The sequence below is a fragment of the Paenibacillus sp. MMS20-IR301 genome (genome assembly GCF_032302195.1).
Lineage (GTDB): Bacteria > Bacillota > Bacilli > Paenibacillales > Paenibacillaceae > Paenibacillus_AQ.
Window position 1 is genome coordinate 6,642,508 of the sequence record NZ_CP135275.1, and the last position, 57,671, is coordinate 6,700,178.

47 protein-coding genes and 1 other annotated feature (2 of these 48 only partly in view) are annotated in these 57,671 nt (G+C 52.5%); of the genes, 36 read left to right on the forward strand and 11 right to left on the reverse strand.

Features of this window, described 5'->3' with window-relative positions; translation table 11 throughout:
- From LOS79_RS28640 to LOS79_RS28650, 3 genes are all read left to right on the forward strand, one after another.
- On the forward strand, window positions 1-274 hold the 3' portion of the coding sequence (locus LOS79_RS28640; protein ID WP_315414170.1) for an ABC transporter substrate-binding protein. 1,145 nt of this gene lie to the left of the window's left edge; 274 of the gene's 1,419 nt are visible here — the last part of the coding sequence; the start codon falls outside the window, past its left edge; it ends in the stop codon at window positions 272-274.
- Between the two features lie 62 nt (window positions 275-336).
- Window positions 337-1,308: a carbohydrate ABC transporter permease gene (locus LOS79_RS28645; protein ID WP_315414171.1), complete on the forward strand. Its 972-nt coding sequence runs from the start codon at window positions 337-339 to the stop codon at window positions 1,306-1,308.
- A gap of 3 nt (window positions 1,309-1,311) precedes the next feature.
- Window positions 1,312-2,166, forward strand: coding sequence for a carbohydrate ABC transporter permease (locus LOS79_RS28650; RefSeq protein ID WP_315414173.1), 855 nt, complete (start codon window positions 1,312-1,314; stop codon window positions 2,164-2,166).
- 104 nt (window positions 2,167-2,270) lie between these two features.
- Here LOS79_RS28650 and LOS79_RS28655 read toward each other — a convergent pair whose 3' ends face one another.
- Complete coding sequence (locus tag LOS79_RS28655; protein ID WP_315414174.1) at window positions 2,271-3,620, reverse strand: sensor histidine kinase; 1,350 nt, start codon at window positions 3,618-3,620, stop codon at window positions 2,271-2,273.
- Between the two features lie 2 nt (window positions 3,621-3,622).
- Window positions 3,623-4,444 carry a LytR/AlgR family response regulator transcription factor gene (locus LOS79_RS28660; RefSeq protein ID WP_315422494.1) on the reverse strand — a complete coding sequence of 274 codons (822 nt, stop codon included), beginning with the start codon at window positions 4,442-4,444 and terminating at the stop codon, window positions 3,623-3,625.
- Window positions 4,445-4,812: 368 nt separating this feature from the next.
- Here LOS79_RS28660 and LOS79_RS28665 point away from each other — a divergent pair, with 368 nt between their 5' ends.
- The 17 genes from LOS79_RS28665 (at window position 4,813) to LOS79_RS28745 (ending at window position 25,261) form a co-directional block, all read left to right on the forward strand.
- On the forward strand, window positions 4,813-5,442 hold the full coding sequence (locus LOS79_RS28665; RefSeq protein ID WP_315414175.1) for a PP2C family protein-serine/threonine phosphatase: 630 nt from the start codon (window positions 4,813-4,815) through the stop codon (window positions 5,440-5,442).
- Window positions 5,443-5,452: 10 nt separating this feature from the next.
- Complete coding sequence (locus tag LOS79_RS28670) at window positions 5,453-6,472, forward strand: division plane positioning ATPase MipZ (protein WP_315414176.1); 1,020 nt, start codon at window positions 5,453-5,455, stop codon at window positions 6,470-6,472.
- Window positions 6,469-7,755 carry a TadA family conjugal transfer-associated ATPase gene (locus tag LOS79_RS28675; RefSeq protein WP_315414177.1) on the forward strand — a complete coding sequence of 429 codons (1,287 nt, stop codon included), beginning with the start codon at window positions 6,469-6,471 and terminating at the stop codon, window positions 7,753-7,755. The genes LOS79_RS28670 and LOS79_RS28675 overlap by 4 nt, the downstream gene beginning before the upstream one ends.
- An 11-nt stretch (window positions 7,756-7,766) precedes the next feature.
- The gene (locus tag LOS79_RS28680; protein ID WP_315414178.1) at window positions 7,767-8,585 is read left to right on the forward strand and encodes a type II secretion system F family protein; all 819 of its coding nucleotides are present in this window, start codon (window positions 7,767-7,769) and stop codon (window positions 8,583-8,585) included.
- A gap of 12 nt (window positions 8,586-8,597) precedes the next feature.
- Window positions 8,598-9,653, forward strand: a complete 1,056-nt coding sequence (locus tag LOS79_RS28685) for a type II secretion system F family protein (RefSeq protein WP_315414180.1) — start codon at window positions 8,598-8,600, stop codon at window positions 9,651-9,653.
- 40 nt (window positions 9,654-9,693) lie between these two features.
- Window positions 9,694-9,924 (forward strand): archaellin/type IV pilin N-terminal domain-containing protein, encoded by a 231-nt coding sequence (locus LOS79_RS28690; protein WP_315414181.1) that lies wholly within the window; start codon window positions 9,694-9,696, stop codon window positions 9,922-9,924.
- Window positions 9,925-9,949: 25 nt separating this feature from the next.
- The gene (locus LOS79_RS28695) at window positions 9,950-10,618 is read left to right on the forward strand and encodes a TadE/TadG family type IV pilus assembly protein (RefSeq protein ID WP_315414182.1); all 669 of its coding nucleotides are present in this window, start codon (window positions 9,950-9,952) and stop codon (window positions 10,616-10,618) included.
- 12 nt (window positions 10,619-10,630) lie between these two features.
- Window positions 10,631-13,297 carry a DUF5702 domain-containing protein gene (locus tag LOS79_RS28700; protein ID WP_315414183.1) on the forward strand — a complete coding sequence of 889 codons (2,667 nt, stop codon included), beginning with the start codon at window positions 10,631-10,633 and terminating at the stop codon, window positions 13,295-13,297.
- A gap of 2 nt (window positions 13,298-13,299) precedes the next feature.
- Complete coding sequence (locus LOS79_RS28705) at window positions 13,300-14,061, forward strand: hypothetical protein (protein WP_315414184.1); 762 nt, start codon at window positions 13,300-13,302, stop codon at window positions 14,059-14,061.
- Entirely contained in the window at window positions 14,061-14,603 is a 543-nt protein-coding gene (locus tag LOS79_RS28710; protein WP_315414185.1) for an A24 family peptidase, read from the forward strand. The genes LOS79_RS28705 and LOS79_RS28710 overlap by 1 nt, the downstream gene beginning before the upstream one ends.
- Before the next feature lie 98 nt (window positions 14,604-14,701).
- Entirely contained in the window at window positions 14,702-16,024 is a 1,323-nt protein-coding gene (locus LOS79_RS28715; protein ID WP_315414186.1) for a WG repeat-containing protein, read from the forward strand.
- Entirely contained in the window at window positions 16,021-17,394 is a 1,374-nt protein-coding gene (locus LOS79_RS28720; protein ID WP_315414187.1) for a DUF6382 and FHA domain-containing protein, read from the forward strand. Before LOS79_RS28715 ends, LOS79_RS28720 begins: the two co-directional genes overlap by 4 nt.
- Before the next feature lie 4 nt (window positions 17,395-17,398).
- On the forward strand, window positions 17,399-17,545 hold the full coding sequence (locus LOS79_RS28725; protein ID WP_315414189.1) for a hypothetical protein: 147 nt from the start codon (window positions 17,399-17,401) through the stop codon (window positions 17,543-17,545).
- A gap of 11 nt (window positions 17,546-17,556) precedes the next feature.
- Entirely contained in the window at window positions 17,557-20,406 is a 2,850-nt protein-coding gene (locus LOS79_RS28730; RefSeq protein WP_315414191.1) for a serine/threonine protein kinase, read from the forward strand.
- 12 nt (window positions 20,407-20,418) lie between these two features.
- Window positions 20,419-24,120, forward strand: coding sequence for an S-layer homology domain-containing protein (locus tag LOS79_RS28735; RefSeq protein WP_315414192.1), 3,702 nt, complete (start codon window positions 20,419-20,421; stop codon window positions 24,118-24,120).
- Between the two features lie 216 nt (window positions 24,121-24,336).
- Entirely contained in the window at window positions 24,337-24,825 is a 489-nt protein-coding gene (locus tag LOS79_RS28740; RefSeq protein ID WP_315414193.1) for a cysteine hydrolase family protein, read from the forward strand.
- Window positions 24,826-24,856: 31 nt separating this feature from the next.
- Entirely contained in the window at window positions 24,857-25,261 is a 405-nt protein-coding gene (locus LOS79_RS28745; RefSeq protein WP_315414194.1) for a hypothetical protein, read from the forward strand.
- A 95-nt stretch (window positions 25,262-25,356) separates the two neighbouring features.
- Here the strand turns inward: LOS79_RS28745 and LOS79_RS28750 are convergent, their stop codons facing one another.
- Complete coding sequence (locus LOS79_RS28750) at window positions 25,357-26,406, reverse strand: LLM class flavin-dependent oxidoreductase (RefSeq protein ID WP_397386702.1); 1,050 nt, start codon at window positions 26,404-26,406, stop codon at window positions 25,357-25,359.
- Window positions 26,407-26,592: 186 nt separating this feature from the next.
- On the opposite strand from LOS79_RS28750, the gene LOS79_RS28755 reads away from it, so the two are divergent.
- Complete coding sequence (locus LOS79_RS28755) at window positions 26,593-28,296, forward strand: peptidase G2 autoproteolytic cleavage domain-containing protein (RefSeq protein ID WP_315422496.1); 1,704 nt, start codon at window positions 26,593-26,595, stop codon at window positions 28,294-28,296.
- Window positions 28,297-28,395: 99 nt separating this feature from the next.
- On the opposite strand, the gene LOS79_RS28760 is transcribed toward LOS79_RS28755, so the two are convergent.
- On the reverse strand, window positions 28,396-28,557 hold the full coding sequence (locus LOS79_RS28760) for a hypothetical protein (protein WP_315414196.1): 162 nt from the start codon (window positions 28,555-28,557) through the stop codon (window positions 28,396-28,398).
- Between the two features lie 188 nt (window positions 28,558-28,745).
- Here LOS79_RS28760 and LOS79_RS28765 point away from each other — a divergent pair, with 188 nt between their 5' ends.
- Window positions 28,746-30,035, forward strand: coding sequence for an arsenic transporter (locus tag LOS79_RS28765; RefSeq protein ID WP_315414197.1), 1,290 nt, complete (start codon window positions 28,746-28,748; stop codon window positions 30,033-30,035).
- Between the two features lie 19 nt (window positions 30,036-30,054).
- Here LOS79_RS28765 and LOS79_RS28770 read toward each other — a convergent pair whose 3' ends face one another.
- Entirely contained in the window at window positions 30,055-31,233 is a 1,179-nt protein-coding gene (locus tag LOS79_RS28770) for an oxalate decarboxylase family bicupin (RefSeq protein WP_315414198.1), read from the reverse strand.
- 180 nt (window positions 31,234-31,413) lie between these two features.
- Here LOS79_RS28770 and LOS79_RS28775 point away from each other — a divergent pair, with 180 nt between their 5' ends.
- The 4 genes from LOS79_RS28775 (at window position 31,414) to LOS79_RS28790 (ending at window position 39,848) form a co-directional block, all read left to right on the forward strand.
- Window positions 31,414-32,970, forward strand: coding sequence for a tetratricopeptide repeat protein (locus LOS79_RS28775; RefSeq protein ID WP_315414200.1), 1,557 nt, complete (start codon window positions 31,414-31,416; stop codon window positions 32,968-32,970).
- A 94-nt stretch (window positions 32,971-33,064) separates the two neighbouring features.
- Window positions 33,065-33,326, forward strand: a binding site (T-box leader).
- A gap of 73 nt (window positions 33,327-33,399) precedes the next feature.
- A complete protein-coding gene (locus LOS79_RS28780; RefSeq protein WP_315414202.1) occupies window positions 33,400-35,112 on the forward strand; it encodes a glutamine--tRNA ligase/YqeY domain fusion protein in 1,713 nt (570 codons plus the stop codon).
- Between the two features lie 397 nt (window positions 35,113-35,509).
- A complete protein-coding gene (locus LOS79_RS28785) occupies window positions 35,510-36,808 on the forward strand; it encodes an Nramp family divalent metal transporter (protein ID WP_397386703.1) in 1,299 nt (432 codons plus the stop codon).
- A gap of 268 nt (window positions 36,809-37,076) precedes the next feature.
- A complete protein-coding gene (locus LOS79_RS28790) occupies window positions 37,077-39,848 on the forward strand; it encodes a YhgE/Pip domain-containing protein (RefSeq protein WP_315414203.1) in 2,772 nt (923 codons plus the stop codon).
- Window positions 39,849-40,196: 348 nt separating this feature from the next.
- Here LOS79_RS28790 and LOS79_RS28795 read toward each other — a convergent pair whose 3' ends face one another.
- The 3 genes from LOS79_RS28795 to LOS79_RS28805 form a co-directional block, all read right to left on the reverse strand.
- Window positions 40,197-41,513: an ABC transporter substrate-binding protein gene (locus LOS79_RS28795; RefSeq protein WP_315414205.1), complete on the reverse strand. Its 1,317-nt coding sequence runs from the start codon at window positions 41,511-41,513 to the stop codon at window positions 40,197-40,199.
- 117 nt (window positions 41,514-41,630) lie between these two features.
- The gene (locus tag LOS79_RS28800; RefSeq protein WP_315414207.1) at window positions 41,631-42,467 is read right to left on the reverse strand and encodes a carbohydrate ABC transporter permease; all 837 of its coding nucleotides are present in this window, start codon (window positions 42,465-42,467) and stop codon (window positions 41,631-41,633) included.
- On the reverse strand, window positions 42,467-43,357 hold the full coding sequence (locus LOS79_RS28805) for a carbohydrate ABC transporter permease (RefSeq protein WP_315414209.1): 891 nt from the start codon (window positions 43,355-43,357) through the stop codon (window positions 42,467-42,469). Before LOS79_RS28805 ends, LOS79_RS28800 begins: the two co-directional genes overlap by 1 nt.
- 119 nt (window positions 43,358-43,476) lie before the next feature.
- On the opposite strand from LOS79_RS28805, the gene LOS79_RS28810 reads away from it, so the two are divergent.
- The 3 genes from LOS79_RS28810 to LOS79_RS28820 all read left to right on the forward strand — a co-directional run bounded on the left by LOS79_RS28810 (window position 43,477) and on the right by LOS79_RS28820 (window position 48,068).
- Window positions 43,477-45,327, forward strand: a complete 1,851-nt coding sequence (locus LOS79_RS28810) for a sensor histidine kinase (RefSeq protein ID WP_315414211.1) — start codon at window positions 43,477-43,479, stop codon at window positions 45,325-45,327.
- Window positions 45,328-45,378: 51 nt separating this feature from the next.
- Window positions 45,379-46,956 carry a response regulator gene (locus LOS79_RS28815; RefSeq protein ID WP_315414212.1) on the forward strand — a complete coding sequence of 526 codons (1,578 nt, stop codon included), beginning with the start codon at window positions 45,379-45,381 and terminating at the stop codon, window positions 46,954-46,956.
- Window positions 46,957-47,060: 104 nt separating this feature from the next.
- On the forward strand, window positions 47,061-48,068 hold the full coding sequence (locus LOS79_RS28820) for an HD-GYP domain-containing protein (RefSeq protein WP_315414214.1): 1,008 nt from the start codon (window positions 47,061-47,063) through the stop codon (window positions 48,066-48,068).
- A 28-nt stretch (window positions 48,069-48,096) separates the two neighbouring features.
- Here LOS79_RS28820 and LOS79_RS28825 read toward each other — a convergent pair whose 3' ends face one another.
- Window positions 48,097-49,263, reverse strand: a complete 1,167-nt coding sequence (locus LOS79_RS28825) for an N-acetylmuramoyl-L-alanine amidase family protein (protein WP_315414216.1) — start codon at window positions 49,261-49,263, stop codon at window positions 48,097-48,099.
- 211 nt (window positions 49,264-49,474) lie between these two features.
- Between LOS79_RS28825 and LOS79_RS28830 the strand changes: the two genes are divergently transcribed.
- Both LOS79_RS28830 and LOS79_RS28835 read left to right on the forward strand, forming a co-directional pair.
- On the forward strand, window positions 49,475-50,476 hold the full coding sequence (locus tag LOS79_RS28830; protein WP_315414217.1) for a TIR domain-containing protein: 1,002 nt from the start codon (window positions 49,475-49,477) through the stop codon (window positions 50,474-50,476).
- 4 nt (window positions 50,477-50,480) lie between these two features.
- Window positions 50,481-50,714, forward strand: a complete 234-nt coding sequence (locus LOS79_RS28835) for a hypothetical protein (RefSeq protein WP_315414218.1) — start codon at window positions 50,481-50,483, stop codon at window positions 50,712-50,714.
- Between the two features lie 418 nt (window positions 50,715-51,132).
- On the opposite strand, the gene LOS79_RS28840 is transcribed toward LOS79_RS28835, so the two are convergent.
- On the reverse strand, window positions 51,133-52,398 hold the full coding sequence (locus tag LOS79_RS28840) for an MFS transporter (RefSeq protein ID WP_315414219.1): 1,266 nt from the start codon (window positions 52,396-52,398) through the stop codon (window positions 51,133-51,135).
- A 119-nt stretch (window positions 52,399-52,517) separates the two neighbouring features.
- Between LOS79_RS28840 and LOS79_RS28845 the strand changes: the two genes are divergently transcribed.
- Window positions 52,518-53,390 (forward strand): helix-turn-helix domain-containing protein, encoded by an 873-nt coding sequence (locus LOS79_RS28845; RefSeq protein WP_315414221.1) that lies wholly within the window; start codon window positions 52,518-52,520, stop codon window positions 53,388-53,390.
- 63 nt (window positions 53,391-53,453) lie between these two features.
- Here the strand turns inward: LOS79_RS28845 and LOS79_RS28850 are convergent, their stop codons facing one another.
- Window positions 53,454-54,590: an LLM class flavin-dependent oxidoreductase gene (locus tag LOS79_RS28850; protein WP_315414222.1), complete on the reverse strand. Its 1,137-nt coding sequence runs from the start codon at window positions 54,588-54,590 to the stop codon at window positions 53,454-53,456.
- 396 nt (window positions 54,591-54,986) lie between these two features.
- Here LOS79_RS28850 and LOS79_RS28855 point away from each other — a divergent pair, with 396 nt between their 5' ends.
- The 4 genes in view from LOS79_RS28855 to LOS79_RS28870 are tightly spaced (at most 40 nt apart) and all read left to right on the forward strand, a layout consistent with a single transcriptional unit that may run on beyond the window.
- Window positions 54,987-55,763: an ABC transporter ATP-binding protein gene (locus LOS79_RS28855; RefSeq protein WP_315414224.1), complete on the forward strand. Its 777-nt coding sequence runs from the start codon at window positions 54,987-54,989 to the stop codon at window positions 55,761-55,763.
- 40 nt (window positions 55,764-55,803) lie between these two features.
- Complete coding sequence (locus LOS79_RS28860; RefSeq protein ID WP_315414225.1) at window positions 55,804-56,640, forward strand: ABC transporter permease; 837 nt, start codon at window positions 55,804-55,806, stop codon at window positions 56,638-56,640.
- A gap of 15 nt (window positions 56,641-56,655) precedes the next feature.
- Complete coding sequence (locus LOS79_RS28865; protein ID WP_315414226.1) at window positions 56,656-57,543, forward strand: ABC transporter permease; 888 nt, start codon at window positions 56,656-56,658, stop codon at window positions 57,541-57,543.
- Between the two features lie 34 nt (window positions 57,544-57,577).
- Window positions 57,578-57,671, forward strand: partial view of an FAD-dependent oxidoreductase gene (locus LOS79_RS28870; RefSeq protein WP_315414227.1) — the 5' end (the start) only. The gene runs 1,514 nt beyond the window's last position; only the first 94 of its 1,608 coding nucleotides appear in the window; its start codon is at window positions 57,578-57,580; its stop codon lies beyond the right edge, outside the window.

The window sequence follows — 57,671 nt, forward strand, 5'->3', positions numbered from 1 at the left end:
CGAGCAGGGCACTAAGGACAGTGTGGCTTCTGCTGTGGTAATGTCGAATTCCAACGGTGAAGTTCCGCTGCTCGGCGGACAGAACATGTTCGATGTATTCGTTCCGGCGAATGCTAATGCATCCGGTAAAAATCTGACCCAGTTCGACGAAACCATCAACAAGCTCTGGCGTGATCAGGTACGTGAATACACCGCAGGCAATAAAGACCGGGCTAAAGCGATTGAAACCTTCAAGCAGCAGGTTAAAGACCAGCTTGGTATTGAAAGCGAATAAGAAGGAAGCGGAGGGGCGGGGGATTATCCCGCCCCTTCATATCAACGAATGAGGTGAGAGCAATGCGCCGCAAAGATGTCAGCTATGCGAAATATGGTTATATTTTTACCTTTCCGTTTCTGTTGGCTTTTCTGATTTTCTCGTTATATCCCATTTTATACACGGCAGTAATCGGGTTCACTGATATGAAGGGATTAATTCCGAAGCCGATTCATATTCTGGATAATCCCTTTCAGAATTTCAAGGATTTGCTCTTCGATAATCCTTCGTTCCGGAAGTCTCTGTTCAATACCGGTCTGCTCTGGCTCACTAACTTCGTTCCCCAGATGCTGCTGGCCCTCCTGCTGACCGCATGGTTCACGAACCGGCGCCTTAACATTAAGGGCCAAGGGTTGTTTAAGGTTCTGCTCTATATGCCGAATATTATTACTGCGAGCACGATTGCGGTGCTCTTTAGCACGTTGTTTGCTTATCCGATGGGGCCGGTAAACAGCTTGTTTCAAATGCTGGGCTGGACCGATGGTCCTATATTCTTCCTGCAGGATAAGACGACAGCACGCGGTATCGTATCGTTCATCCAGTTCTGGATGTGGTACGGCAATACCATGATCGTCCTGATCGCAGGCGTCATGGGGATTAATCCCGCACTTTTCGAGTCAGCAGCCATTGACGGTGCGAACGGCTTCCAAACGTTTTTCCGCATCACCCTGCCGAGCCTGCGCACGATATTGCTGTTCACACTGATTACATCAATGGTCGGCGGTTTGACCATGTTCGATATCCCGCAGCTGTTCCTCGCGGGCGGACCGGATGACTCCACACTTACCACGTCCATGTTCATATACGGGCAAGCGTTCAAAGGCAGCTATATGTATAACCGTGCGGCTGCAGCGAGCATGATTATGTTCTTGATTTCAGGGATACTGTCCTGCCTGCTGTTCTATGTCATGCGTGACCGTGACGCCTCACGACTGAAAAAAATACAGAAACAGAAATACAGAACCGCTGCTAAGTCAGCTGCGAGGGAGGTGTAGCACATGGAGAAAATTCAGGAAAGCGGTAAGGTTAGCCGGAGTATCAGCAAAACGGTCATCTATGTGGTCTGCATCCTCTTGGCGGTACTCAGCATCCTGCCGTTCTGGATTATGTTTGTAAACGCAACGCGTTCCACACCGGAGATTCAAAGCGGCTTGTCGCTGCTTCCTTCAAGCCATATGATGAGCAACCTGCAGGTGCTGCGCGATAAGAGCTTCGATGCGCTTCAAGGCTTCAAGAACTCATTTATTATCTCCAGCGCAGCAACGCTCTGTACGGTCTATTTCTCGTCACTTGCGGCCTATGGGCTTGTAACTTACAGCTGGAAGCTGCGCGGCCCATTCTTCACCTTCATTATGTGCGTCATGATGATACCGTCGCAGGCCAGCGCCATCGGCTTCTATCAGTTCATGTACAAGCTGCATTGGACGAACAACTTCCTGCCGCTCATTCTGCCGGCCATTGCAGCTCCGGCGGTAGTGTTCTTCATGCGCCAGTATTTGCTTGCTACGCTGTCGATAGAGATCGTGGAAGCCGCCCGTGTGGACGGCTCAGGTGAATTCCGCACATTCAACCGGATCATCCTGCCGCTAATGATGCCGGCTGTGGCAACGCAGGCAATCTTCGCTTTTGTAGCTAACTGGAACAACCTGTTCATGCCGCTGATCCTGCTGACGCAGAAAGAGAAATATACTATGCCGATCATGGTCAGCCTGCTGCGCGGGGACATCTACAAGATGGAGTTCGGTTCGATCTATATGGGGCTGTCGCTTACGGCCTTGCCGCTGTTCGTGGTGTACTTCCTGTTATCCCGTTATATTATTGCGGGTGTGGCGCTGGGCGGGGTGAAGGAATAGACTGGGGAAGGGGTTTGGAATAAGTAATCCGGATTCCATCCGAATAAAAGCCTGCCGGTTACTGCTGTATGCAGCAGCCGGCAGGCTTTTATTAATCTATGTACTTAAAAGTTATTTTTGAGCAAAGAGCTTTCATGATTGGTAATAATCAGTTCCTGCATGAATAATCCCTCATATACGGAAGAATTAAGTACAGCATTGGAATACTTTCGGATCAGGTTATCTACAATCCACAGCCCCAGCCCGCGTTCTTCTCCTTTGGTGGACCAGCCCTTTTCTTTGACATGCTGAATATTAACCGAGGCGGGAATATGATTAATTATATTCAGCCGGACCTCGCCGTTAACACTGCCCAGCTCAAGGCGGATCCGTTTCTCTGCACTTTCTGCTGCGGCCTCTATCGCATTATCCATGAGAATGCCTACGATCTCACACAGATCACTGACTCGCATTTTGATTTCATTAATCTGGTCGGAGATATATACCGAAACCTCAACGCCGCTTTCGCTGGCCTTTGTTAGTTTTGTCGACAGTATGGTGCTTAAGCCGGTGCTTTTAATATTCATCAGACTAAGCATGCCCATATGGTTATTTACTTGCTGGTGAGTGATTTCCTCGATATAACGCGTTAGTTCAGCCACCTCTCCTCTATTCGCATAGCCATAAATGACTGCAAGGGAGTTATCGTAATTATGCTTGAATCTGCGTAAATCCCCGGTCAGCGTCTCCAGCGTCTGATTGTAAAATTTCTGCAGCCCCAGCTCCTCCTCGAAATTATCTGTCTTCAGCACCCGGAGGGTGAAGAACAACATGAAGAGGGAATAAATGACGGTCAGGGCGAAGAAGCTGCCCATAAAGATCGAATCCTTCATTCCGTATATAAGCTCGGATTTCTCATATATTCTCAGCACCGCCGACAAAGTCGTCAGCAAAAATAAAAGGTTAACGAAGAAAAACATAAAGTATTTATTGCGGATATCTTCGGAGAAACGGACAACAGGTTTAACGAGCCAAATGACAATGAATATGACGCAGATCGTCAGCAGGTTCAAAGCGTTGCCCAGAATAAATGTAAATACATTCTCCATATCTATACTGATACTGAAGAAATACAATACAATCTTCGCGCAAAAGGCCGAGAGAATCGTCGCCAGCTGAAAGAGGAAAAAAATAATAATGGATTTCTTGTAGCCTAAATTAAAAAGCATGGAAGCAACTGAAACTACAACAATAGAAACAAGAATCGTCGAAAGGATCGGCAGGACAAATTCGGCCTCGCGAAAAACAACATATACCAGATAAAAGTCGGTTCCATACAGGAGCGAAGTAATTGCGGAGAACAGTACGATCTTGCCAAAATCACGTTTAATAGGAATAAGCACAGCAATTAGCAGACAATAGGTCAAACCGTCCAAAAAATTAATGATGTACCTGGATAGGATCAGTGCAGTCATTACTAGATCAGCCCTTGTTTATATTTTCTGCCAATGCCGCAGATATCTCCGGATTGAAAAACAATTTCCAGCGCGTTGAAGCGAACCTCTTTAATATGAAGCTTGTTGGCGATATAGCTCTTATGGCAGCGCACAAAGGAGGCTGTATCCGTCAATTTACTTTCAAAATAATCCAGTGACAGATAACAGGTGACATCGCCGTAAAGAGTATGGATCACCGATTTATTTCTGAATTTCTCAATGAAGATAATATCTGTTTTTTTGATCCGGTGTATATTGGTGCTGAATTTGATTTCGATGAAGTCTTCAGCCGGTAGAGCGGCGGAGCTGTGATCCGTGTGGTGCCTGTGAATGTCCGCAATACATTGCTTGAGCTTATTCCAGGCAACCGGTTTGGGGAGGTAATCAAAGGGCCGTACTCGGAAGGAATCGAGCAAATATTGGCTATTCTCTGTTATGAAGACAATATAGGACAAAGTACTGGTTTCCCTGATTTGTCTTGCCAGATCTAGCCCGTTTGTACTGGTGTTCAGATTGATATCTAGTAGGAATACATTCCCTGATCCTTGGGTGATATAAGGGGCAACCTTCACAGGATCATCAGTGGCCAGAGCAATATGTCCCGGAATGGACAGCTCCGTAAGGATTTCTTTGACCCAGCCTGCAATAAGTTCCAAATAAATCTCGTTGTCTTCACAAATGATAAATTCCAGCATGAGCATCACCGTTATAGTACTTTCTATATGATAGATATATGAATAAATTGTAATGAATTCCCACGATTTATTCAATCTATATTTGTAAAAAGAAGGTACAAACAGCATGGAAAAAATGACAAAAAACGAACTATTCAAGATAGCACCCTTATTTAACCGTATGTACCGGATGTATATATTCGCATAAATGCATTTGTTATAATTTTCACTAGTACAGTTACAAGTAGTCTGATTAGCCTACTTTACAGCTGATATTACCTGTTTTTCACGTCATTACATAACTTTATTTTACATATTATGATATAAATTCTTATTATGTCTAATTGTCGAATGAAGGAGGGACCTGCATATCATTGTATTTTCCTGTGGCTTATGTGTTGAGGTGTAGCCGGGGCTGAACATGTAAATGCAAAGGTATAGTGAATATGGCCTACATATACGAAGCCGTAAGTCTTCAGAACAGAAGAAAGTCGAATATGGACAGTCTGGTCGTCTGTGAACGGGTTGTCGGAGGAAGAAAAGCTTTGCTCGCAGTAGTCTGTGATGGGGTTGGAAGCATGTCGGACGGAGGAGTCGCAAGCTCAAGTGCGGTACGGCTGCTTAGCGGGTGGTTTAACAATCTCGGCCATACGGAACGTGTCGGTCTCCGGATGCGGGATGAGGTCTTATTAATCAATACTTACATAATGAATCTGGCAAGCAGTCAGGGACTGAATACAGCAACAACACTATCGGCGCTGCTCTTGATTGAAGAACAGTATTGTATTGTTCATTCCGGGGACAGCCGGATCTATTGCCTTAGTGAGGCCCGGGGGCTGATGCAGCTGACGGCCGATGATGTTTCCGATACAGGCAGGCTGACTTCTTATATTGGCCATAAAAGCAACCCTGTATTGCATTACGCTGAAGGAACGGCTCCCGGCAAGGTATTTCTGCTGTGCTCAGACGGACTTTATAAGCGGCTCAACACAGATTTGCTTACTCCACATACGAATTTCAGTAACCGGAAATCCATGCAAAGGACTATTAAAGTCCTAACGAATTATGTCATTGAGCATGGTGAGGAAGACAATATATCCGTAGCGTTCGTAAAAATAGAAAGTTGAGGAATATATTATGAAAATTCAACTGCTTGTAGCCTTGAGTGACGGAGACTATACCGAGCATCTGTCGGCTGTTCTGGCTGAGAAGCACGCTGATACGTTTGAAGTTTCCGTATGTACCTCCAGAGTTTTGTTTGACGACATGCTCGAAAGACGTAAATTTGATGTTGCACTGCTCGAGCCGTCGCTGGCTGCCGGTGCGAATCTGCAGAACATCCGGCTCCCGCTTATGGTGTGGGATGGAGCTTCAGCAGAATCTGCTACGGACAGCAGCCTGCGGCCTATCCGTAAATATCAGCGCATTTCCGAGATTACCAGAGATCTGCTGGAGCAATATGCTGAAGTTGCCTCTGTGACAGGCGGCTTCGGCTCTGGAAGCGGGAATATAACGGTAGTCTGGTCCCCGGCGGGCGGAACCGGCAAAACAACGGTTGCCCTTGCTTATGCAGCCCAAAGAGTCGGCGGCGGCAAACAGGTGACCTATCTGGATCTGGAGTATTTCTCGAGTACTTTTGCATACTTCGCTGAGACAGGAAAGAGCATTAGCAGAGCCTTTGAACGGATTGACGGCAATCTTGAAATTCTGCTGAAGAGCATCAGGCAGCAGGATAACGGTTCAGGTATTACCTACTTTCAGCCGCCGGAAAATTATGATGATATGAATGAGCTGACGGTTGAGGACATCGTTGTACTGGCCAGAGCCTGTGCCAAAGGGGTGGATGAACTTGTCATTGACCTGCCGAGTGTGTGCGACAAACGGACCAGGCAGCTTATGGACATTGCTGACAAAGTATTGCTTGTCACCGACTATTCCCGCACAGCCCAAGTGAAGCTGGATCAGTTCCTTGCCCAGCATAATGTCTTTGAGCGGATCCGGGCCAAAACAAGGCTTGTAGCCAACAAGGGTGCCAAGCTTGGTAAGCTTCCTATCGAAGTGATGTACAGCCTGCCTTATGTGCAGCTGGGGGACACCGTTGATGTGTATAAGACCCTTTCAGGTTGTACCCTTCAGGGTATGGGAGTGCATGCATGAGCGATAAAATCCGTAACGATTTGATCGGCGTATTGAAATCTGAAATTCAGAATCATGCCGATTTGACGATTCTGAGCGACGAAGACCTTCAGTCGCTGATTACGAAGGCACTGGACAACAAAATTGACTGGGCGCGGGCAAACAGCCCTGAAGCATTCCGTGAGCTTGCGGCGCTTAACTTCAAAGAGAAGAAGCTGATCGCCGGTGCTGTATATGAAGCAATACGCGGCTTAGGGGTACTTGGCCAGATTATTGCCGATCCCGATGTAACAGAGGTAATGATCAACGGCTATCAGGATATTTTCATTGAAAAAGCCGGGAGGCTCTACAAGGATGAACGCCAGTTCGAAAGCCGCCGCGAGCTTGAGATTATTATTGCCAAGTTCGTCTCCATGGCTGGCCGGCAAGTTAATGAAAGCGAACCGATTGTCGACACCCGGCTGGATGACGGCTCACGCGTCAACGTGGTCATGCAGCCCGTTGCGCTGAACGGCCCGATCGTTACGATCCGCCGCTTTCCCAAAGAGGCAATGACCGTCCAGAAGCTGATTCAGTACGGCTCCATTACACCCGAGATTGCTGAAGTGCTGGAGCTGCTGGTGAAATGCAAATACAACATCTTCGTCAGCGGAGGAACCGGCAGTGGCAAGACCACCTTTCTTAATGCATTGTCCAACTTCATTCCGCGTGATGAACGGATCATCACGATCGAGGACTCGGCGGAGCTGCAGATTAAGAATATCGATAACCTGGTCCGGCTGGAGACGCGCAATGCAGGCCCGGACGGCAAAGGGGCGATAACCATCCGGGACTTAATTAAGTCTGCACTGCGGATGCGGCCGGAACGGGTCGTGGTCGGGGAAGTCCGCGGAGCAGAGGCGCTGGATATGCTGCAGGCGATGAATACAGGCCATGACGGCTCCCTCTCTACCGGGCATGCCAACTCGACCTTCGATATGCTCAGCCGGCTGGAGACCATGGTCCTTCAGGGAGCAGAAGGGCTGCCGCTGGAGGCGATCCGGCAGCAGATTTCCTCTGCTGTAGATATTATTATCCACCTCTCCCGCCTGCGGGATAAGAGCCGCAAAACGGTTGAAATCGTGGAAATCTTAGGTTATGACCCGGAGAACCGGCGAATTATGACGAATGTGTTATACGAGTTCCGGGAAACGAAGACAAACGACAGTGCCCGAAACAAAGTAGTAGGCTCGCTTGTCCGTACGGATAAACCAATGCAAAATACTCAAAAACTCGAAAATGCCGGGATCGACCGGGTCATATAGGAGACTATGCTGTGGAGAATAATATTTTCGTTCCCTCAGAGAACACGCACGGGGTGCAATATCAGCAGCAAGGCAGACGAGTGTATGCGCCGGACTATACCGTTACTCCATCAGGAACACTCGATCACATCGCAGCATTTCTAATTGGCTTTACTGCAGGCGGGGCTGTACTGTTCATATTCTACAAAATCATCCTGCTGTCTGTTATAGGCGGAGTGCTATTCGGTACCGTCAACATCTTTTTGGCTGCGCAGGGTGCGGTCAAGAAGCGCAGATATAAGCTGCGCGTACAATTCTTCGACCTGCTTGAAGCACTTTCAGTAGCGATGAGGGCGGGCAATCCGCCGCTTAAGGCCCTGCAGAGTGCACGCGAAGATCTGTTGCTCATCTATCCGGAGAGCAGTGACATTATTACAGAGCTTGAGATTATTATCGGCAAGTTCAATAATGCTGTGCCGTTGTCTGAAGCGTTCACCGACTTTGCAGAGCGCTGCGGGCTTGAGGATGTGTTCAGCTTCGCCTCCATCTACGCTACGATCGAAGGGAAATCAAGCAGAACGGATGAGATTGTCCGGGAAACCAAGCAGATCATTTCTGACAAGATGGAAATTGAAATGGAAATTGATACCCTGATGACTGCAGCCAAATCGGAAGTCAATATTATGCTGCTGATGCCGCTGGTCGTGCTGGGCGTTATCGGTTACGCCGGTGCGGGGTTCATGGATGCGATATACACTACCGGGATGGGACGTCTTGTCTCAACCGGAGGGCTGATCGTATTCATCATCAGCTTCGCAATGGCCCGTAAGTTCAGTAACGTCAAGCTATAGGAGGAGACAGAATTGCTGATTATCGTGATGACTCTGGCGACGCTTCTTGCAGCTGTATGGTTTGTTCTGCTGGCAATGGTGTCTAAGGAGGACTGGATCGCTGCAGCCTACAATAAAGTACTCGATAACCGGAATGCGGCGGAGAAGCTTGGCCGGAAGGATCTTGCGAATGCCGGTAAGCTGGCAGAGTATCACGGCTTGGCCGGAGCAGTGATGCGATTACTTCTCGGCGGCAACTCGGATAAGAAGATTGCCAAGCTGAAGCGGGATAGCGACCGTCTGCAAAACGGTGATCTGAAAGGCCTTAACATATTTATTATGCCAGGCTATGTCCTGCAGCGTAAATTTGAGGCTATCGGACGCGGAGGAGTGCACAAAGCAATCCTGCTGAAGAACTTTGAGCTGCACGGCAAAAAGCATGCAGCCAACAAGACCAAACAGCTGCTGGCCAAGCTGCTGTCCTTCCCGATTATCGGGGTGTCTTTGTCGCTCTCTATCGGAGCAATGGCTATTGGTATGGGGAACACGACCGGCGGTCTGGCGGTGCTAACAGTCGGAACATTGCTGGTACTGTTCCTGGTATATGCGCTGTACGATGAAGTAAGCGACCAGGTCAATAAGCGGCGGGCAGCCATTGCCAGGCAGTTCCCCAATGTGGTCTCCAAGCTGGCGCTGCTGGTTACATCAGGCATGATTGTGGACAGGGCATGGAAGGAAACGGCTGCCAGCCAGGAATCCGAACTATATCAGGAAATGCGCAGAACCTCAGAGGAGCTGGATAATCTGGTTACCCCCGAGCTGGCCTACAGCAACTTCATTAACCGCTGCAACACGAAAGAGACAGCCAAGCTTGCTTCAGCCATTATGCAGAACTTGTCCAAGGGTAATGCCGAAATCGGATTTCTGCTGAAGCAAATGGCCAAGGAAGCCTGGCAGGAGCGCCGGCATACGGCAAAGCGGGACGCTGAGAAGGCCAACTCCAAGCTGATGATCCCAACGATGCTGCTGTTTCTTGCCATCCTTGTAATGCTTATGGTGCCAGTCGCTATGAACTTTAATGTTCTATAGCGTAAGTACATAGAACCCAAATGAAAAGGAGGATAAACCTATGATGGAAACATTCAGAAATTATTCGATATCCGCTTACCTATCAGTTAAGGAGGGTATCCGCAGCTTCAAGGAAGACGAGCGCGGACTGTCTGGGGTGGTAGTGGCAGTGTTATTGATTCTTGTAGCGGTACTTGCAATTGTATTTCTTTGGAGCAGTCTAAGTGATTGGCTTGAGAAATTGTGGGAAAAAATAACAGGTGCAGGTAATGGTATCGAAGGTATTAAATAATTAGCTTTGAAATTAATTAAAGGAGGTGGCCGTTCTGAAAAACCTGAAAAGCCTTTGGAAGGATACCAAGGGAGATGCGGTGGTCGAAGCGGCCATCCTTTTTCCTGTTATGATTATGATTTTTGCCGCACTAGTACTGCTGGCGATGTATTTGCCTACAAGAGCTGTACTGCAGCGCTCCACCCAGATTGCAGCTACGGCTATTGCTACCGAACGCAGTGATACCTGGCTGACCTATGATGAGCAAGCGCTGGATTACAAGTGGAAAACGAAGCGGAGTCAACTAGATAACGTGTATGCTGCTGCCGTCAAGTCCTTCTTCTCCGGAGAAGCCTCCGGAAAGGCAGAGACTATAGTCAAGAATGCCGGGAAGCGGGGAATTATCTCCCCGAAGGGGACACTCACCGTCCAGTACGGTGTTGCGAATTACATTGTCTACAAAGAAATTGTTGTGACAGCTACCCAGATTATACCTATGCCTGTTAATTTATCATTCATCGGGTTTCCCACAGAACTTCCCGTTACAGTAACATCTACGGCTACTGTACAAAATGGCGATGAGTTTGTACGCAATATGGATTTAGCAGATGGCTTTGTCAAATACATAGATAAAAAATATGAAATCTCAACAAATGAAGTATTCCAGAAGGTAAGCGAAGTTATAGGCAAATTCAATGAATTTCTTGGCATATAGGAGAGAACAGGGATGCAAAGGTTTCTGCGCGATTGTAATGCTGCGGTAACAGTGTTTGTGACACTCCTGCTGATACCGGCGATCTTGGTCAGCGGCACGGCAGTGGACTTGGCCCGGATCTATACGGCCAAAAGTATTGTTCAGGATGCTAATCAACTTGCTGCCAATTCAGTGCTGGCCAGCTATGAGGCAATGCTTCAGGATCTGTACGGCGTATTCGGAGTCATGCAGGATGATCCGATTTTGGGTGGCATGCTGGATGAATATATACAGGTTACGGTGTTCGGAGAGGACTGGAAGAAAACAGGCTCCGGCACATTCCAGTTGTTCTATGGGTCCAACCTGCAGCCGGCGGTTGTCAGTCCGGCGAGGGAGCAGAATCTCCGCAATGTTGAGGTGCTGCGGCGCCAGATTGAGGAATATGCCAAATACCGTGCTCCGGTAGTTATTGTTCAGGATATATTGGACAGAATCGAGAGCTTCAAGAAGGTGAAGCATGACGCGGAAGCGATCGACATAAAAATGCAGATTGACAGCAAAATCGGCGAGATCGATAAGCTGTACAGACAGATATTCAGTCTGATTCAGGAGATTAACGGTTATCAGACCGCAGAAGACAAAGCCTTCGGCTCTATAAATAACATTCTGGACGAAATTAACCAGCAACTGCAGATGCTGAGGGGCACGCGTAGTGATTATACAGGCAGCTTCAATGCCGGTGACACAGAGGCGGCAGCTGACCATGAACACAAATATAACGCGATAAAAAGTAATATCAGGGCGCTCATTGCGGGCGGAACAGTACTCACCCAGTGGCAGCCCGGCACTCCCGGCAGCCCGGGCAGTCCCGGTAGACCGGGTACTCCTGCAAGACCAGGCGTTCCGGCTACTCCTGCCATTCCCGCTGTTCCGGCCACCCCGGCTACTTCCGGCAGCTGGCTGGGCAGCCGCCACAGTAATGGCCTCACTGCTGCCATTGGTGACGGCAAGTCCTCCTTAAAGACCTATAAGGATAAGCTGGATATCTTGGTTCAGAAATGTACAGAAGCTGATATCAAGAAGCAAGAGCTGTCCCGCCTTGTGGATGAGCTGGACCAGAAGCTGAACAGCGGGGAATGCACGGAAGAGTTAGAAAGGAAAATGGGCTTATTAGTTGCAGATTACCGCAGTCTGCTGAAGTACGAGCTGAAGAAGATGGCGGAGGCGATGCAAGCCAAGGACGGTCCTTATATAGATAGCGTAATAGCCAAGCTTGATGAAGTCAGTTACGGGAATATAGCAACTAATTCTCCTAGGATCTCAAAGGAAAACTTGCAAATGCTGAGTGCGATTGCAGAGTATGATATTGATTTTGAAATAATTAACAGGCTGAATCCTGGCCGTCCCGATCCGCTTACTCCATTAGCCGGGCTGGGGAGCAGCCAATACCGGTACCCGGTGCCGCGAGGCTTCGTCCTGTTCCAGAGCCCGGTCTTCTCCAGTACGGATAACCCGGGGTTCTATAGCGTTTTAAGCCTGTGGTATACAAGCAGTTCGGGCTCGACCCAGCAGCAAAGAGATAACGCTACGGATAATATTACGGGAATCATTGGAGAGGTGCAGGATTTTTTAGAAGGACTACTGGTTTATGATCCTGATCCCGGTGCTGAATATTACAAGCCGCAAAGTGGTGAAAGTCAGGGCTCATTCGGTACTCCCGGGACCGGAGCAGATGAGATGGCCTCATTCGGAACCGACGGGAACTGGGATGAAGAAGGCGTGGGCATGGAGAAGACAAGAGAGGCGCTGGGCAGCAGTATTTTCAGCCAAATCGGTGAGGCCATGGGGAAGGTCGGCGATAAAATCCTCTTGCTGACCTATGACAGCGAAATGTTCTCAAACTGGACTACGAGTTTTGAGGAGGATCCTATAACCATGTCTGGTGCCCCGCTGGGGAAGGATATCAATTATTTCTACAAGTCAGAGCAGGAATATCTCATTCATGGCGACGCAGGTAACGCCGCCGCTAACCTGAAGGCTGTCGCGGGATTAACCTTGCTGGTGCGCTTTGTGTTTAACTATACTTCCACATTCATCGTGCCTGAGGTTAAGGCGGAGATACTGGAGATCAAAGCGATGTTTACAGCAGTGCCGCCGTTTGCGGTGTTTATCAGCGAGCTGGCACGGGTTGGATATGCATTATGTGAATCGGCGTACGATCTGTCCCGGCTGAGAAATAATAAAAAAGTGGTCCTGCTGAAGATGGATTCGGCTGACTGGACCTTTAGCCTGAAGGGGTTAATCAGTAAACTTGCAGAGCCGAAGGGCAAAGGTACAGCCGTGTCGTTAAGTAAGCAAGAGGATACTATAGCCGTTAAAAATGATGAGAAGGGCCTGAGCTACAGCGATTATTTGAAGCTCTACCTGTTATTCGTGAACGGGGACACGCTTGCCGCCCGGACGGCGGATCTGATCTCCTTGAATATGACCAACAAGAAGCTGGGACTGGAGGCTGATGAGGCTGCCATGGCTGGTGCGGAGCTCTTTGATCTTCAAAAGGCTATTACCGGCTTCAGTATACAATCGACAGTAGATTTAAGAATGCTGTTCCTGTCCATGCCGTTTGCCCAGAAGGGTGTTAATGGTGTGGTTCCGCCGAAGACGCTTCCTATTAACGTTACGGACTACAGGGGGTACTAGCCATGAAGGAAGATCAGCGGGGGTACATCGTAGTTGAAACTATCGGAACATTTCTGCTCTTTGTGCTCCTGGTCACTTCTATATTGAGCCTTGTGAATATCGTTACCCTGCAGGCCCGGGTCCATTATGCGCTTACCCAGGCAGCTGAGACGCTGTCGATTGCCAGCTATCCTCTGGAAGTAACCGGCATGGCGGAGCATATTATGAAGCTTGATGAGAATGCGGATGGCCTCCGCGAGGAAGCCGATGCCTTCAAGACAGATATCAACGGCATTATTGAAGGCATGAACAGCCTCTCACCGGGAGAAGTAGAGGAATTCGGTGAGGCAGCCCTCAAACGTGCCTCCGGGTGGGTAGAGAATACCCTTGCCAATCCGCAGGAAACAATCAGAATTATGTCTAACTTTGCCTTGAACGAAGGCAAGGGTGCATTAGTCAAAGACCTTGTCCGCCCGCTGGTTGGCCGTTATTTACGAAACGGTACGATGTCCGGGGATGAGTATCTGAAGAGTGTTAACGTGACGGACGGTCTTCATGGTCTTACGTTCTATGATTTCAGCCTTACTGATTTTGAGCATTTAGGTAATAACGATACCCAGTGGCTGGACAAGAACGGCGATATCAAAATCGTCGTCCGCTATGACATTGATTATAAGTTTGGAGCTCTGCCGCTGCCGTTTGGCCCGAAGCTGAGCGTGACACAAAGTGTCAAGACCAAGGCCTGGCTGGGCGGAAGCGGTGAAGGCTTGGAGGAAGGACCCTGATGAACATACATAAGCTTAAACCTGTTGTCCCTTACCTGGGCATACCGGTGCTGGGGTTAGCCTTGTGGCTGATCCACGGGCCCGAATACGATGCCTATACCCTGCTTGCTTACGAATTGCTTATTGGATTCGGCTACGCTGCTGCGCTGAGTGATTTGCGGTCGAAACGCATTCCTAACGAGTATATCGTGGCTATGCTTGCCGCATGGGTCATGATTATGGTTCCACAGCTGTTTGTGAACACAGAGAGCGCATTAAGTTCGCTGAAGAATGCTATTGCAGGGTTTGGCCTGGGCGGCATCCTGTTTCTGCTGGTGTACTTGATCAGCCGGAAAGGTCTGGGCGGCGGTGATGTGAAGCTTATGGCGGCATTCGGATTGTATCTGGGCTTCAGCAACGTGCTCCCGGCAATGCTCTATGGCTCTGTACTGTCTGCACTCACCGCACTTGTTCTGGTTCTGCTGAAGCGGATTGGACGCAAGGATGCTATACCGCTTGCCCCGTTTTTGTATATCGGCGTGCTGCTGGCAATTTTTTTATAAATATATTTATATGTTTCGGGGTCCCTGCAAAGTACCTGAGTCATCCTCGAAGCCAAAGCCCTACTCTGTGGGGTATCTTGTGTAGGAGGTAAGCCCTTGTGAAAAAAGCTAACCGTATGCTGCTCGGACTCGGCTTTGTTATATTGCTGCTCATTTCTTGGGCTGCTGCGTTAGGTTCAGAATCCGATGCTGATAAACAGTCCGTACTTATCCGTCAAGCGGAAGAGCATATCACCGACAAAGAGTACATCGTTGCGGTCCCGCTTCTGGAGGAAGCAGCCGGCTACAATGCGTCACATACACTGCAAGCCGAGAATCTCCTTAAGGAGGTTTACCTCCAGTTATTCAAGCTGAGCAAGCAGTATGTGTACAGCAGTAATTACTCCAAGGTACTGGAGAAGCAAATGGGCCGCAGCAGCGCCACACCCGAGGTGTTCAAAGAAGCTGCGGAATATGAGCTCGGCGACAATAATCTGCCTGCTGCGCTGGCCGTGCTCAAGCAGGGAGTACTCAAAACCGGGAGTGAAGAGCTTACCGCACTCTACGAAGAGAACCGCTATGCAGTGGAGCTGGGCCGTTCCGTGTATGAGGAGGTCACTGCCACAAGTAACGGGAAGATTCAGGTCAGACGTGAAGGTCTCTGGGGCCTAGCGAACGCTGCCGGTAATCTGGTTATTCCCTGTGAGTATGACAAGATCAGCACATTCAGTACAGACCGCGCTTTTGTTAAGAAGGACGGAGAGGTGTACGGCATTGACAACAACAACAACCGTCTGATTCTGCTCCATGAGGAAATTGCTGATTTTGGTAATTTCGGGAATGAGCGTATCCCTCTGCGAATCGGAGAGGAATGGAGGCGGGCAAACGGAGAGTTCACGATCGGAAGCACGGCTTTTGAAGCCATCGGGATGTACTCCAACGGTTATGCCGCTGCCAAGGTGAACGGGAAATGGGGGGTTGTAGACACGGGTTCTGAATGGCTGGTGCCGGCGGAATATGATGAGATTATCACTGATGAGCTGGGCCGGAGCTATTTCCAGAACGCAGTGTTCGCGAGTAAATCCGGCGCAGTATATCTGATTGTTGACGGAAAGCCGCTGGCGGAAGCTTATGAGGATGCCCGGCCCTTTTCAGAGAATGGATATGCTGCAGTCAAGAAGAACGGGCAATGGCAGTTCATTGATACGGAAGGCAAGGTACAGTTCGGCCAGACGTTCGATGATGCATACTCGTTCAGCCAGCATCTGGCCGCTGTCAAGGTAGGAGAGCAATGGGGGTATATCAGCCTGTCAGGCAAGGTTGTCATTGAGCCGCAGTATCTGGGAGCGAAGAGCTTCGCAGATGGAAGTGCCCCGGTTAAGACGGAGAGCGGCTGGCAGTTTATCACTCTGCTTGAATATGAGGAAGAGGTGAGCCTGTGATATACGATATTCAGAGCAAAAATGATCTAACAGGGTCAATGCTTACGGTTAGAATACCTGAGCAGGAGCTGGATCACAAAGCGTTATACACAATTCAGCATGCTGCTCCGGAGTTCATTGTGCCCTTTCGGACCCGCAGTATAGACGGGGAGATTGAACTAACCTATCAGTTGGGCACACGGAGCCGGCTTCAATATTTTTATGGCACCCGCAGCCCGAGGGAGTATGTGGAGCTATGGTCAACTATTCTTACGCCGCTGCTGGATTGTGACGATTGGTTCATGAATCCGTTCTCCTTTGTACTGCAGACAGAATATTTATATTACGACAAAATCAGCGAAGTGGTCAGCTTCGTATATATCCCTTCTGTCCGTCCGGCTGCCGATTATGAGGGGTTAAGAACTATGGCGGGAGAGCTGGCAAAGAACTTTCCGGTGACAGATACCCTGCTGGAGAATCAGGTGCTGAGAGCGCTTATGCAAAGCTTTAATCCGAAACAATTCTTGCAGATGTTAAAAGACTCCTTGCGGCCCGATACGCCTGCTGCACATGTATCAAGTATTCCTGTTGCCAAACCGATTGCTGCTGAGCAGGTGCAGGTGCCCCGGCAGGAGGCTGTTGTCCGGCAGCCTGAAAGAATGCCGGAGAATGAACCCTGGAAGAAGCCGTCCAGCCCTTCCGGGCTGTCCGGTGAGCATGGTGATATTCATATCAATCTTGACGGTAACGCCTTTGGCGGTGCAGAGGCTGCGAAGCCGGATAAATGGAAGCTTTCCTTATTCAATAAAAAAAATGAACCTGAAAAAGCAAAGCCTGAGAAACCCGGAAAACCGGAAAAGCCGAAGAGCCGTTTGTTTGCCGGGAAAAAGAAGGATGAAGCTAAGGAAGTCATTGTCGGAGCCGCTGCCCGGCAAAATATTGCTTCGCAGCATATCCCTCTCCAGTCTGAGCCGGCAGTTGTTCAAAGCTATGGCGGCGGGCCTTACAGCCAGCAGATGGATAATGATGTGACTGAGCTTGAAGAGGATTCGCCGCACAGAGTGCAGCTCCGTTCCATCGGCAACCGTGAGCTTCCTGAAAGTATAGCGGTTTCCGTCTCCATCGGGCAGGTTTTTACAATAGGGCGCTTCGATGCCTCGGTCGGACGCCAGCAATCCAGCTTTGAATTTGCCAAAACGCTTAAAGCGATCAGCCGCCGGCATACCGCAATTGAGCGTGCGGCGGACGGATACAGAATTATCGATTTAACCTCCAGTGCCGGAACCTTCGTTAACAGCCAAAAGCTGGTTCCGGGCAGTCCCCTTAAGCTGAACCGCGGTGATCGTGTATCCTTCGGTAACGCCGGGGCGGATTACATCTGGGAGGAATGAGGGGATGAGCGGGATGCTTTTCTACGGCGGACTTACCGTTCTGGGGATAGCTTCAGTTGCGGGCGTGATCATGGCGGTAATTCTGCGCTCTGCCCGCCGTAAGCTGAGAACCCGGCTTGATGCTGAATATGGCGTGAAGCGGCATGGATAACAGGAGGGCTTATGCTTCAGATTATAGCGGACACGTATGAAATAGAGCATGAGATTGGCTCGGGCGGCGGCGGTATTGTCTATCTGGCGAGACATATCCGGCTGGACAAAAGTGTGGTGCTTAAGGGAGACAAGCGCTCCCTTACAGCTAAGTCAGAAACCCTGCGCCGCGAAGTGGATGCGCTCAAAAGTCTGAGCCATACCTACATTCCGCAGGTCTATGACTATGTTGAACATGACGGTATTGTCTACACTGTAATGGATTTCATTGCCGGCGAGAGCTGGGACAAGCCGCTTAAGCGGGGAGAACGGTTCCCGCAGGCACAGGTGATTGAATGGGCCTGCCAGCTGCTGGAGGCGCTGAAGTATCTGCACGGCAGGCCCCCGCACGGTATTTTGCACGCGGATATCAAGCCGGCGAATGTAATGCTTACACCGGAAGGCACGATCAGGCTGATCGATTACAACATCGCGCTGGCACTCGGAGAGGAAGGCGCTGTAGGAGTAGGCCGAAGCTTCGGCTATGCTTCTCCGGAGCATTACGGGGCGGATTATTCCACCGGCGGCAAGGCACAAAGTGTAACTACTGACTACGTAACGACACAGCTAGTCCCGCAGACTGACGTGAAGACAAGGCTCGAACCGGACCCGGGCGAGCCTTCCAGTGATACCTCAGGCAAAAAAGTAATTATGCTGGATGTCCGTTCGGATATCTACAGCCTGGGGGCAACGTTGTATCATATCCTGACCGGGCAGCGCCCGGCCAGGGAGGCTTCGGAGGTTGTACCGATATCGGGCACGGAATACAGCCCGGCCGTAATTGCCATTATTGCCAAAGCGATGAATCCGAACCCGGATTTACGTTACCAGTCGGCCGGGGAGATGCTGTACGACCTCGAGCATCTGCATGACAATGATCCGCGGACGAAGCGGTTTAAGCGGACCCGGCTGATCGGCTTCATGGCTGCCGCTGCCTTGTTTCTTGCCGGAGGCGTGTCAGCGTTTATCGGCCTGAAGCAGATGGAGCAGACGCAGGCTGCATATGCGCTGGCACAATACTCCGCTGAAGCATTGGCTGCAGGCGACCATGCGAAGGCAGTGTCCCTTGCCCTGCAGGCTCTGCCCGAGCCGAGGAGTATGCTTGCACCGCCATATACGGTTCAAGCCCAAAAGGCGCTTGCTGATGCGCTTGGCGTATACGAGCTGTCGGACGGCTTCAAGGCATACCGGACAGTGAATGTGAGCTCTGAGGTAATGAAGACTGCAATCTCTCCGGACGGTACGACCCTGGCAGCGGTCTGCGCCTGGGAGCTTACATTGATAGACACGGAGAGTGGTGAGGTACTTGCAACTCTTCCGGTGCTGGAGTCCGCGCTGGCTGATGTTGAATTCGTGAATAACGGACTCGTGGCTTACGCCGGGAAAGAGGGGATTGGCCTCTACGATCTGGCAGAGAGACGGCAGGTCTGGACGGGCAGACTGGCAACAGAAATTGCTGTCTCCGCTGATGGAAGCTCTATTGCAGCAACTTACCGTGATGAGAATATGGCTGAGGTCTATAAGCTTGACGGTACGGTCAAGGTATCGGTCCCGTTTGGGAACAAACGCCAGCATGCCCCCGTCAATGATGCTTTTGCCAATGCAAATGATAATTTGTTTAAGCTGAATTCAGATGGCAGCAAGCTTGCAGTCAGCTTCTCGGACGGCGGACTTACTATATTCGATCTTGCCGACAGCCAGAATAGCCTGGAGCTCTATGAGACCTCCGAATATACCCACTTTGAAGGCAATTTCAATCATCAATATTTCGCCTTCTCCGCAAGCAGTGCGGACAGTTCGGCATTTAATGTAATCGATGTAGAGGAGCAGGTGCAGACCGGAGGATTTGAATCCGAACGGCGCTTTGGGGTGGCAGCTGATGAGAGCGGAATCTATGTCTCAAGTGATAATCTGATTGTCAGTATTGATCCCGTTACAGGGGAGCAGCAGGAAATCGCCTATGCCGATGCGGATATTGGGGCTTTCTCAGCGGATGCTGAATTTACGCTGGTTTTGACTACTGATAATACATACTCCATTTACGGTCAGGATGCCAAGCTGATAGACAAGTACGATGCTGACCTTACACATTACGATTTTGTTGAGCTGGCGGGGCCGTTCGCAGTAATTGGCAGCAGGGATACACCAACGCTGAGAATATTGAAGCTTGAGAATCACTCTGATGCTGAAGTATTCCGGTATGAAGATCCCGAATACGCGCATGATGAGGCCAGAATCAGTGCAGATGGCTCGAAGCTGATGCTGTTCTCCTACAATAATTTCCGGATCTATGACGGTCAAGGCGGACTGGTGCGTGAGGTTGAGATTCCTGACGCCGATCATGTCTATGACCAGCAATACCGCAGGGATGAAAAAGGGTCGCGCCTTGAAGTGATTTATAACGACGGTCTGACCAGAGCGTATTCCGGAGATAACGGCGAGGTGCTTTCTGAGGTTCAGGGGGATAAGCCCGACCTTAGCCTGCTGGAGCAATTCTATACGGATAAGCTGAGAATAGAATCGCCCCTGCATGGTACGCCTATTGCGTATGACCGTGAATCCGGCAAAGTAGTCCGCGAGCTGGAGAAAAATGCATATCTGACTTACGTTACACAGGTCGGTGCGAATGTGATCACAGAATACATCTCGGCCAGCGGAGAGCGTTACGGGTTATTGCTGGATGAGAACTGTGACACGCTGGCTGTACTGCCCAATCTTTCTGACATTACCGGCAATGAGCTGATCTTCGATTACCACTCGGGGAGCCTGCGGAAAACCCGCATTTATTCCATAGAAGATTTATTAGCATTATCCAAATTATAAAGGAGGATAACAATGGCAAAGAAAAGTCTGTCCATGCTTCTTGCAGTAATCATGCTGTTCACGATGCTGCCGGCGGCAGTATTCGGAGCCGGGGATACAGATGCGGTTACTGATACAGTAATCTATAACCTCGGAAAACAGGAAGTTTCTGTTGGTCCTGAAGTAGAAGCTGCTTTAACAGATGAGCTGTTCGCGCAGGATGGCAGCTACACGATTCAACTGGAGGATAATGCGTTCTTCCCGTATGAGGTGCAGTTCAAATATAACGGGGAAACCACTACAGAATGGTTTGATACACCGGAAAGCTCTGTTGTTATCGGCGGTCACACCTTTTATGTAGCTACCGAGCAGAACGATCCGAACCGGCTCTCGCAGATCGGCGTGAAGATCGGTAATACTTATGTCGCTGCCAAGCCTGAACCGAAGAATTTCCGGCCGGGAGGCGGATTTACTGCGTTCTCCATGCTGCCGCTGGAAGAATCCCGGGTCAGCCTCGACTTATCCGCATACAGCCGTCTGGATCTGAAGGCTGTAGAAGTTTCAGCATTGCTAAGCGGTTTAAAAGCGGGCAATTCACATCCGGAAATTGATAGTAATGATAAGGTTGTATGGGCTCGTTTATCAAATGATGACTACAAGATCGTCAGCCAAAGCGATAAGATCGATCTGTCTATGTACCAGAATACCTATGGCTCGTTTTCTCTCGAACTGATTGTCGGCTCAGCCCTGCAGCTGGATCCTGACAACATTAGATACATCGTTAACGTAACTGCATCAACGAATAATAAATTTGCAGAGCTTGGAATTTATACGGATTCTGATAGTACACGGACAAAGCTTGGTAAAGCTCCGTATGAGTACTATAGTGTTAGTACTGCATATGATTATTATGACGTCCGGTTGCCGAAAACTTTTAAAAGCAATTTTGATTTTTATATCGGTCTGAAACTGCCCGAAAGCATTGGTACATATGATGTCTTTGTTTACGACGGAGAGTATGATACGGCTGCCCTTGCTGAGGCAGCAGCAGTGCAAGATCCGAGTAAGAACATTACGGCTACTATTCTGGCGGATAGCTATGATGCGGTTGGCTCAGGTTATCACATCACCTCGACTTATGATTCTTCTTATCAGAGATTGACTTTTGTGGTTAAACAAGGAAATGATGCTGTATTCACTCAAAAGATGCTATTGTCCATTAATGTCACTAGCAATGGCCCCGAATATTACTATGGACTATATGCAGAACAAGATGGAAATTGGAATAAAGCAAACGGAGGGTATAGTTATTCATCCCGAAGCGGACTGGAAACCGTAACGTATGAGATGAATGCGGGAGCTGAGGTTAACGATAACTACCACCTGATACTTGTATACGAGCACAATAGCAGCAGCAGTTTAAGTAATGCTGCCACTTATGTTACCAAAGCAGTCGTAGGCCACTTCGATTCTCTTGAGTCTGCAACTGCTGAAGCGGACATTAAATCCCAGTTGTTCCCTAGCAGTTCAGGCAAGGGTAATGGTTACTTGGCGAATTACAGTGGAGATGGACAAAAATTCACGATTTTTGCTGAAGGTGAAGTATTCAAAATTATCGTCAAGACTATCAAAGGCGATAATCCTGCTACACCGGATAGTGTAATTCCAAATCCAGGCTCTATGGATACAAACTTTTATATCCAAGGTGCCAGAGACAGCGCTGGTATTAATTTATCCTCAAAAGTTTATGCAGTGCCATATGATGCAGATACTTATTATGATCTAGGCTTCCAGACCTTGCTTATTAATGATAGCGATGTAGATCTTTCTAACGTGAAGCCGACATTCTGGGTAAATACCTATGCGAAAACGAAAGCCTACATCGAGACAGAGCAAACCTCAGGCGAATCTGTAGTAAACGCCGATCCGGATAAGGGCGGTAAAAGCCCGGTGAACTATGTTGCCAAAGCGGAGAACGGCAAAAACGTTAAAGAATATTGGGTCACGTTCGCCAAAAAGCAGGCCGGCGGCTCCAAGCTCTTCGTGAACGGAATCAACGGACCTGATGGTGCGAAACGTGAGATCTTCCTCGACTCCATCTATGATTACCGTCATGATATCTTTATTGCTAACATTGGCGATGCGGAACTGACCGGATTAACAGCGAAGCTTAGTGATGATGCCGCGCATGTTAAGCTTGATGAATACTGGACGGTAGGCGGGGCCGGCAATGATAAGCTTGCCGCATTCAACGGAGTTGCTAGAGAAACCTCTTATGGTGAAATTGCTAATGTTGCCAAAATCCGTATCGTTCCAGATGGCACCGGCGATATTTCCGGCAAACTGACCATTTCAGCTGTTGGCCAAGAGGATGTTGTCATTACGCTGACCGGGGTTGCCGGCGATCCGAAGATCACTACTGACAGTGTACCTAAGGCGGTTAAGTATGTACCTTATTCCGTAATGATGCATACCAGCAACAAATATGACTGGAACACAGTGAAATGGCAGCTTGCCGGCGGCACTCTGCCGAAGGGCATGACTCTTTACGAGAATGGAGAGCTCTACGGGGTTCCGCAGGAGACGGGTACATTCACGTTCTGGGCCCGGGCGGAATTTAACCCGCGGTTCCCGAGCGATATGAAACAATTCACACTGAACGTAGCGGACAATACTGCTGAGGATGTATTTAATGCCAGTGATTATGTAACCGACTGGCCGAATCAGCTAACGACCATTAACAGCTACGCTGATAAAGTCTTCAAAATCGAGCATGCTTTCAGTGAGTTCACCGACAAGTTCTTCCTCGATGGTAAAGAACTGATCAAAGATACAGATTATCTGGCTGAAGAAGGAAGTACGAAGATCACCATCCGTGCCCAAACCTTCCAGAACAGCGGCAGCGGCACTCACACTATTGCTGCCGAGTTCCGTAATGACCAAGGTAAAGGTACAGATATGAAGAAAGCTGCCCGGAACTATACGCTTGACCTGAACACCCCGAGCAGCACTACGAAGCCTTCAACCAGCGGATCCGGCTCCAACCCGACTCCGACGCCAAGTGCAACACCAAAGCCAACTGCAACTGCAACACCAACGCCAAAACCAACTGCAACACCAGCACCTAGTGCTACTCCTAAGCCAACATCAGCCCCTTCGCAGGCCCCAACCTCGAAGCTGTACAGTGATGTCAGAATAGCAGACTGGTTCAGAGCCGATGTAGAATGGGCAAATGAACAAGGGCTGATGACAGGAGTCGGTAATAACAAATTTGCTCCACAAACCAAAATTTCCGGAGCAACTGTGGTTGCGGTACTGTCCAGACTAGCCAAGATCGATTTGAACTTATATACAGACACTGCCTATGCGGATATCCCGAATGATCAGTGGTACAGCAAAGCAGCCAAATGGGCCAAGTCCACAGGGCTGCTCGGAACCGATCCATTCCAGCCGAACACTCCTATTGTACGCGGAGAGCTGGCGGTCATTCTCGTTAAATATCTGGACCAGCAAGGTATTAAATACGAAGCAACCGGAGCAGCAGCTGTATTCTCTGATGCTAGCCTGATGACAGCAGAACAGAAGACGGCATTCCAGGTTCTGTACAAGCTGGGTATTTTCAACGGTAAGAACAATGGAGTGATGGATCCTAAAGGAGCTACAACCCGTGCGGAGCTGGCTACATTGCTTCACCGGGTGGCAGTATTCGTTGAGAGCCATCAGTCCGGCGAGTAAGCCGGCTTCATTCGAGCGATGATTAGTTAAAGCAATAAGCTGCCTCTGCACCAGCGTAAAGCTGATGCAGATAATAATCCCTTCAAGCAGACACTCTGGTAAGGCCGCATAGCGGTATAGGCAGGTGTCCTTGAGGGGATATTTTATTGGGATAAATATGAAGTTATAGTATGATAGATTAAATCATTTAATGACTTCATACGGGAGGAAGAATACATGAAAATCGGTTTTCTAATCATTGATCTGCAGGAGGTTCATCTGGGCAAGGTCGAGCAACGGGCGATTGATACCGCCTGCAAATATATTAACCACGTGTCAGAGCTGCTGCGCTCCAAGAACCACACCGTCATTCATATCCAGGATATCGAGGGCATGCAGGCCGGGGATGAAGCGAAGTTCGAGGTCATTTCCGGTATTCAGATTGCGGATACAGATCTTAGAGTGACGAAGGAGTATTCAAATGCGTTCTGGAAGACGAATCTGGAGGAGCTTGTGCGGGAGCAGGGCATCGATCTGCTGATTCTCTCCGGGTATGCGGCAGAATACTGCGTTCTATTCACTTACAATGGGGCCGAGGAAAGAGGCTTTAAGCCTGTGCTTTTACAAAATGGCATTCTAAGCTCGAAGAGTGATGTAATTCCTGCAGCCTACAGGGACCGGAATCTGATTTCGTATCCTGTTGTTGAAGCGCTGGTGCAGGGGTAAGAAGCACTTTTACTGGACTGGAGGGTATTCCATGGGACGGTATGTAGTCTATAACCCGGAGAGCAACAGTGAAGTAGTTGTTGCGCTCCCGGCGCTGGCTGAATCTGAGCGTTGTTTATTCAAAGGGATTTTAAAGGATAACTTTGTTGTGCAAGAGGGCATATACACACACCATAGCCGTGAATACGCACTTAATAGTCTTAGTACTGAAGTAGCCGTTACTGATTATTGCCTGAAGGAAGCTCAAGGCAATCCTATCTTACTGCTGCTCGCTGAAGCGAGTATGGATGAATTCAGTCTGGAGAAAATGAGGAGCTTCCAAGAGATTCATCGAGAGGCGAAAGTAACTGTCATTGGGAACGGATACCACTTCTTGCCGGTTACGAACTCTGTAGAAGTGGCAGCTGCGGTACGGGGGCAATTACATTCAGTCTAACTCAATGCTCACGTTGATCCTATTCCAAAAAAAAGGAGCTGTCCCAAGCAGCCGTTTCATGGCTTATGGGACAGCTCTTTTATGTTAAAGCTCGATTATTTACCCCGGGTCCGCGCCAGCTCCTTATGCACAATAGGAGCAACCTTGGTGCCCAGCAGCTCGATGGCACGCAGCACCTCGCGGTGCGGCATGGTGCCGACGTTCACATGCAGGAAGAAGCGCGTCACTCCGAGGTTTTTGCGCAGCAGGATGATCTTCTCGGCGACATACTCGGCATCGCCGACATAGAGGGCGCCGCGCAGGCTGCGGGCATCGTCAAAGGCTGCGCGGTTGTAGGTTCCGCCCCAGCCGCGTTCGCGTCCGATGACATTCATCTGAGCGGCGGTGGAAGGGTAGAACAAGGCTGCCGCCTGTTCATTGGTTTCGCCTACGAAGCCGTGGGAATGGGTGGCAATCTGCAGCTTGTCAGGATTATGCCCCGCGCGGACGGCGGCTTCCTTGTACAGGGCGACGAGCGGGGCGAACCGCTCGGGCATACCGCCGATAATTGCGAAGGCAATCGGCAATCCGAGTGTTCCGGCGCGCACAGCGGATTCCGGATTGCCGCCGCTGGCAACCCAGACCGGGAGCGGGTCCTGCACTGCACGGGGGTAGACCGGGAGATTATGGATCGCCGGCCGGTGGCCGCCGCGCCAGGTGACCTTCTCGGAGGCACGGATGGCGAGCAGCAGCTCCAGGTTCTCCTCGAACAATTCATCGTAATCGTCCAGGCTGTAGCCAAACAGCGGGAAGGACTCGATGAATGAGCCGCGTCCGGCCATAATCTCGGCCCGGCCGTTCGACAGGCCGTCCAGGGTAGCGAAATCCTGGTATACCCGGACCGGGTCAGCCGATGAGATTACGCTGACCGCACTGGTCAGCCGGATGTGCTTAGTCGCAGCAGCTGCGGCAGCCAGTACAACCGCTGGCGCACTGCCGGCATAATCGGCCCGGTGATGCTCGCCAATTCCGTATACATCGAGGCCTGACTGGTCAGCCAGCACCATTTCCTCCACAGCCTCACGCAGTCTTTCTGCATGGCTGATTGTTTTGCCGGTTACCGGATCAGGTGTAGTCTCCAAAAACGTGCTGATTCCTATTTCCATTAATTTCTTCTCCTCGGCCATCTCAATCCGCCCCTTTCTTCATATCTGTATTCTACTATACTTTTTAATGTTTCTCAACTTTAGTAAGTGAAAAAAGAAAAATCCGCTAACTTGGCCACATCCGCCGTTACCTCCGCTTACCGTGGACATACATATATTGTAATACGCGAGAAAGCGGTGAGCAAAATGGGAAAAGGGGTAGGAAATACAGCGAGCGGCTTTGCCGCGTCGGCAGAAGGGCTGAATACCACGGCAAGCGGAGCAGCCGCTCATTCTGAAGGTTACTCCACACTTGCCAGCGGAGACACCTCACATGCGGAAGGCAATTCGACGATTGCCAGCGGAAGCGCAGCACATGCTGAAGGTCATCTGACCCAGGCAACGAATGATACGGCGCATGCGGAAGGCACTTCGACCATTGCCAGCGGGGTGGCCGCGCATGCCGAAGGTTATCAAACGAATGCAGCGGGGGAAAGCTCGCATGCGGAAGGCTCGATGACGCTGGCCGCCGGGCTGGAAGCCCATTCCGAAGGATACGGCACCCAGGCCTGGGGCGCACGTTCCCATACGGAGGGCTTCAACACTTCCACACAGACGACGGCCGTCAATGCTCATGCGGAAGGGGAGGGCAATTCCGCCAGCGGCCGGGCTTCCCACGTGGAAGGAGGCGGAACAGATCCGCTGGGCAATGCCGCCCCGAACTTTGCCAGCGGCTCCGGCTCTCACGCGGAAGGGGTCGGCAGCACCTCGATGGGCTTTGCTTCGCATGCCGAAGGCGGCACTGCGGATATTACAGCCGCGTCCGGTCCTTCGGCGCTGGGCGATTTCTCCCACGCTGAAGGGCAGAACACTACTGCCAGCGGCTCAGCTTCGCATGCTGAAGGGCTGGCCACCTTAGCCAGCGGCAATGTAGGTGCCCACGCAGAAGGGCAAAATACAATAGCCAGCGGAACAGCCTCCCATGCGGAAGGCTTCCAGACGCTGGCCAGCGGACCTTCAGGCCATGCAGAGGGAGCGAATACACGCGCCGGGGGTTCCTTTTCCCATGCGGAGGGCGTAGGGACACTGGCCAGCGGCGGATATGCGCATGCGGAAGGTGCGGACACTACCGCCTCCGGCCAGGCTTCGCATGCTGAGGGCTTCCAGACCCAGGCGTTTGCTCCCAACTCCCATGCAGAGGGAGAAGCTACAATTGTACTTGCAGAGCATACAGGTTCCCACATTATGGGGCATAACGGGTCTACCCGGTTCCCGTATTCCTGGCATCTGGCCAACGGGCTTGCGGTGGGGCCGAGCTTCAACTCCGCAGTCATCGAAGGGCTGACCGGTAATCTGTACCTGGATGGGACTCTGCAGTCTCCGGGTGCAGCGGATTATGCGGAAATGTTCGAGACCTCGGACGGGCTGGCGATTGACGCCGGATATTTCGTTACCTTTGACGGGGCAAGTGACCGTATCCGCAAGGCCAGGGCAGCAGATGAATATATTCTGGGCGTCATCAGCGCAAGACCGGCCATCGTTGCCGATTCAAGCGACCTGCGCTGGAACGGGATGTTCGCTACCGATGAATGGGACCGGATTCTGTATCATGAGGTAGAGGTTCCGGAGGTGAAGAATGAATACGGGCATATCGTCCGTGAAGCCGGTACGAAGACAGAGCCGGTGCTGAATCCGGAGTGGGATGACTCGCAGGAATATATCTCCCGCCAGGATAGGGAGGAATGGGTAGCCGTAGGAATTATCGGCAAGCTGCTTGTCCGCGATGACGGCACCTGTGAGGCAGGAGGGTACTGCCGGCCGGACGATAACGGAATGGCTACAGCAGCGGCAGCAGGCTACAGGGTAATGAAACGTACCGGCGAGCGGCAGATCCGGATATTTGTAAAATAACGGGCCAGACCGGTTGTCCGGCCGGATGGATCGGGTATGTAAGCAAACGAAGCCAAGCGAACCGGGAGCGGCCCCGGGTTCGCCTGGCTGTTTGCCGCCTCAGGATTTCCCCTTTTTGACGGCAAGCTGTACGATCATAATGACAAGAACGAGCAATGCGATGAGCTGATCTGTACTCATGGTAGTCCGGACCTCCAATCCTCTGACAAGGATGGCTCTTCGGACCTGCATCTCCTCTCCAGAAGCTGCTGTCTTCCCCATACTTCAGCCTATGAGCTGCGGTCTGCATTTAGTACTGATTTCTGCCTGATTTCGGCGGCATCAGACTTTTTTCTTGCCCTTTTCACGGGGCTGATTTAGTGTAGTAGCATTGGCTTATTACATATATAAAAGTTTGCTGGAGGAGTGCTGCAGGAAATGCTGCTGTGGGTCAAACGGGAGGCTGAACAATGATTGTTGCAGCCGGTCTTATTTTTGTTATTACTTTGGTCTTTGTCATCTGGCAGCCGCGGAATTTATCCATCGGCTGGTCGGCCTGCGGAGGTGCGCTGCTGGCCCTGCTGGCCGGTGTGGTCAGCTTCGGGGATGTCCGCGATGTGACGCTGATTGTATGGAACGCTACACTCGCTTTTGTCGCCATCATTCTAATTTCATTAATCCTCGACAAAATTGGCTTCTTCGAATGGGCAGCGCTGCATATGGCACGGGCGGCACGCGGCAACGGCACGCTGATGTTCATTTACGTTATCGTACTGGGGGCCGTTGTGGCGGCTCTGTTCGCCAATGACGGGGCGGCGCTGATTCTGACGCCGATTGTGCTGGCGATGGTGCGGGCGCTGAATTTTGATGAGCGAAAAGTGTTTCCGTTCATCATCGCGAGCGGATTCATTGCCGATACAACCTCGCTTCCGCTGATCGTCAGCAATCTGGTCAACATCGTATCCGCTGACTTCTTCGGGATCAGCTTCACGGAATACGCGGGACGGATGCTGCTGCCTACGCTGTTCGCGCTTGCTGCCAGTATTCTGGTCCTGTATCTGTTCTTCCGGGGAAGTATTCCGGGAGCCTATGACACGGCGGGAATGAAGCATCCGCAGGAGGCAATTAAGGACAAGCGGATGTTCCGGTTATCCTGGGGCGTACTGGCTCTCTTGCTGGCAGGCTATTTCGTCAGTGAGTTCCTGCATATTCCGGTATCAGCAGTGGCCGGTATAATTGCGGTTCTATTCCTGCTGATGGCCCGCAGAAGCCCGTACGTGAAGACCATGGAAGTGGTCAAGGGTGCGCCGTGGGCCATTGTCTTTTTCTCCATCGGGATGTATGTCGTGGTGTATGGTCTGCGTAATGCCGGGCTGACAGATGTACTCGCCGGACTGATCAGTACGACTGCTGAGCACGGATTGTTCGCAGCGACGATGGGAATGGGCTTCCTTGCCGCTGTTCTTTCCTCTGTGATGAATAATCTGCCGACGGTGCTGATCGGGGCACTGGCTATTGATACGGCACACGCTAGCGGACTTATTAAGGAAGCGCTGATCTATGCGAACGTAATCGGCTCCGATCTCGGCCCGAAGATTACACCTATCGGCTCGCTGGCTACCCTGCTGTGGCTGCATGTGCTGTCTGCCAAAGGCGTGAAGATCTCCTGGGGCACGTATTTCAAAACAGGAATTATTCTGACGATTCCGACCTTATTTATTACTCTGCTCGGCTTATATTTGGAATTGAAGCTGTTCTGAGCCGGATAAACCCGCACTTTTAGAATCCCGGATATTTCACCACCGGCCATTTCACCTTGCGCAGAGCGTCCATCAGCTCCGGCCCGGCATGCAGATTACTGCTGACCAGCTCATGGGGGGTGAGCGCCATCCATTGATTCAGGGAGACATCGGCGAACCGGTCGCTTTTGAAGATTTCCAGGAACCAGAGCGTGTCTGTCCCGGTGTTCTGAATATAATGCCCTTGTGCAAAAGGCACGTACCCGACATCCCCGGCCCGGACATTATAGGTGCGCGCAGCCCCGTCACCGCCGAATACCGTCATCCGGCCCTGTCCGGTAAGGTAATATTGCCACTCGTCATTGTTCGGATGCCAGTGGAGCTCCCGCATCGCACCGGGCTCAATTTCCACCAGCGCTGCGGCGATTTTCTGTGAAACCGGAAAGTTGGTGGAATCCACAATGCGCACACTGCCGCCTGGTGTCCTCAGCGGCGGCTGGGCCAGCAGCTGATGCTTGAAGCTTAGTGGAATCTCCCCGTAAGGCGATTCTACCTTTTGGCTCTGGAGCGGACCCGGCACCTGGTCCTGATAAATGTACACCTGCTCCTTCGGAATACACGCGAAGGCCGATTCCGGCACCCCGAAGTTGGCTGACAGCACCTCTGGCGGCGTATGGGCGAACCAGTCGGAGATCGACAGCGTGTTGAGATCCGAGAAGCCGCCGTCGTCGAACACCAGCAGGAACTCGCAGCCTTCCGCCAGCCCCTGGATGGAATGCGGGATACCCGGCGGGAAATACCAGAGGTCCCCCGGGCCGACATCGGCAATGAAGTTCCGCCCGTTCTGGTCCACTGCCGTAATCCGGGCACTGCCAAGCAGCATATAGGACCATTCGGCCTGCTGGTGCCAGTGGAGCTCGCGGACTCCGCCCGGGGTTAAGCTCATATTCACTCCGGCAAGTGTGGTAGCTATGGGCAGCTCCCTGACTGTAATCTCCCGTGACCAGCCGCCGTGGTTCAGCTGCATGTGGGTATCGGAGAAGGAGAAGCGCAGATTGGGGATCAGCCCGTTATCTGTAACCGGAGGTACCAGCATATCGGGATTCTCCAGATCCCGCATATAATCGCGGGGGCCAAGGTCGACATTGCCGGCGCCATCACTGCGGATGGGCTGAGGAACGCGGTTGTTGTCCTTTAATTCAGATGCTGGGTCGTGCATGAAAACAGCCTCCCTTCCGGATCATACAAACATCATAGAATTATATGCGCAGTTCCTCTGGATATGAGCTGCAGGAGGGTGCATATTAGCCGGAGCAGTTGACAAAACCGGGCAAAAGACCAGAATAGAAGTTGGCAGTCTGCCATTTCAAACGATAATCAGAGAGCAGGGTTACAACTAATGACAATAGACGGACAAATACGCTACCGCTTCAGTGAAGCGCCAATCTGGGAGCTGCAGCGCACCTATTATGAGCAGCTGGGACTCCAGGCATGGGTGAATGATCAGGTTCCGCAATATATTACAAGCAATCCGATGATCGGCACTGCCTATGCGGAGATGATCTTCGGCTTCCTGCAGGACCGTGCAGCGAAGGGGCAAACTGCCGAACCGGTCGTTATTCTGGAGCTGGGAGCGGGAGCAGGACGGCTTGCCTTTCATGTGCTTCAACAGCTGTGTGAGCTGATTCAGTATGCGGGTGTACCGCTGCCGCCGTTCCGCTATGTCATGAGTGATCTCCCCTGGAAAAATATCAAAGGCTGGCAGGAGCATCCCGGCTTGCAGCCTTTTGTAGCACAGGGCATTCTTGATTTCGCCCGCTTCGATGCCGTGCAGGATACGGAGCTTCACCTTACAGAAAGCGGACAGGTGATTGCACCGGGCGGCTTGCAGCAGCCGCTGATGGTCATCGCCAACTATTTCTTCGACAGTATTCAGCAGGAGCTGCTGTATATTGATGAAGGCAAGGTGTTTGAATGCGAGGTCTCGCTGAAATATCCGGAGCAGTCTGATTCCATGGGGCCCTCCGAGGTGCTCCGCGATCTGGTGCCGGAATATTATTACAAGCGGGCTGCGGGCTATGAAGACCCCTCTTACCGGTACCATGAAGTCATCTCCTTCTACCTGGACAAGCTGGAGGATTCGCATATCCTGTTCCCGGAAGCAGCCCTTTCCTGCATGGAACGGCTTGGGGCACTTTCACAGGACAGCTTCCTGCTGCTTACCGCAGACAAGGGCGATCACCGGCTGGAGAACTGGGAATTCGCCGAGCCGCCGAAGCTGATTCACCACGGCAGCATTTCACTTACGGCCAATTACCATGCGCTGGTGAACTACTTTGAACGGAAGGGTGCACAGTCCTACTTCACGCAGCATCATTATAAAAACCTGAATGTCGGCTGTATTCTGATGCTGGAAGAGCCGGTGCTTCACCCCCATACAAGACTCGCTTACCGGCGGTTTGTAGACCGGTTCGGGCCGGATGATTTCTTCAGCCTGAAGGTGTGGATCGATAAAAACTACGATACGATCGGGATGCAGCAGATTCTGGCCTTCTGGCGGCTGGGCGGCTATGATGCCGAGCTGTTCATCCAGAGCGCAGAGCGGATCTCCGCACTGCTGCCGGATGCCAGTGATGAAGAGCTGCTGGATTTGCAGCGGGGGATCGGGCGGATGTGGAACGGCTTCTATCCGATGCCGCAGAAGTATGATCTGGCCCTCGACTGCGGCCTGCTGCTGTTCGAGATGGAGCAGTACGCGGAGTCCCGCCGCTTCCTTGAGCATTCGCTTGCCTCAAGCGACGAGGAGCCGGTAATTACCGTGCTGTATTGCCTGGCCATCTGCAGCTACGAGCTGGAGGATGATGAAGCCGCGCTCGATTATACCCGCAGATCGCTGGAGATTGAGCCGGAGCATGAGGAAGCTCTGGAGCTGCTGGCGGCACTCAGCCAGGGATAAATCCCGCCAGCAGCCGGAAAAGAGGGCCGGATTATGCCCTTCGGGGTCCGTCTTTACAACCGCGCCTGAAGTTTGCTATCCTGTATCAAAGTAATCAAACGCGATGACGAGAAGAGTAAGTCCATTTCTTCCCTCACAGAGAGCTCCGGCTGGTGTGAAGGAGCAGGGAAGGCTGGACCGAAACAAGCCTCTGAGCGGTATTCCGGAACCGGCCTGAGCCGGGGATGGGATGACAGGAGCTCCTGTTACAGAGCTAGAGTATAAGCCCTGCCCTCCGGCAGCGCCGTACTTGATGAGATTAATATGGCGACATATTAATGAACCTGGGGTGGTACCGCGAGAATCTCGTCCCCAAGACTACAGTCTTGGAGGTGAGGTTCTTTTTTGTTGCTCCGTAAAGGGCAGGTATCACCAATACAGGAGGGGATTATGATGACTGATCTTAATGCTAAACTTGATGAGAGCGGTCCGGCTGTGCCGGAGAATTATATGGATAAGCTGATCAGAGAGGATGCGGAGAGCGGTGCCTACAGCAGGGACATCTGCACGAGGTTCCCGCCGGAGCCGAACGGCTATCTGCATATCGGCAGTGCTTTTGCCATCCACACGAATTATGAGCTTGCCCGCCGGAACGGCGGCAGATTCCATCTGCGCTTCGATGACACCAATCCGCTGAAGGAGGATGTGGAATATGTGCAGGCGATCATCCGGGATATCGGTTGGCTGGGCTGCAGCCCGGGAGAGCATATCTACTACGGCTCCGACTATTCGGAGGAAATCTGCCGCAGTGCCGAGAGACTGATCCTGAAGGGCAAAGCTTATGTCTGTGACCTGACCCCGGAGGAAGTGACGGCCTACCGCGGGACATTAACGGAGTCCGGCACAAACAGCCCTTACCGCGACCGGACACCGGAAGAGAATCTGAGGCTGTTCCGGGAGATGCGCGAAGGGAAATATCCGAATGGTGCAAAGGTGCTGCGGGCCAAAATCGACATGGGCTCGCCGAACATCAATCTGCGGGACCCGATATTATACCGGATTATTCATGCGGAGCATTACCGCACGGGGGATGCCTGGTGCATCTATCCGATGTATGATTTTGCCCATCCAATTCAGGATGCCATTGAAGGGGTGACACATTCGCTCTGCTCGATTGAATTCAAGGATCACCGTCCGCTGTATGAGTGGGTACTGAGTGAGCTGGATACCCCGGAGCCGCCGAGGCAGAGGGAATTCGGCCGGGTTAATCTGACGGGAGTGGTCACGAGCAAACGCCATCTCCGGGCGCTGGTTGCCGGGGGATACGTCGACGGCTGGGATGATCCGCGCCTGCCGACACTCGCCGGACTGCGCAGACGCGGATTTACACCGGAGAGCATCAAGGACTTTGTCAGGGAGATCGGAATGGTCCGCAATACGGCAATGGTCGACTTCTCGCTGCTGGAGCACTGTGTCAGACAGGATCTGAAGGCGAAGGTGCCGGCAGTCATGGGTGTGCTGAACCCGCTGAAGGTCGTGCTTACAAACTATAAGTCGGGAATTTCCGAGCTAATGGTCATAGATAACAACAGTGAGAACCCTGAGCTGGGAGCAAGGGAGGTTCCGTTCTCCGGAATACTCTACATTGAGCGGGAGGACTTCATGGAAGAGCCTGTGAAAGGCTTCCGCAGACTGGTTCCGGGCGGTGAGGTACGGCTGAAGGGCGGATATATTATCCGCTGCGATGATGTGCTCAAGGATGCTGTAACGGGAGAGATCAGCGAGCTCCGCTGCAGCTATGATCCCTTGACCCGAAGCGGCGGTCCGCTGAGCGGGCGTAAGGTCAAAGGAACCATTCACTGGGTGTCGGCTGCCCATGCGGTCAAGAGTGAGGTCCGCCTGTACGGGCGGCTGCTCAAAGACAATGACGGCCCGAAGGCAGAGGGGGAGGGCTGGGAGAGCTATATCAATCCGGATTCTGTTACTGTGCTGAAGAATTGTCTGCTTGAGCCTTATGCGGCTGATGCCAATCCGGAGGATAAATTTCAGTTCATGCGCCACGGTTATTTCTGCGTAGACAGCAAGTGCAGCAGGGAGGGGAGGCTGGTGTTCAACCGGATCGTTCCGCTCAAAGATACCTGGAAAGCCGGGGGAGGGAAATAGGCTTTAACATATTTTCTCCACAAACAGCCCTGCAAAATGAATAAATGCGCACCGATATCCGCAGCCTTAATCCGTAGACAGTGTGAACAGACTGCAATTCACAGCGGGCGAGAATCAGGGGGAACCTCCTGAGGCTCGTCCGTTTTTTTTGTATATGGCTTGAATTATGTCATCTTGGCGGGGGCCTCACTTTATGGCGGGTTCGCACATAATATAATTCAAGTTATGCGGGCAGGTGCCGGGGCGCAGAAATAGCATTTTTGCCCATATGAAAAAACTCATGAAAATGCATTTACATTTCTCATTAAGCGGATTATAATAAAAACAGATCAAATGTTGCACCAGGGAAACTTTCGTGTAGGAAGACAACTTTTTCCGGGCAAGAGGAGGGAAAGAAATGATGGAGCAGAACGTAACTGTAGAATCATCCCCAATATTAAAGAGCCATACTAATAAACATTCGGCACAATCGGTGCTTAACGGAGAGGTCAGAGGCTTGAAGCGGCTCCTGCCATTCCTGGGCCCGGCCTTTATTGCTTCTGTAGCATATTTGGATCCAGGCAATTTCGCCACGAATATTACCGCAGGCTCGAAATACGGATACCTGTTACTATGGGTCATCTTCGCCTCGAACCTGATGGCCGTTCTTATACAATCCTTATCTGCTAAGCTGGGTATTGCTACCGGCAAGAATCTGCCGGAGGTCGCGCGGGAGAAATTCCCGAAGGGTGTGACGATCTTCCTCTGGATTCAGAGTGAGCTGGTTATCATCGCCACTGATCTGGCAGAGTTTATCGGGGCAGCCCTCGGATTATATCTGTTATTCGGCATCCCCATGCTGCCGGCTGCAATCATTACCGCGATCGGTTCATTCGCCATTCTGGAGCTTCAGCGGCGCGGCTACCGGACCCTTGAGGCAGGGATTGCCGGGATGGTGATGATTGTTGTTCTTGCTTTTGTATTCCAGGTTATTATGGCCAAACCGGATGCGGGCAGTGTAGTTGCCGGCATGTTTACACCAAGATTCGAAGGGATAGACAGCATTCTGCTGGCTGCCGGTATTCTCGGTGCGACCGTTATGCCGCATGCCATCTATCTGCATTCCTCGCTGACCCAGAACCGTGTTGTCGGAATTGATGAACGGGAGAAGAAGCAGATTTTCCGGCTGGAATTCATTGACATTCTGATCGCCATGCTGATTGCCGGTGCGGTAAATATGGCGATGGTGATCGTCGCAGCTGCCCTGTTCTTCAAGAACGGGCTGGTCGTTGAGGATTTGGATATCGCGTTTGAACAATTCCGCAATCTGGCGGGTCCGGTTACGGCCGTCTCCTTCGGTCTGAGCCTGCTGATTGCCGGGCTGTCCAGCTCGTCGGTCGGTACAATGGCTGGTGACGTCGTTATGCAGGGCTTCATCAATAAAAGAATCAATCTCTACCTGCGGCGGGCGATTACAATTATTCCTCCGCTGGCCATCATCGCCTTCGGCATTAATGCGACAAGCGCCCTGGTCATGAGCCAGGTGGTCCTGTCCTTCGGGATCGCCTTCGCCCTCATTCCGCTGGTGATCTTCACCAGTGACCGCAAGATTATGAAGGGCCTGGTAAATCACCGGATTACGGCGGTGCTGGGCTGGATCATCTCCGCGCTGGTGGTGTCGCTGAACCTGTTCCTGATTGTAGAGATGTTTGTGTAAGCTGAGCAAGAGATTGAAGATTTCGGGCTATACCTGCAAAGAGCAGTCGTTCTCCGCTATTGGAGAGCCGCTGCTCTTTTTGCCGTACAGGAAAATATGCTGGATAGCTTTAAGTGGAGAAAATCCATTTATTTCGATAACAGCCCAGCTATTGTACAGCAAGCAGCCCGAGTTCGTTCGGAGGTGATTTTATTCTTGCAGAAGCGGGTTGTAAAAATCCTCCCGGGGCATATTAAAATATCCAAAAACGGGCGGAAGGTGGATTAGTATGGGAAATATATGGCGGATCTATCTGAATGACTGGCGGAATCTGTTCAAGGTTCCCGTAGCTGTACTGCTGGTGGCGGCGCTTGTCGTGCTGCCGTCCGTCTACGACTGGGTCAACGTCGCCGCCGTATGGGATCCGTACAGCAACACTTCGGGAATCAGGATAGCCGTGTCGAGCCTGGACCAGGGGGCTGAGGTGAAGGGGAAGAGCTTCAACATCGGTGAGGAGGTGCTGGCCAGCCTGCAGTCTAACCATTCGCTGGGCTGGACTTTTGTGGCGCCGGAGGCGGCGGTTGCCGGTGTCCGCCGCGGGGATTATTACGCCAGCATCCTGATCCCTGCGGACTTCTCACAGCGGATGGCCGGAATTCTGGAAGGAAGGCTGATTAAGCCTGAGGTGCAGTATACCGTTAACGAAAAAATAAATGCCATTGCCCCGAAAATCACCAATAAAGGGGCCTCGTCCATCACTGCGCAGATCAGCGAAAAGTTCACAGAGACGCTAAGCAGTACAGTGCTTAGCGCCTTGCAGGAAGCAGATGAGACCTTTCAGTCAGAGCTTCCCGTGATCCGCAGGGTGGAGCAGGGACTGTTTCAGCTTGAGGAGAACCTGCCGGAGATTGAAAAGGCGGGCCGGCTTGTGCTGAAGCTACAGCAGGACTGGCCGGATATTTCCGCCTCCGCTTCTCGGCTTATCCAGCTTCAGGACAAGCTCCCGCTTGCCGAGCAGGCGGGGGCCGCGGCGGAGCTGCTCGATGAACACTGGTCGCAGATCAGCGCTTCGGCTGCCCTGCTGCAGAAGCTGGAGGGTCATCTGCCGGAGCTGAAGCAGGCCGCCGGGCTGGTTGCGGAGCTGGACAGCCGGTTCAGTGATGTAGAGACTGTCATGGAGAAGGCTTCCGGAAGACTGGCAGAGGCAGAAAGGATTGTGGACGCAGCCGCACAGGCGCTGCCGCAAGCGGACCGGCTGGTGGAAGCCGGAGGCGGATTCGGCCGGGAGCTGGAGCAGTTCCTGGCCGACAGCAGCACAGCGTTCACCGCTGTCACGCAGGCGGTCCGGCAGAATCTGTATCTCCTGCAGCAGACGGCAGATGCTTCGGCTCAGCTTGCCGGACAGATGCTGGCTGACAGCGCAGGAGCTGACGCTGTGCAGGCCGAAGATGAGCAGGGCAGCTCCGGGAGCCCGGCCGCCGAAGCGGCCGGGGCAGGGAGCAGAGCTGCGGATACGCAGCCGCGGATCAACGCGGCCAGCGGGCTAAGCCAGGCGGCTGCACGGCTGGCCGCCGGCAGTGAGATGCTGCAGCATACCTCTGCGCTGCTCAGCGCCGTTGACCTGCTGGCGCCCGGAACCGTGGGCGCCGGGGATTTGCGCGCGCTGGAGGACGCGCGCGCACAGTTCGCTGCCGCCGCTTCGCAGGCCGGCAGCCTGGCAGCGGTGCGGCCGGACGGTGCGGGACCCGGCCGCGAGGCACTCCGGCAGTTCAGCCTCACGGCCGGGAAGCTCAAGCTGGCCGCGGCCGGGCTGCTGCCCCGCATCGGCGGGCAGACGCTGCCTGCCGTGGAAGCCGGGCTGCAGCAGCTGAGCGGATCTGCCCAGACGGCGGCCGCGGCGCTACAGCAGGCTCCCCGGCGCCTGGAGTCGCTGGACACGGTGCTCGCTGAGGCGGGGAAGATCATCCTCTCCGGGCAGGAGGCTCTGGCTGCATTGCAGCAGTATTTGCCTGCCGTCCGGAGTGAAGTGCATGCAGCGGCCGGCGGGATCAGCGATCCTATGGCGGCATTCGGCAGCTTCGTCACTGACGGCCTGCCGCGGATTCTGGATACGCTGCCTGCCGCAGGCTCGGCTATTCATGAGGCTGCCGAATTTGCCCGCAAGGATCTGCCGGCTGCGGAGCAGAGGTTCCGCAGTGCGGCTGAGCTGATCCGCACGGGACTTCCGCAGGCCCGGCAGGGAGTGGAGCGGGCTGCCGGGCTGGTCCGGGAAGATCTTCCGGCACTGGAGAATGCCGTCCGCAAGGCAGCTGACACGGTCCGGCGGGTCAAGGAGGATGTGAATCTGGATGAGATTGCCCAGCTGCTCGGCGGTGATATTAAGAGCGAAAGCGATTTTCTGGCGAATCCGGTTATACTGGCTGAACATCAGCTGTATCCTATCCCCAACTACGGCTCAGCCATGACACCATTCTATGTCGTGTTATCTTTGTGGGTCGGAGGGACGCTGCTCGTTTCGCTGCTCCGCACCGGAGTGGACACCGGAGGCAGGAGGTACCGGGGGCATGAGCTGTATTTCGGCCGTCTGTTTACCTTCTTAACTGTAGGCATTCTGCAGGCGCTGGTGGCGGCGCTGGGGAATCTGTTTATACTGAATTGTTATGTTGCTGACAAGGGCTGGTTTGTCCTCTTTGCCGCGCTGATCAGCATAGTGTTCGTCACCACCATATTCACGCTTGTAGCGGTGTTCGGCAACATCGGTAAGGGGATTGCGATTGTTTTTATGATCCTGCAATTCTCCAGCTCCGGCGGCACCTTCCCCATCAGCACGACCGCTCATGTCTTTCAGGCGCTGAACCCGTTCATGCCGTTTACCTATGCGATCAGCCTGCTGCGCGAGGCTGTGGGCGGCATTCTGCCGGAAGTGGCTGTCCGTGATGCGCTGTTCCTCATCCTCTTTGGTCTGCTGGCCCTGCTGCTGGCGCTGCTGCTGCAAAAGCCGCTAGCTCCCTTTATCCGCAAATCTGCTGAGCAGGCTGAGAAGTCCAAGCTGATTTCATAGCTGTACTTTGTACAGTAGAAAGTGGTTAAATCCGCCTGAAAATAGAATCTAATGTATTTCGTACAGCAGATTTTCAGGTTTCAGGCACTTTAAGCTCATTTCACTGAAATCAATTGTACGAAATACAATAGAATGGATGATTCGAGCTTTTCTGAAGGATTCAATTGTACAAAGTACAATCACTCTGAGGTATCGCATAGGGCTGTAATCCCAGGGTTTACTATAGAGCTTTTATGATTGCGAACACCAAAAGCCCGAGACGTTAACTCTGTCTCGGGCTTTTAGCGGATGATCTTAGATTCCATGCCTAAGCCGTTTAGGCTTGTAGAGGCACCCCCGCTGTAAATATTATTGCTTCACAATATCCTGCACAGCCTTATCCAGCTTCTCCAGCAGCTTATCACGGTCCAGCTGGCCGCCGAGATATTCCTGCATCGCAGCGCCGAAGCCCTGGGTTACACCGTCAGGGAACATATCCCAGTTCCAGCCGAGGGCAGTAGCGGATTTCTCCTGCACAGCTACGGCAACCTGGCCGATATCTGCCGCGTCAGCAGTAACATTGGTCTCTGCCGGGATGAACTTGAACTCCTTGGTCAGATACTTCATGCCGGTTTCCGAGCTTACAAGCCAGTTCAGGAACGCTTTGGCTTCTTCCGGATGTGCGGATTTGCTGTTTACAATGTAGTTGTTAGGCACGCCTACAAGGATTGTGCCGGCTTCGTCGCTGATCGGAAGCGGAAGGAGGCCGAGATTCAGTGCAGGGTCGATTTTGTCGATATCGCCTTGTGTCCAGTTACCCTGCAGCATCATTGCCGCTTTGCCGGAGGCAAATTCAGCAACCTGAGTCGCATAGTCTGTTGTCATCTTGTTATCCTGGGCGTTGTCGAAGATTACATCAACGAGGTCGAGCCATTGCTCGAATACCGCATTGCCTTTGATCGTCTGCGTACCGGCTTTGACATCCTCGATGAACTGCTTCGGATCAGGCTGATGGGCCAAACCTACGTTCACGAGGTGAATCCCCATCGACCACCACTCATTGGTCGCTTCGAACGGTGTGATGCCTGCCGCTTTCAGCTTGGCTGCCGCATCCTTCAGCTGCGAGAGCGTCTGAGGCTCTTCCGTAATGCCAGCTTTAGTGAACAGATCCTTGTTGTAGATCAGCCCGTAGCCCTCCACGTTCATCGGCATGCCGTAGAGCTTGCCGTCCACGGTGGCCGGCGTCTTGGAGGTCGGAATCAGATTAGCCGCCCAAGGCTCATTCGTCAGATCGGTTGCACGGTCCATATAAGGAACGAGAGCTGTATAGCCGCCGTTATTGAAAATTTCCGGCTCCGAGCCGGAAGCAATCTCCGCCTTCAGCAACGCACCGTAATCCTCACCGCCGCCGTGGGTTTCCACTTCAACCTTCACGCCGGTTTCTTTCTCATATTCTTCGGCCAGCGCATTCAGCTGCTCGGCAATCTCAACCTTGAACTGGAACATTTTAATCGTAACATCCTTGGCAGGGGCTGTAGTTGCTTCTGGTGCTGCTGTCTCTGCTGCGTTGTTAGGAGCACTGGTAGCATTGCCATTGCTTGCGGAATTCGTGTTGCCGCTATTGCCGCAACCTGCGATAATAAGTGTGCAAACGGTTGCGATAATGAACGCGAACTTTCTTTTCATACTATAACCTCCCTGGTCTGTGGTTCCTGCAAATAAATCGTAATGCAAATGAGAGTGGACTTACACTTAATATTTTGCCGGGAAAAGTGGATATTGTTGCAAAGGCGAGCTATTAACTCATCCTTTAATGGAGCCGGTGGTTACCCCTTCGACAATATAGCGCTGCAGGGACAGGAAGAAGATCAGAATCGGTGTGATGGCCATGACCAGGCCGGCGAGGGCCAAATCCCACTTCTTGGTGTACTGTCCGAAGAACTTCGTTACGGCGACCGGGAGGGTCGTCAGATCTTTATTTCCCCCGATTACTAGCACCGGCAGCAAATAGTCATTCCAGATCCACAGCGTGTTCAGGATAATTACGGTGACAATAATCGGCATCAGGAGCGGGAATACAATTTTGAAGAATACACCATACGGATTAGAACCGTCCACCCGGGCCGCTTCCTCCAGCTCAAAGGGGACAGTCTTGATGAACCCGTGGAACAGAAAGACCGACAGCGGCATGCCGAAGCCGAGATAGCAGGCCACGATTCCGTACAACTCCCCGCGCAGCTCCAGGATACTGGTCACCCGGACTAATTGTAACATCAGCGACTGGAAAGGGATAATCATGGCCGAGACCAGCAGCAGGAAGACGAAGGAATTGAAGCGCGTCGGTTTCCGTACAATCTGATAGGCAGCCATCGAGCTGAACAGGACAATGAAGATTACACTCAGAATCGTGATCTGCAGTGAGTTGAAGAAGGCTTGCGGGAAGTCAATCGCATCCCAGACCTTGGAGTAATTATCCCAGTGAAACACCTGAGGCCAGGAAGCGGCATCAATCAGAATATCCTTAAGCCCCTTAACCGAATTGCTCAGCACCAGGTAAAAAGGGGACAGGAACACAATAGCCAGCAGGATGGCGGCAATTTCGAGCACGAAGTTTCGCGGACGGTATCTGCTGCTGTTCATTAGGCGGACACCTCTTTTCTTTTGGTGAGCCAGACTTGGGTAACGGTAATCAGGGATACGGCAGCGAAGAAGAGCAGCGCCTTGGCGGTACCGAGGCCGTAGCGGTTGTTGATCAGTGCTTCCGCGTAAATGTTATAGGCCAGTGACTGGGTCGAGGTGCCCGGTCCGCCTTTGGTCAGCGACAGGTTGAGGTCGAACATCTTGAAGGCATTTGAAGTCGTCAGGAACAGGCAGATCGTAATCGCCGGCATAATCAGCGGCACATAGACACTCTTGAACAGCTGCGGGGCGCGGGCGCCGTCAATCTTGGCCGCTTCCACCAGATCCTTCGGGATACCGGCCAGCGCAGCGATATAAATAACCATCATATAACCGGCTGTCTGCCAGACGAACACGATGACGAGGCCCCAGAAGCCGGTGTTTGGAGTTCCGAGCCAGGGAAGCTTGAAGAATGCAATACCAGTGAGCTCGCCGATGGTGGAGAAGCCTTTGGTGAAGATGAACTGCCAGATGTAGCCGAGCAGAATGCCTCCGATGACATTGGGCATGAAAAATACTGTACGCAGCAGCTTCTTCGTCTTCAGCGTGGTCATCAGGATGAACGCCAGCAGCAGGGCCAGAATGTTGGCGGCCGCTACGGAAATCAAGGTGAAGCGGAGCGTGAAGAGCAGGGATTCCCAGAACTTATCGTCATTCGTAAAAATCCGTTTCCAGTTGGCCGCGCCGGTCCAGACCGCTTTGTCCAGATCCAGCCCGTTCCAGTCGGTGGAAGAATAGTAGAAGCCAAGGAAGAACGGGGTAACTACAATGGTCAGGAAAAAGAGCAGGCAGGGGCCGAGAAATACGATTTGCTGTCCCCAGCCGCGTTGCAGGCGCAGAGCTTTTCTCATATGGGATCTCCTTTGTATAATATTTCTACGGTTTCACAGCTTCATTATAGAAAGCGCAGACATTCCCCAACACTCAATTTGATGATGATTAAAGTGGATTATATTGCAGGAGGTCTATCATGTTCAAAAACAGCATCCGTACGCGGCTGATGGCTCTTGTGCTGCTGGCATCAGTGATTCCGTCGGGCATATCGGTTACGTTCTCCTATCTGTATACGAAGAAGTCGGTTACCGAGCAGTCCGTGAAGCAGAATACGAAGCTGCTGACGCTGGGGGAAGCGAATCTCAGCAGTTATTTCAGCGGTATGAACCAGCGGGCCATGTCGCTGTACAGCGGGATTAATGTGCCAAGCTCCTTCTACACCACCCTGTTGACCGCCAAAAGCGAGGATCGGGTGCCCGAAGGGGTGATTGTGCCGGATACCCGTGCAGTGATCTCCACCCAGCTGTACAATCTTTTTCTCTCCGACCGGAATACCTTCCAGATCCACTTATATGTCAGGGCGGCCCGGCAGTCTAACCTTGTACGCGGCGGTCTGTTCCGCCGTGAGGTTAATGGGGAGTATGCAGCATCCATTCCGCCGGGCGGCACGTACAAGCCCTATCTCGAAGTGACGCATATGGATCATCAATACCGTATGAAGTCGGGATTCCCCAATCTGAAGCCGGGAAGTGTGCCTGTCTTTACCGCCCATTTCCCGATCTACCGGACACCCAGTGACAGTGTGCTGGCCGACTTGTCGATTGATTACACCCTGGAGGAGCTGGAGGGCATCGTCAAGTCGATGTACAATTCGGATACCGAGCAGCTGTATGTACTGAATGAACAGGGACAGGCGCTGTTTGCTTCTGATCCGGACTGGGTCGGCAAGACGGTCGATACGGGCTGGAGCCGCCTTCCCGCCGGCAGTGACAGCGGCCACTTCACCTGGAAAAAGTACGGCTTTCAGGGGATCGTTATGTACCGCCATATCCAGAACACACTGTTCAGCGGCAGTATCATCAAGCTGGTGCCTTATGAGGATCTTTACAGTGATGCGCGCGTCACCACCCGGTTCAATATGGGAATCGGCCTGCTGTTCCTCCTGATCGGCGGCATCAGTGCGGTGCTGATCTCCTTCGGCTTCACCCGGCCGATCAAGAAGCTGATTAACTTCACCCAGAAGGTGCAGATCGGCCAGCTGGATGCGCATATGGATGCTGAGCGTGAGGATGAATTCGGTCTCCTGACCCGCAAAATAACCGGCATGACCCGGACGATCAACGATCTGATCGTCAAGGAATACCGGCTGGAGCTGGCGAACAAAACCAATCAGCTGAATGCGCTGCAGGCCCAGGTCAATCCGCATTTCCTCTACAATGCGCTGCAGTCCATCGCCAGCCTGTCCTTGCGCTATAATGCGCCGAAGGTGTATGATCTCATCTATTCCCTGGGCAGTATGATGCGCTACTCCATGAATACGGAGCGGACGCAGGTGCCGCTGCGTGATGAACTTGAGCATGTGGAGAATTATGTGATTCTGCAGCGGGAACGGTTCGGTGAGGAGAATCTGCAGCTGGAGGTCCATGCGGCGGAGGGAACGCCCGAGATTATTGTGCCGAAGATGATTCTGCAGCCCATTGTGGAGAATATCTTCAAGCACGGCTTTGCCGACGGAATCCATGGAGGCATCATCCGCGTGGAGTGCACGCTTGAGCAGATGGAGGGGCAATCCCGGCTGATTCTGGCCGTCAAGGACAACGGCAAAGGCATTACTCCGGCGCGGCTGGAAGAGATTACAGCCGGACTTAAGAGCAGCGGACGCTCAGAGCATGAGGAGATCGGGCTGTATAATGTGCTTACAAGGCTGCGGCTGCAGCTAAGCAGGGAAGCGGAGCTGACCCTGGAGAATGAGCAGGGCCAAGGGCTTACCGTCCGGCTGGTGATTCCGCTGGAGGGACCGGATAGCGAGGCCCGGCTGCAGGAGTAGCAGACATAGAGATCAAAGAATATACCCGGATACTAAAAGGAGCGGCAGGATATGAAAGTGCTGATTGTGGATGATGAGAAGCATGTGCGGGAAGCAATCCGTTATTTTGTACCGTGGGATAAATATAATATTTCCGCAATTTACGAGGCGACTAACGGGCAGGAAGCGACCCTGATTATGCAGGAGCATCAGCCGAATATCGTCTTCACGGATATGCGGATGCCGCTGATGGACGGGGCCGAGCTGCTGGAATGGCTGCATGCCCATTACCCGAATACGAAGACGATTGTAATCAGCGGCTATCAGGACTTCAATTATGTGAAGCCGGCGATTGTGTACGGCGGGACGGACTATCTGCTGAAGCCGCTGAACAGCAAGCAGCTGATTGCCTCAGCCGAGCATGCCTTCAAGCTGTGGCTCGAGGAGGAAGCCGGGCGGCGGCAGTCGCAGCAGCAGAGTATGCAGCTGAATGTGCTGCGGCCGCTGTACTGGGACAAGGTGCTGTCCGATCTGGTCTATGGACGCAGCTCCTTTCAGGAGCATCAGCTGGCGCTGTGCGAGGAGCTGGGGATGCCGATTGCAGCGGCAGAATGCAGAGTGGGGGTAATCTCACTGCAGGGCACAGACTGCCGTCTGCTGCAGAGATTTCATGGTGATGTGGCCCTGACGGCGTTCGTACTGGCCAACGTCTGCAATGAGGTTATGGCTCCCGAGCAGAGCGGCTATGCCTTCCGGAGCCTGCAGGGTGAAGGGGAGCTGGTCGTGCTGCTCTGGAATGCCGCCGCGCAGGCAGAAGCGGTGCTGGCTGCAATGAATGAAGCGATCCGCCAGGCGTATGGGGTTCAGGTGGATATCGGGCTAAGCCGGCCGAATCCGCTGCCGGAGGGGCTGCAGCAGGCGTATACCCAGGCACGGGAGGGGCTGGAGGAACGGAATCTGCTCCAGCGGGAGGGGCGCATCCACAGCTGGAGAGCCCTGCCGGGCGGGAGTAGACCTGCAGAAGACCACGCACTGGATGTGAGGCTGGAGAAGCTGCGGATCGCGGTGTTATCCGGCGATGACGAGCGGATGCAGCGGGTCGTGGAGGAGTGGGCCGGGCAGCTTGCCGGGCTTCCGCTGCTGACAGAGAGCAGCTTCCTGCACCAGCAGGAAGAGATTCTGGCTGTGCTGAGGCGCTGGCGCCCCGAAGAAGAGATTCATCTCGGGCTGTGCTACGATGCTGAGGGGCTGTTCTCGGTTGAGCACTGGCAGAGCCAGCTGAAGTCCTTGCTCCAGCGGCTCTCCAGCGGCACGGGACAGGCACAGGGCAGCCGGCTTGTGCTGGAGATCAGGGAATACCTGAACCAGAACTATGCGCAGGATATGACACTCCAGCATATTGCGGAACGCTTTTTCATCAGCAGGGAGAATGTGTCCCGTAAGTTCAAGCAGATTACCGGGGAGAATCTGTCCGATTATTTGACTAATCTCAGAGTGGAGAAGGCGAAGATGCTGCTGCAGAATACGAATTTGCGGCTGTCGCAGATTTCGGAGCTGGTAGGCTATGAGGATGAGAAATACTTTAGCCGGGTTTTCAAAAAATCCACCGGAGTAACCCCCCGTGAGTACCGCAAGCATGAGGAAAAATAGGAAAATATAGCTACGTATAACTTTCAGCATTTTCCAGACTTAAACCGATAATATGTATATGACAATGTATATTTTGTTGCCGTTACATAGGAGGATTGGTTGGTATGGACAAGTATTTAGGGCGAACGATTAAGAATGATCTGATCAATGCATACGGCGTTACGGTTATCCCTGCAATGAGTATCCTGAATACCGGGCACCTGGAGCTGATCCAGAAGCAGAGGATTGATATTTTTGACATTATTTTTGTAGAGCAGGAACAGGAACAGGCGCCTCCTTACCAGCAAGCCGTAGACAGTATAGTTGACACCTCCAGGGACTTGTTTGAATCGTACAGGATAACTGGGGAGATTCCGCTGACGGATATTAAGAAGGAGGTTGTTCCGGCCATTCAGGAAATTTCCCGTAATCCTGATATTTTTGCCTTGTTCAATGCGGTAAGAGGAAAAGATGATTATACATACCAGCACAATATTGGAGTCGGTGTTCTGTCTACCCTGATGGGCAGATGGCTGGAGATGGGCGAGGAAGAGCTGTCCTTACTCTCACTCGCGGCAACTCTGCATGATATCGGCAAGCTGAAGATCCCGGACGAGATTCTGAATAAGCCCGGCAAGCTGACTGAGGATGAATTCAGTCTGGTCAAGAAGCATACGCTGTTCGGTTATGAGATGCTGAAGGAAAGAATGGGCGGAGACTCGCCTGTAGCTCTGGCAGCTCTGCAGCATCATGAGCGCAATGACGGCGGAGGTTACCCGCATGGTCTTAAGGAAGAACAGATCGGATTCTTCAGTAAGATTATCGCGGTTGCTGATATTTTTCATGCGATGTCCAGCAAACGCCCTTATCATGAGCCTATACCCTTCCATATCATTGTGGATCAGATGAGAAGAGGCAGCTTTGGCGCGCTGGATCCGCATATTGTTGCTGTATTCCTTGAGAATATAGTGAAGCGTACCGTAGGCCGGGGGGTCGTCTTAACCGATGGCCGGGTTGGCGAGATCGTCTATTTGAATCCGCATAATATCGAAACTCCGCTGATCCGCATTGGCGACGAATATATTGACCTCAGCAAAAGAACAGAGCTAAACATCCGGGAAATCAGCATCTAGCAACAGCCTGTTCCGGATGTTCTGCCTGTCAGTTCCCGAAATAATCAGCCAGCCCTGCGGCAATGGCCTGCGCGGCCTTCCGCTGATAGGCTGCCTTCCGCACAATGGACTCGTCAACCGGATTGCTGAGGAACCCGAGCTCCACCAGCGCAGCCGGGATGCTGTTCTCACGCAGAATATGATAGTTTCCGTAGGACAGTCCGTTGCTCTTCAGCCCGGTATCTGCCCCGAGCAGCCGGGTTTCAATAGCGCGGGCCAGCCGCAAATCATCCTGCTCCGAGTAGAAGAAGGTCAGTGTGCCGGACACCTTCTTCGGGGATGAGTTGTAATGGATGCTGACGAAGGCGTCCGCTCCGAGACGCTGCCCGGTCTGTACCCTCTGGGAGAGCGAAGGCTTCTGGTCTTCCCGCGTGCGGGTCAGCTCGACCCTTGCCCCCTTGGCAGTAAGGTAATCCCGCAAGTACAGGGAGGTCTGCAAAGTGAGATCCTTCTCCATCGTGCCGTAGGTTGTGCCGAGCATGCCCGGATCATTGCCGCCATGGCCGGGATCAACGATAATCAGCTTGCCGCGGATCGTGCCGGACTTCTGCTTAATTCCACTGCTGCTGTTGCTGTTGCCGGCTGCAGCAGTGCTGCCGGCAGTCTTAACGCTGCCGCCGGCAAGATACTGGCTGGATACCCAGCCGGTTACCCCGCTGGCTGCCCGGATTCTCGACCACTCCCCCTGGCGCTGCAGTACGGTTACCGCATTACCGGCCTGCAAGGACCCGATGGTCTCATAGCCTGTTCCCGGCCCTCCCCGGATACGCAGGGAAGAAGCGGTGACGGTAGCAGAGCTGCCGGAGGCTGACGCGGCCTTGATATTGCCGGTGGAGCTGGAGCCTGATGAGGCTGCAGCGGCGGAGGCGGAGGATACGCCGCTGGTTGGCTTGAGATAATATCCGGCTACCCAGCCTGACACTGAGCCTGCCTTTACTTTAAGCCAGCCATGCTGCTCGCTGGTAACCGTAACTACTGCCCCGCTCGTCAGTATGCCTGTAATACCGGCGCCTGCGGCTGGTTCACTGCGCACATTCAGAGAGCTCGCATAGACTTTAGCGGTGTATGTATCTGCAGCATGGGCGGCCGGAGCCGGCACCATGGAGGAGGCCAGCAAGGCAGCTGCCAGTACGGCAGTATATATTATTTTGTTCATCGTAAGCCTCGTTTCACGGATAGATAAATTTCTATTACCCGTTTCATCGGCAGGAGAACGCTATTTTATTAAAATTACAAATATATACAGCCCGGTTATTCGGCTAACAACCCTGCTGTGCGCAGCGGATGAGGCAGCAGTCCTCTGTTCCTTGATGGTGAAAGCCTGTATAATTATTACATATTGGGGAAACAGACAAGGGAGTGCCGCCGTGACCAGACCTAAATTATTCATTGGTTCCTCCAGAGAATCCATCCGCTATGCCAGAGCGATTCATGAACAGCTGAGACGGACAGCTGAGGTTCATCCCTGGTACGCCGCTGCCTTCCGGGCGAATGAATACACTATGGAAGCATTGGAGCGTAACCTGGATATCAGTGATTTTGCCGTATTTGTGTTCTCGCCGGATGATGTGGCCCGTATCCGGGGTAAATATTATTATGTTACGCGGGACAATACCCAGTTCGAGATGGGCTTGTTCTGGGCCAGGCTGAGGCGGGGAAGGGTCTTCTGCCTGCTGCCGGATCAGGTGCCGCCGCGCAGTGACCTGATTCCGGGGGAGAATGTGGAGGAATACCATCTGCTGTCCGATCTGTCCGGGCTGACACCGCTGGAATACGAATGGCAGCATGAGAATGTAACTGCGGCCGTTGATGTCAGCTGCGGCAAGATACTGGATATAATCGCCGAGCAGGGCAGCTATCAGGACCCGGCGGCAGAGCTTAGGCTGCTAAAGGCAGAGCTTAGGCGAAAAGAAAGTATCCTTCACTTCTTTTGGCAATATAATAATAATGTGGCACCTGCCCCGCCGGAGGAGAAATATCAGGCGCTCAGTGAAGCAGTCCGCAACTCCTTCCTGCCTGCGGACAATTGCCGGGTCACCGGAGCCGCCATGTGGCGGGCGGAAGAGGATGCAGGGCTCAGGCAGGTAGGCGGGAATGTCGGCCGCGGGCATTATTATCCGTTCTCCTCCTCTGAAGGCGGAGGCGGAAAACCCGGAGTGCTGGATGCTTTTTTAACAGGGGAATGGGCCTTTTTACAGCGTACGGAAGTTGCTGAGGTATATATCCTGTGCTATCCTTTAGGTAAGAAGCATGTGCTGTCTGTGCATTTCTCCGGTAACGAGAAGTTGTCAGCAGAGGAGCTTACATCCGTTGTTGCGTTTAACCGGGATTTGTTCCGCACCGTCAATCATTTAGTGGGAGGGGACTAACAGGATGAAGAACATGAAGAATGCAGTCAGTCTGTCCAGTACTGTCCGCCGGTCTGCAAGCGGTAGCGGCAACATTGCAGGGAGCGGAGGCAAAGGCCGTTCCAGACGCAAAGCCGGCACCAAGCTGTCGCCTTCTGCGCTCAACGTATATCTGGCACCTTCGCTGGAGGGCGGAGATGAGGAGTACAAGAAGCTGGTCAGCGGTAAGGTTGACAACGGTAAGCCATCATTCGCGTAATTAATACTCTTAAGGCACTCAACAAGTCTCCGGTATCTGCCGGAGGCTTTTTTTGCGGGAATGGGTGCATTTCGGGATTCCTCCAAAAGTACCTTAGTGATCACCCGAGGTCCAAGCCCTCACGCGGGGGATTTGGTGTGGAGGGAAAGGGAGAGATACAGTATCTTTGACCGGATTCTTTTTTACGGATACCACAGCTCTTATTTTCCTCAAAATAGCCTGTTTGGCGGGCTTGCGGACACCACAGCCTTTATTCGCCACTGCTCGCGGGATAACGCCGCTTTTCACGCCTAATAACGGCGCTGGTGTCCGCAAGGACGGGCACTCGGGTGCTTTTCCGCAAATTAACGTCTGTGTCCGTAACGCTGGGCCCTTAACTTGAAAAACCGTGGCGTGACTCTCTGCTGGCTGATTCCCCTTACGCCCCCTCCGGGTGAGCCTCCTTATCCTTATCGTTACCGTTGCAGTCTGCCGCCTGCCGGCCTCTCCGCAGATGTTTGCTCCGGGCCGTGCCAATGAAGCCGGCTCCGGCAGCGGTGATGCAGCCGATCAGGCCGAATACCGGTAGCGGCGAATCCGCCCCGTACAATCCCAGTAATCCGGACCCCAGCACGGGGCCGAAGGTGGTCCCGATCTTCACAAGCTCTGAACAGCCGAAGTATAGACCCTTGTTGTTATCCGAAGCTAATTCATCAACCAAGGTGTCAAACCGGGCACCGATCAGCAGCTCTCCGAGACTGAACACTGTAATGAACAGCAGCGGCATCACCGGCGAGACTGGCAGAACGAAGAACAGGAAGCTTGCGGCAATCAGCAGATTGCTGGCCAGTACAACGTTAAAGGGATTCCAGCGGGAGATCCAGCGGAGTACGGCAAACTGCGCAGCGAGAATTATGGCTGCATTGGCTGACAGAATGATGGAGTAGATCCGTGTGCCGTCTGCGAGGGCGGAGGTGCCGGCTAAATACTGTGATACCGTTCCATTCAGCTGGGAGTACCCGAAGAACGAGAAGCTCATTCCGGCCAGCAGGAGCAGAAATACATAATCTTTGCGGATAGCGCCAAGCTCTTTGAAGCTGCGTATACTCCGGGAAGGCGCCGCACTGGTAATCCGGCCGGCATGCCGGAAGAAGAAAATTGTGGATGCCCCGTACAGAATATAAAGCATGCCGAGAATGACATAAGGAAAAAGTGTCAGCTTCATATTGAACAGCAGGCTTAGCAGGGGACCGGCAAAACACCCCAGGTTAATCGCTGCATACCGCAGGTTAAAGACAAGCAGCCGGTTCTCCGGAAGCGTTTCGCTGGACAGCACTTTTTTACTGGCCGGCTCGAAGATGGAATAGCATAACCCGTTTAGCCCGTTAAGCAGCAGGAAGACGGGGAAGCTGTCAGCATAGTAGAAGAGAATGAACACGATTCCCCAAACCACAGGAACAACAGCGATGATTCTATGCAGGGGCAGCCGGTCTGCAAGCGCTCCGCCGAAGCTGCTGAAGGCCACATTCACAAGCGGATTGATGCTGAGAACACAGCCGGCGAGGAAGAGGGAGAGGTGCTTTTCATGGGTAAGAAAGATGGCTAAATACGGGACGCTCATAAAAAGAGCAGTTCTTGTGAACAGGGTGCCGGCCAGAATATTCCATACTCTGCTGTTTAATTTCCTGGATAGCTGAATGCGCATTGCTGTTCTTCCTCCATAAATTGTATTTTTATTGTGCCGAGTGTAGCATACAATAAAAATTAGCTTTGTTAATTGTGCCGTATACTCACATTGTGCAAACGGAACGGAGTGGGGAAGTCATGCATTTAGGTCCAGTAATTAAACGGGTCCGTACCTCAAAGGGCATCAGGCAGTCGGTTCTGGCGGACGGGATTATGAGCCGCTCCAATCTGTCGCGCTTTGAGGGCGGCAAATATTATCCAGGGTATGACAAGCTGATTCTGCTGCTGGACAAGCTTGAAATGTCACTTGAGGAGCTGCTGTTTCTGCATTATGAATATGCGCAGCCGGTGAAGCGGAGCCTGCACCTGAGTCTGGTCGAGGCCGCGAACCGTTATGAATTCGGCAAGGTGCGGACAGTCAGCCATGAGTGCCGCTCTATGTACGAGGAGACAGGCACCGAGGCTTATCACCATTTGTATCTGCTGGGTCAGGGTTTTCTGCTCCGCTATCAGCGGGAGGACGAGATCGGGCAGCTTAGCCGGATCGCCGGGGCAATCAAGCCGTATCTGCTGGGAGTAGACCGTTGGTTTCTGTATGAATTTAAGCTGCTTAATAATTTCCTGTTCACACTTAGCAGCGGCGATGCGGTCTTTTTTGGGAACCGGGCGGCGGCTGAGTTTGAGAAGTACCAGGATTTTGCCGAGAGCCGGACGGTTAAGCAGCACCTGATGAAGAATATTGCCACCGTCTGCCTTAAGGAGCATAACTACGGGCAAAGCCTCTATTTCCTGAGCAAAGCCTTGCCGTTAGCCGATAAAACCAATCTCCTCTACGATAAAATTGAGACTTTGGTGTACTACGAGGTTACGCTGCTCTGCCTGAAGCAGAAAGACAGCCCGGCCGAACTGCTTAATTACCTGAATATTCTCCGGCAGCTCGAGTTCACGGACAGCTATGAGGCGCTGAAGCAGGTATGCCGGCGGCATCTGCCTGATGTTTTTGATACATAAGCTCCTATTCCACATAAAAAAGCAGTGCCGCCCCTATCCGGGCAGCACTGCTAATAGGTTGTGTTACTGCTTCGCGAGGCTTCCGCTCCGCTTCTTCGCGAGTTCACGCCGGACTACAGGGGCTACCTCCGTAGCCAGCAGTTCGATGGCTTCCGCAACCTTGGCATACGGCAGGCCGCCTATATCCAGCTGGGTCATGAAGCGGTTATGGCCGAACAGCTCATGCTGATAGAGAATCTTCTCAATAATCTGCTGCGGACTGCCCACAGCCAGTGTGTCATCAGGAGAGGTGAACCGGCCGAATTCGCTGCGTGATACGCGGTATTCCTGTCCGGGCTTCGGGCTGATTGCGTTACGGTAGCTGTAGTAATAAGGATAATACTCATCCAGTGCCTGCTGCGAGGTCTTGGCAATATAACCGTGACTTGTAATGGCGATCTTAAGGTCCTCCGGCCGGTGCCCGGCTGCAGCACCCGCCCGGCGGTAGGTGTCGGCCAGATTCTGGAACGGCTCCGGACTGCCGCTAAGAATAGCGATCGCCATACCGATGCCAAGCGTACCGGCCCGTTCGGCGCTTTCCGCGGAGCCGCCGATGCCGATCCAGAGCGGAAGCTTCTGCTGCAGCGGACGCGGGGCGATCTCGGCGTTATGCAGCGGAGAGCGGAATTTGCCTTCCCAGTTCATTACTTCATGCTGATTCAGAGTAAGCAGCAGGTCGAGATTCTCACTGAACAGCAGCTTGTAATCCTCCAGCTCATAGCCGAACAGCGGGAAGGACTCGAGGAAGGCGCCGCGCCCGGCAATAATCTCCGCCCGGCCGGCTGAGAGCAGATCCAGCGTGGCGAAATCCTCGAAGACCCGGACCGGATCAATGGTGCTCAGCACCGTAGTTGCGCTGGTCAGCTTAATCCGCTGCGTAATCTGGGCAATGGCGGCCAGCACGACCGGCACCGAAGAAATGACGAAATCCAGCCGGTGATGCTCACCTACGCCGAATACATCCAGCCCCGCTTCATCGGCCAGCCTGGCAGCGGCAATGACTTCATCCAGCCGCTGGCGGGGGCTGATCCGCTGTCCGGTATGACAATCGGTTACTATATCCCCGAGTGTATAAATGCCGAACTCGAACTCCGGTTCAGCAGCTTGCTGCGCTTGATTATTCTTTTGAGTATCCCCTTGAATGTTCCCTTCGTTGTTCATTGGTACTAACCCCTTATTATGCAGAATATTTAATATAGTTAAAGCTTATGCTTGTCCGTTACAGCGAGAATATACTCTACTATAGCACATATACTTACAAAATGTAAGTATATGAGTGTAAGTTTGTTTGATGTGTTGTACGAAAAAAAAGCACAAACAAACCGAAAAGTCAGTAGTGAAATACATTATTCCGGGCGGAATTTGTGTATTTTTATTGACAGGTTTATAGAATGATGATATTTTAAATTTACAAATTCCAATTGAATTACTTTGAATTAAATTTAGCCGACTGTACAAACAGAGGTGCCACGCATATGCCAGTGCGGGGTTCCTCTGTTTTTTTTGTTAATGAAGAATTATCTGCTGTGTATGATAACACCCGAAGGAGGAGCAGACATGGGAGAGGCTTTGCTGGACATTGCCGGGCTGAATAAGCGTTTTGATACTGCTGGAGGAGCTGTAATTGCACTGGAGAATGTAGATCTGCAGGTGCAGGAGGGGGAATTCATTACGGTGATCGGTCCCAGCGGCTGCGGCAAAAGCACGCTGCTGCGCATCGTCGCCGGCCTCGATACCGGCTATACCGGGAAGGTTACGCTTGAGGGGGCGGAGATTGGCGGGCCGGGTATCGATAAGGGGTTTATTTTTCAGGAGCACCGCTTGTTCCCCTGGCTGACGGTAGAGAAGAATATCGCCTCCGATCTGCCGCTTGGCAGGCCGGATATACGCCAGCGGGTAGATGAGCTGATTGAGCTGGTGAAGCTAAGCGGATTTGAGAAATCGTATCCCCGGGAGCTGTCGGGCGGGATGGCCCAGCGGGTGGCGATTGCCCGGGCGCTGCTGCGGAATCCGAAGATTCTGCTGCTGGATGAACCGTTCGGTGCACTGGACGCCTTCACCCGGGCGCATATGCAGACGGTGCTGCTCGACATCTGGCGGCGGAACCGGACCACGATGATTTTTGTAACCCATGATATTGATGAAGCTGTATTCCTGGGCAACAGAGTGGTAATTCTGGAACCCCGTCCGGGCAAAATCCGCAAGATCGTTCCGGTTGATCTGCCGTATCCGCGTAAGAAGACAACCACCTCGTTTCAGGAGCTGCGCCTGAAGGTGCTGAATTATTTCGAGAAGGTGGATGAACTGGAGCTGAAGGACGGGGCCGGAATATAGCATAATTCCTGTGATTTGGAAATGGAAAGGAGGAACAGCGATGGCTGAGCGGGCTATAGCAGCGAATGCCGGGAATGCCGGGAATGCCGGAAGAACGCGAAGATCCCAAGGGCCGGGAAAAGCGGCAATTGCCGGACTCGGGCTGCTGCTGCCGGCAGGCGTATTAATCCTGTGGCAGATATTAGGACATTACGGGCTGATCTCGGAGATGCTCTTTCCGGCGCCTTATACGATTGCCCTGTCCTTCCTTGCGCTGGCTTCTGCCGGAGACTTATGGAATAACTTCAGCATCAGTGCGGTACGGGCACTTTCAGGGTTCCTGCTGGGCAGCGGGCTTGGACTGCTGTTCGGGATTCTGGTCGGATTGTTCCGCAGATCGGAGAAGCTGCTTGATCCTTCGCTGCAGATGATCCGGATGATCCCCAGCCTGGCAGTCGTGCCGCTGTTCATTCTCTGGTTCGGCATCGGCGAAGAATCCAAGGTGCTGCTGATCGCCAAGGGCGCGTTTTTCCCCTTGTATATTAATACCTTCATGGGAATACGGGGGACCGATAATAAGCTTTTCGAGGTAGCCCGGGTGCTGGGCTTCAGCAGAGGGAAGCAGATTTTGCGGCTGGTGCTGCCGGCGGCAGTGCCGAATATCATGCTCGGTGTACGGCTGTCGCTGGGCCTCTCATGGCTGGGTCTGGTGGTGGCGGAGCTGATTGCTTCCACCTCGGGAATCGGCTACATGATGTCGGATGCCCGGCAGTTTGCCGATACGCCTGTCGTATTTGTCGGAATTATTGTTTTTGCTGCTGCAGGCCTGATCAGCGATACGATGGTCCGTCTGATTGAACGGCGGCTGCTGCGGTGGCGGGACAGCTATCAAGGATAGGAGGGAAAGAACCGCATGAGTGAAGGGATAGAAGCAATAATCAAGACCGCCAAGGGGGTAAGGGAAGCCCGTGATTATAGCGGAACAGCTTCAATTACTACGCATAACAACAAGAGAAGATTAACTGTTGCTTCCTGGAAATCTCTTTTGTCCGACTGGGGCACCGGGGCGCTAATTCCCGTAGCAGTAATCGCCGTATGGCAGCTTGCCGGGAGTGCCGGATGGATCTCGCCGGAATTTCTTCCGGCACCGCTGACGATTCTCTCCGCATTTGCCGAGTTGGCCGTAAGCGGGGAGCTTACTCATCATCTGGGCGTCAGTATCGGAAGGGCAGGCATCGGATTCCTGATTGGAGGAATTCTCGGCCTCCTGCTGGGGACGCTGACCGGCCTGTTCCGGACAGCAGCTTATCTGCTGGACCCGAGTGTGCAGATTCTGCGGCTGGTTCCCCATCTGGCCATAGCACCGCTGATTATTCTGTGGTTCGGCTTCGGGGAAATTTCGAAGGTGGTTATTATTATGAGCGGCGCTTTCTTTCCGCTCTATATTAATACATTTATGGGCATCCGGGGAGTGGACAACAAACTGTTTGAAGTGTCCCGGGTGCTCGGGTTCAGCCCGCTGCAGAAGCTGAGGCGGCTGATCCTGCCGGCAGCGCTGCCCGGTATTCTGCTGGGCCTGCGCCTGTCGATGGCTGTAGCCTGGATTGGCCTGGTTGTTGCTGAGCTGATCGGCTCACAGTCAGGGGTCGGGTTTCTGATTAATGAAGCGAAGCAGAACTCCAATACGGCGGTGATTTTTGTCGGAATTATTATTTTCGCAGTGGTAGGCAAGCTGATCGATTCTCTGTTCCGCGTGATCGAACGCAAATTCCTGTACTGGCGTGACAGCTATCAAGGCTGAAGGCTAAGGCTAATGAAACCAAGGGGGCAAGAACATGAACCAACCGGCACTAAAGGAAACATTGACACTGACAGCGGATGTACTGGTAATCGGCGGAGGTCCGGCAGGAACATGGGCGGCACTTACAG

Bases quoted from the DNA above. Each gene is read 5' to 3' on its own strand.
- LOS79_RS28815 (WP_315414212.1), top strand. From the start codon at position 45,379: ATGAAAGTGCTGATTGTGGATGATGAGAAGCATGTGCGGGAAGCAATC.
- LOS79_RS28730 (WP_315414191.1), top strand. From the start codon at position 17,557: ATGCTTCAGATTATAGCGGACACGTATGAAATAGAGCATGAGATTGGC.
- LOS79_RS28700 (WP_315414183.1), top strand. From the start codon at position 10,631: ATGCAAAGGTTTCTGCGCGATTGTAATGCTGCGGTAACAGTGTTTGTG.
- LOS79_RS28790 (WP_315414203.1), top strand. From the start codon at position 37,077: ATGGGAAATATATGGCGGATCTATCTGAATGACTGGCGGAATCTGTTC.
- LOS79_RS28860 (WP_315414225.1), top strand. From the start codon at position 55,804: ATGGCTGAGCGGGCTATAGCAGCGAATGCCGGGAATGCCGGGAATGCC.
- LOS79_RS28665 (WP_315414175.1), top strand. From the start codon at position 4,813: ATGGACAGTCTGGTCGTCTGTGAACGGGTTGTCGGAGGAAGAAAAGCT.
- LOS79_RS28760 (WP_315414196.1), bottom strand. From the start codon at position 28,557: ATGGGGAAGACAGCAGCTTCTGGAGAGGAGATGCAGGTCCGAAGAGCC.
- LOS79_RS28770 (WP_315414198.1), bottom strand. From the start codon at position 31,233: ATGCACGACCCAGCATCTGAATTAAAGGACAACAACCGCGTTCCTCAG.
- LOS79_RS28780 (WP_315414202.1), top strand. From the start codon at position 33,400: ATGATGACTGATCTTAATGCTAAACTTGATGAGAGCGGTCCGGCTGTG.
- LOS79_RS28800 (WP_315414207.1), bottom strand. From the start codon at position 42,467: ATGAACAGCAGCAGATACCGTCCGCGAAACTTCGTGCTCGAAATTGCC.
- LOS79_RS28810 (WP_315414211.1), top strand. From the start codon at position 43,477: ATGTTCAAAAACAGCATCCGTACGCGGCTGATGGCTCTTGTGCTGCTG.
- LOS79_RS28850 (WP_315414222.1), bottom strand. From the start codon at position 54,590: ATGAACAACGAAGGGAACATTCAAGGGGATACTCAAAAGAATAATCAA.
- LOS79_RS28705 (WP_315414184.1), top strand. From the start codon at position 13,300: ATGAAGGAAGATCAGCGGGGGTACATCGTAGTTGAAACTATCGGAACA.
- LOS79_RS28825 (WP_315414216.1), bottom strand. From the start codon at position 49,263: ATGAACAAAATAATATATACTGCCGTACTGGCAGCTGCCTTGCTGGCC.
- LOS79_RS28710 (WP_315414185.1), top strand. From the start codon at position 14,061: ATGAACATACATAAGCTTAAACCTGTTGTCCCTTACCTGGGCATACCG.
- LOS79_RS28655 (WP_315414174.1), bottom strand. From the start codon at position 3,620: ATGACTGCACTGATCCTATCCAGGTACATCATTAATTTTTTGGACGGT.
- LOS79_RS28670 (WP_315414176.1), top strand. From the start codon at position 5,453: ATGAAAATTCAACTGCTTGTAGCCTTGAGTGACGGAGACTATACCGAG.
- LOS79_RS28740 (WP_315414193.1), top strand. From the start codon at position 24,337: ATGAAAATCGGTTTTCTAATCATTGATCTGCAGGAGGTTCATCTGGGC.
- LOS79_RS28765 (WP_315414197.1), top strand. From the start codon at position 28,746: ATGATTGTTGCAGCCGGTCTTATTTTTGTTATTACTTTGGTCTTTGTC.
- LOS79_RS28840 (WP_315414219.1), bottom strand. From the start codon at position 52,398: ATGCGCATTCAGCTATCCAGGAAATTAAACAGCAGAGTATGGAATATT.
- LOS79_RS28795 (WP_315414205.1), bottom strand. From the start codon at position 41,513: ATGAAAAGAAAGTTCGCGTTCATTATCGCAACCGTTTGCACACTTATT.
- LOS79_RS28865 (WP_315414226.1), top strand. From the start codon at position 56,656: ATGAGTGAAGGGATAGAAGCAATAATCAAGACCGCCAAGGGGGTAAGG.
- LOS79_RS28785 (WP_397386703.1), top strand. From the start codon at position 35,510: ATGATGGAGCAGAACGTAACTGTAGAATCATCCCCAATATTAAAGAGC.
- LOS79_RS28820 (WP_315414214.1), top strand. From the start codon at position 47,061: ATGGACAAGTATTTAGGGCGAACGATTAAGAATGATCTGATCAATGCA.
- LOS79_RS28835 (WP_315414218.1), top strand. From the start codon at position 50,481: ATGAAGAACATGAAGAATGCAGTCAGTCTGTCCAGTACTGTCCGCCGG.
- LOS79_RS28845 (WP_315414221.1), top strand. From the start codon at position 52,518: ATGCATTTAGGTCCAGTAATTAAACGGGTCCGTACCTCAAAGGGCATC.
- LOS79_RS28690 (WP_315414181.1), top strand. From the start codon at position 9,694: ATGATGGAAACATTCAGAAATTATTCGATATCCGCTTACCTATCAGTT.
- LOS79_RS28775 (WP_315414200.1), top strand. From the start codon at position 31,414: ATGACAATAGACGGACAAATACGCTACCGCTTCAGTGAAGCGCCAATC.
- LOS79_RS28650 (WP_315414173.1), top strand. From the start codon at position 1,312: ATGGAGAAAATTCAGGAAAGCGGTAAGGTTAGCCGGAGTATCAGCAAA.
- LOS79_RS28805 (WP_315414209.1), bottom strand. From the start codon at position 43,357: ATGAGAAAAGCTCTGCGCCTGCAACGCGGCTGGGGACAGCAAATCGTA.
- LOS79_RS28660 (WP_315422494.1), bottom strand. From the start codon at position 4,444: ATGCTGTTTGTACCTTCTTTTTACAAATATAGATTGAATAAATCGTGG.
- LOS79_RS28855 (WP_315414224.1), top strand. From the start codon at position 54,987: ATGGGAGAGGCTTTGCTGGACATTGCCGGGCTGAATAAGCGTTTTGAT.
- LOS79_RS28725 (WP_315414189.1), top strand. From the start codon at position 17,399: ATGAGCGGGATGCTTTTCTACGGCGGACTTACCGTTCTGGGGATAGCT.
- LOS79_RS28745 (WP_315414194.1), top strand. From the start codon at position 24,857: ATGGGACGGTATGTAGTCTATAACCCGGAGAGCAACAGTGAAGTAGTT.
- LOS79_RS28645 (WP_315414171.1), top strand. From the start codon at position 337: ATGCGCCGCAAAGATGTCAGCTATGCGAAATATGGTTATATTTTTACC.
- LOS79_RS28755 (WP_315422496.1), top strand. From the start codon at position 26,593: ATGGGAAAAGGGGTAGGAAATACAGCGAGCGGCTTTGCCGCGTCGGCA.
- LOS79_RS28735 (WP_315414192.1), top strand. From the start codon at position 20,419: ATGGCAAAGAAAAGTCTGTCCATGCTTCTTGCAGTAATCATGCTGTTC.
- LOS79_RS28675 (WP_315414177.1), top strand. From the start codon at position 6,469: ATGAGCGATAAAATCCGTAACGATTTGATCGGCGTATTGAAATCTGAA.
- LOS79_RS28750 (WP_397386702.1), bottom strand. From the start codon at position 26,406: ATGGAAATAGGAATCAGCACGTTTTTGGAGACTACACCTGATCCGGTA.